The following is a 56,358-nucleotide window of genomic DNA, read 5'->3' as shown; positions in this document are numbered from 1 at the left end:
AGACGAAGACGGTGGGGATGTTGAGCCGCAGCGCGGCGAGCAGCATGCCCGGGGTGATCTTGTCGCAGTTGGAGATGCAGACCAGGGCGTCCGCGCAGTGCGCGTTGACCATGTACTCGACCGCGTCGGCGATCAGCTCCCGGCTGGGCAGGGAGTAGAGCATGCCGCCGTGGCCCATGGCGATGCCGTCGTCCACGGCGATGGTGTTGAACTCCCGCCCCACGCCGCCGGCCTCGGCCACCGCGTCGGCGACCAGGCCGCCGAGGTCCTTGAGGTGGACGTGACCGGGTACGAACTGGGTGAAACTGTTGGCGATGGCGACGATCGGCTTGCCGAAGTCGTCGTCGGTCATCCCGGTGGCCCGCCACAGGGCCCGGGCGCCGGCCATCGTCCGACCGTGGGTGGAGGTCCTCGACCGCAGCTCAGGCATGACAACCAGTCTGACACCATCCCGGCGGCGCGCCCCCGCCGCGCACCCTGTGTCCCAACAGTTGCACACCCGGTGCCCCACGGGGGGCGCTCATCCGGCACAGTTGACGCGTGCAGTCGTCCCCGGGGATGGTCACCGTCGCGGCGCTGAGCGGGATCGCCGCGGCCGCCGCCACGGTGCTGCTCGCCGCGTCCGCGCGGCGTCGCACCGGCCCTCGGCGGCAGGCCCACCTGCTGCTGGCCGTCGCCGCCGGGGCGGCCCTGCTCAGCCTGCTGGTCGGTCTCGGCGGTCTGCTCGCGGCCGGGGACCACTGGGCGCACCGGCAGGGCCAGCGGACCGGCTGGGCGGCAGTGGTCGCGGTGGGCACCACGCTCGCCGGGCTCGGCCTCGGCGCCGCCGTGCTCCGGCTGCCCGGCGCCGCCGCGACCCGCGCCGCCACCGCCCGGCTGCTGCTGGACGGCCTGATCATGGGCAGCGCGCTCTGGTTCGTCGGCTGGGTGGCGTTCAGCGAGCCGACCCGGCTGCTCGGTGACGCCACCCCGGTCGCCTGCCTGCCGATCGTGCTGGCCTCGATCATCGCGGCGCTGACCACCGGGCTGACCGTGATCCTGGTGCTGCGGGTCGCGCCGCCACGTGGGTGGCTGACCCTGCTCGGCGTCGGCGCGATAGCGGTCACCGCGGGCGGTCTGGGCGTCTCGGCCGGGCTCTGCCAGGCTGGTCCCGGCCTGGCGCTGACCGGCGCCGCGCTGACCGCCGCCGGCCTGCTCGCCACCGCCGTGGCCGGACGCCGGGCCGACCTGACGCAGCTCGACGTCGATCTCATCCGCCGCGACGGCGAGTACGCCTTCGTGCCGATGTTCGCCATCGCCGCCTCCGCGATGTACCACCTGGTGCAGGGTGGCGGGTTCGACGGGTACGCCATCGTGGCCGGCACGGTCGAGGGCTTCGCCCTGGTCACCCGGCAGTACCTGGCGCTCAACGACGTACGCGGCTACGCGGGCCGGCTGGCCGAGCGGGAGGCGCACTTCCGTGAGCTGGCGCACACCGACCCGCTCACCGGGCTGGCGAACCGGCGCGGGCTGCTGCGGGCCCTGCACCGCTGCGCCGAGTCGGGCGTGCCCTGCGTCCTGCTCGGGCTCGACCTGGACGGGTTCAAGAACGTCAACGACATGCGGGGCCACGACGTCGGCGACGCGGTGCTGATCGAGGTGGGGCGGCGGCTGCGGGGCAACCTGCGGCCGGGTGACCTGGCGGCCCGGCTCGGCGGCGACGAGTTCGCGGTGCTGATGCACGGGTCGGCCGATCCCGGCCCGGTGGCCGACCGGCTGCTCGGGGTGCTCGGCCGCCCGTACGAGCAGGGGGACGGTCCGGTCTTCCTGTCGGTGAGCATCGGCGTGGCGGCCGGGCACGGCGACGCGGACGTGGAGCTGCTGCTGCGCAACGCCGACCTGGCGCTGCGCTACGCCAAGCAGCGGGGCAAGAACCGGATCGAGCGCTACGACGCCACGTACGACCAGTTGCTGAGCCGGCGTACCCGGCTGGAGCACGAGCTGCGCGGCGCGATCGAGCGCGACGAGCTGCGGCTGGTCTTCCAGCCGGTGGCCTCGCTGCCGTCGGTGCGCCCGGTCGGCGCCGAGGCGCTGCTGCGCTGGCGGCACCCGGAGCTGGGCAACGTCCGGCCGGACGAGTTCATCCCGCTCGCCGAGGAGTGCGGGATGATCGCCAAGCTCGGCGCGTGGGTGCTGCACCAGGCCTGCTACCAGCTCTCCCGCTGGCTCGCCGACGGGCACGACGTGTGGGTGTCGGTGAACGTCTCACCGCGCGAGCTGCACGCGCCGGAGTACGTGGTCCAGGTCGCCGAGGCGCTGCGCGCGCACCACGTGCCGCCGCAGCGGCTGGTGCTGGAGGTGACCGAGCACGCGGTCGCCACCGACCTGGACGAGCTGATCCGGCGGCTCACCGCGCTGCGGCTGACCGGCGTCCGGATCGCGCTGGACGACTTCGGCGCCGGCTACTCGTCGCTCGGCCAGCTCCGGCGGCTGCCGATCGACATCCTCAAGATCGACCACAGTCTGGTCGCCGAGCACGAGCCGGTCCGGCCGGTCGGGCGGGACGGTCCGGCGTTCGCGCCGATGGTCGACATCGTCATGCGCCTGGGGCATCAGCTCGGCCTGGAGGTGATCGCCGAGGGCGTGACCAATCCGACCGAGCTGGCCGCGGTGGTGGCCGCCGGCTGCCGGTTCGGTCAGGGGGCGCTGTTCGGCTGGGGCGTGCCGGCCGAGCACCTGGAGGCGATGCTGGAGGCGGCGACCGCGCCCGGGAACCGGCACACCGCGATGCCGCAGACGCCACCCGCGCCGCCGGCGCACAGCCCGTCGCCGTTGCTGCCCCGGTTGCGCAACAACCCGCCCGCCACGGTGCCCGCGCAGCGTCCTCCGATGGAGGGATCTTCGCAGGTGGCGCCGGGGGTGGAGGGCATGCCGGGTACCGAAACGCCCACGTCCGTGAACCAAAATGTGGGATCAGTTGACTCATCGCGTGAGATGCGTCAGGCTTAGCCGCATGTCGTCGAACCGGTCGCCGCGAGTACTTACCTGAGCGCACTCTCCCACCGAGAGTGCGCTGGCCCCGTGCATCCTGCACGTGGGCTTTTTTGTTGCCGTCGGACCCATCGCGGGACCTCCGCGTCCCATCCTGAGAAGCGCGTCACCCACTCACTTCCGAAGGCTTGAACCGCCATGACGAGACCCACGCCCGAGACCCTCGCCCACACCGCCCGTCGTGCCCGTTCCGGCACCGGCGCGGCCGGTGACTCCGACTCCGCCGCCCGCCCCGGCCGTGCCGCCCCGGCGGCCGCCACCACCGAGACGCCCGTACGGGAGCCCGCCACCGCGCAGGTCTCGGGCGCCGGTTCGCTCGTGCGGTCGCTGGAGGCGCTCGGCGTCGACGTGGTCTTCGGCATTCCGGGCGGTGCGATCCTGCCCGCGTACGACCCGCTCTACGACTCCACGGTCCGCCACATCCTGGTCCGGCACGAGCAGGGCGCCGGGCACGCGGCCACCGGTTACGCGCAGGCCACCGGCCGGGTGGGCGTCTGCATCGCCACCTCCGGCCCGGGCGCGACGAACCTGGTGACGCCGATCGCCGACGCCTACATGGACTCGGTGCCGATGGTGGCGATCACCGGCCAGGTGGCCCGGCCGTCGATCGGCACGGACGCCTTCCAGGAGGCGGACATCCAGGGCATCACGCTGCCGATCACCAAGCACAACTTCCTGGTGCAGACGGCCGACGAGATCCCGCGGGTGCTGGCCGAGGCGTTCCACCTGGCCGCGACCGGCCGGCCCGGCCCGGTGCTCGTCGACATCCCGAAGGACGTGCTCCAGGCGCCGGCGACCTTCTCCTGGCCGCCCACGCTCGACCTGCCCGGCTACCGGCCCACGCTGCACCCGCACGGCAAGCAGATCCGCGAGGCGGCCCGGCTGATGACCTCGGCCCGCCGTCCGGTGCTCTACGTCGGCGGCGGCGTGCTCAAGGCCGGCGCCACCGAGGGGCTGCGCAAGCTGGCCGAGCAGACCGGCATCCCGGTGGTCACCACGCTGATGGCGCTGGGCGCGTTCCCCGACTCGCACCGTCAGCACCTGGGCATGCCGGGCATGCACGGCACCGTGGCCGCGGTCTACGGCCTGCAGAAGGCCGACCTGATCGTGGCGCTGGGCGCCCGCTTCGACGACCGGGTGACCGGCAAGCTCGACTCGTTCGCGCCGGACGCGACTGTGGTCCACGCCGACATCGACCCGGCCGAGATCGGCAAGAACCGGCACGCCGACGTCCCGATCGTGGGCGACGCGCGGCACGTCATCGACGAGCTGATCGCGGCGGTCACCGCCGAGCAGGCCGCGCACCCGTCGGTGGACCTGACCGACTGGTGGGCGCAGCTCGACGACCTGCGCGAGCGGTACCCGCTCGGTTTCGAGGAGCCGGCCGACGGCACGCTCTCCCCGCAGTACGTGATCAAGCGGCTGGGCGAGATCGCCGGCCCGGACGCGATCTACGTGGCGGGCGTCGGCCAGCACCAGATGTGGGCCAGCCAGTTCATCTCGTACGAGAAGCCGCACACCTGGCTCAACTCCGGTGGCCTGGGCACCATGGGCTACGCCGTCCCGGCCGCGATGGGGGCCAAGGTCGGCAAGCCGGACACCACCGTGTGGGCGGTCGACGGCGACGGCTGCTTCCAGATGACCAACCAGGAGCTGGCCACCTGCGCGCTGGAGGGTATCCCGGTCAAGGTCGCCGTGATCAACAACGGCAACCTGGGCATGGTGCGGCAGTGGCAGACCCTGTTCTACGGGGAGCGCTACTCCAACACCGAGCTGGGCACGCACAAGCACCGCATCCCGGACTTCGTCAAGCTCGCCGAGGCGCTCGGCTGCGTCGGGCTGCGCTGCGAGAACGCCGCCGACGTGGACAAGACCATCGAGGCGGCCATGGCGATCAACGACGCGCCGGTGGTCATCGACTTCGTGGTCGGCAAGGACGCGATGGTCTGGCCGATGGTCGCCGCCGGCACCAGCAACGACGAGATCATGTTCGCGCGGGGCGTGCGCCCTGCTTTCGACGAGGACGAACTCTAAATGACGATGCACACGCTCTCCGTGCTGGTGGAGAACAAGCCGGGCGTCCTGGCCCGGGTCTCCGGGCTGTTCTCCCGGCGCGGGTTCAACATCGACAGCCTCGCCGTCGGCGAGACCGAGAACCCGGACGTCTCCCGCATCACCATCGTGGTCAACGCCGAGTCCTCGCCGCTGGAGCAGGTGACCAAGCAGCTCAACAAGCTGGTCAACGTACTCAAGATCGTGGAGCTGGATCCGCAGGTGTCGGTGGCGCGGGAGCTGCTGCTGGTCAAGGTCCGCGCGGACCGCACGGCCCGCGCCCAGGTGCTGGAGACGGTCGGCCTGTTCCGTGCCCGGGTGGTCGACGTCGCGCCGGACACGCTGACGATCGAGGCCACCGGCACGCCGGACAAGCTCGACGCGCTGCTGCGTGACCTGGAGCCGTTCGGCATCAAGGAGATGGTCCAGTCCGGCACGGTGGCCATCGGGCGGGGTTCCCGGGCCATCACCGCCGGCCCGGCCCTGCGCGCCGCCTGATCCGTACCCACAAGTTTTTTCGACGGGCCGACGGGCTCCGCCGTACGAAAGGGAAGTCAATGAGCGTTGAGGTGTTCTACGACGACGACGCCGACCTGGGCCTGATCCAGGGCCGCAAGGTCGCCGTGATCGGGTACGGCAGCCAGGGCCACGCGCACGCGCTGTCGCTGCGCGACTCGGGCGTCGACGTGGTGATCGGCCTGCCCGCCGGGTCGAAGAGCCGGCCGAAGGCCGAGGAGCAGGGCCTGCGGGTGCTCACGCCCGCCGAGGCGGCCGCCGAGGCCGACGTGATCATGATCCTGGCGCCGGACACGGCCCAGCGGCACATCTACGCCGAGGCCATCGCGCCGAACCTGACCGCGGGCAAGGCGCTGTTCTTCGGGCACGGCTTCAACATCCGGTACGGCCTGATCAAGCCCCCGGCCGACGTGGACGTGGCGATGGTCGCCCCGAAGGGCCCCGGTCACCTGGTCCGCCGCCAGTACGTCGACGGCAAGGGCGTGCCCTGCCTGGTCGCCGTCGAGCAGGACGCCAGCGGCAACGCGTTCGGCCTGGCTCTGGCGTACGCCAAGGCGATCGGCGGCACCCGCGCCGGCGCGATCCGGACCACGTTCACCGAGGAGACCGAGACCGACCTGTTCGGCGAGCAGGCGGTGCTCTGCGGCGGCGCGGCGGCGCTGGTGCAGACCGGTTTCGAGGTGCTCACCGAGGCCGGCTACGCGCCCGAGGTGGCCTACTTCGAGTGCCTGCACGAGCTGAAGCTGATCGTCGACCTGATGTACGAGGGCGGCATCGCCCGGATGCGCTACAGCATCTCCGACACCGCCGAGTACGGCGACCTGTCCCGTGGCCCGCGCGTGATCGACTCGCGGGTCAAGGAGGAGATGCGCAAGATCCTCGGCGAGATCCAGTCCGGCGAGTTCGCCCGCGAGTGGGTGGCCGAGGACGAGGCCGGCCGGCCGAACTTCGCCAAGTGGCAGGCCGAGGGCGCGGCGCACCCGATCGAGGAGACCGGGCAGAAGCTGCGCGGCATGATGAGCTGGGTCGACCGGCCGATCACCGAGACCGTCTGAGTTCTTCCCTCGTGCGGCCCGTGGCCCGACGCTCTCCCCGGCGTCCGGCCGCGGGCCGCCGTGCGTTCACGTGTTGAGACACGGTGAGTAGCGCCTCGTCCCGTACCGCACCCGTTAACGGGGGATGACGGGCGTGCGACGGGCCTTTGTGAGGGCCCTCACCCCGCACTCCGGGACACGCCGGGCGGGCAGCCACCTACCATCCTTGGTGTGGTGCCCCGGCGCACCCGACGGCCATGGCACGGATCGGCGTAGGGCGCAGCGCGGCGCCCCGGCGTCCCAGGCCGCACCATTACCGAGCGTCTACGAGGACCGATGAATCCTGTCGTACTGATCGCCGAAGAACTCGCCCCCGCCGCCATCGAGGTGCTCGCCCACGACTTCGACGTGCGGCACGTGGACGGCACCGATCGCCCGGCCCTGCTCTCCGCCCTCTCCGAGGCCGACGCGGTGATCGTACGCAGCGCCACCCAGATCGACGCCGAGGCGATCGCGGCCGCGCCGCGGCTCAAGGTGGTCGCCCGGGCCGGCGTCGGTCTGGACAACGTCGAGGTGCCCGCCGCCACCGCCCGGGGCGTCATGGTGGTGAACGCGCCCACCTCGAACATCGTCTCCGCCGCCGAGCAGGCCGTCGCGCTGCTGCTCGCGGTGGCCCGCAACACCGCCAGCGCCAGCGCCGCGCTCAAGGCCGGCGAGTGGAAGCGGTCCAAGTACACCGGCGTGGAGATCCAGGGCAAGACCGTGGGCGTGGTCGGCCTCGGCCGCATCGGCGTGCTGTTCGCCCAGCGCATCGCCGCGTTCGGCACCCGGCTGATCGCGTACGACCCGTACATCCAGCCGGCCCGCGCCGCGCAGCTCGGTGTCCGCCTGGTCGGGCTGGAGGAGCTGCTGCGGGAGAGCGACTTCATCTCGATCCACCTGCCGAAGACGCCGGAGACGGTGGGCCTGATCGGCGAGAAGGAGCTGGCGATCGTCAAGCCGGGCGTCCGGATCGTCAACGCGGCCCGGGGCGGGCTGGTCGACGAGCAGGCGCTCGCCGACGCGATCGCGGAGGGCCGGGTCGCCGGCGCCGGCGTCGACGTGTACGCCAAGGAGCCGTGCACCTCCTCGCCGCTGTTCGCCTTCGACAACGTGGTGGCCACCCCGCACCTGGGCGCCTCCACCAACGAGGCGCAGGACAAGGCCGGTCTGGCCGTGGCCAAGAGCGTCAAGCTGGCGCTCCAGGGCGAGTTCGTGCCGGACGCGGTGAACGTGCAGGCCGGCGGCGTGGTCGCCGAGGACGTACGCCCGCTGCTGCCGCTGGCCGAGCGGCTGGGCCGGGCGTTCACCGCCCTGGCCGGCGGGGTGGCCGCCAGCGTCACCGTCGAGGTGCGCGGTGAGATCGCCGCCCACGACGTGTCGGTGCTCAAGCTGGCCGCGACCAAGGGCCTGTTCAGCTCCGTGGTGGAGGAGCAGGTCACCTACGTCAACGCGCCGCACCTGGCGGCCGAGCGGGGTGTCGAGGTCACGCTGGCCACGCCGGGCGAGACGGTCGACCACCCGAACCTGGTGACCGTGCGCGGCGCGCTGCCGGACGGCCGTACCGTCCGGGTGTCCGGCACCGTGGTGCACACCGGCGCCCGGGACGTGTTCAAGCTGACCGAGGTGGACGGCTTCGACGTCGAGATCGGCGCGGAGGGCATCCTGGTCTTCCTGCGCTACGCCGACCGGCCCGGCGTGGTCGGCACCGTCGGCACGCTGCTCGGCGAGGCCGGCGTCAACATCGCCGCCATGCAGGTGGCCCGCCGTGAGGCCGGTGGCGAGACGCTGATGACGCTCACCGTCGACCAGGCGCTCGGCGCCGACCTGCTCACCTCCGCCGCCGACTCGATCGGCGCGGTGGCGGCCAGCGCGGCCGACCTGCGCGACGTGTAGTCCGGACAGGACACATCGGGGCCCGGCCGGATGCGGCCGGGCCCTTCGTCGTTCCGGCCGGTCAGGAACGCACGCGGGCCGGTGGCGGGTAGACCGAGCCGTCCTGCGCGTCGAAGAGCATCAGGTCGTGTTCGCCGGCCAGCCGTTCGATGTCCAGCAGGACCTGGTCCGGGCAGGTCGGGTTCAGGTTCATCTCGATGTGGTCGGCGGCCGTGTGCAGCGGCGCCTCCCAGGGCGTACCCGGCCGGGTCGGACCGTCGGGGTAGCTCGCCGTGATCGCCCGGTAGAAGGCGACCAGCCTCGGGTCGGGTTGCTGCTTGCCGTGCCAGCCCTCGCGGCACTGCTGCACCGCCGCCCGCACCTGCTCCGGTGTCGCCCCGTTCGGCAGGGCCCACACGCTCAGATCGAAACTCACGGCGGACAGCGTGCCATCCCGGGCCCGGCCCGTCACCTCTGCCCCACCGTGCGTTCACCGGCTGATTGCCGACACCGATTCCCCGGCGTCCGCTGTGGAGACTCTTGCGTCGAGTTGCGTCGATTCGCTAGCGTACCGTTGCGGTTTCCGGCTGAGTCGATTCCCCGGCCCGTCTTCGGGTGGCGCGGTCGGGCGTCCGCCCCGTCGGCCCGCACCCCTCGATTGCGCGAGCCACGCGCACTCGTCGCTGACCGGCCCCCACGGTCGTTGCCGAGACCGCGGGGGCCGATCGCGGCTCAGCGCCGGTGCTGCGCGAACAGCGGGCGGTAGTCCGAGTCCTGGCGGAACCAGGCCAGTCCGGCCGGTCCGGCGGCGTACAGGGCGGTGGCGTAGGCGTCGGCGACGGCGAGGTCCGGGCCGATCACGGTGGCGGCCGCCAGGCGGTCGGTCGGCTCGCCGGTGTGCGGGTCGATCACGTGCCCCCGCCGCCCGGTGACACCGGAGGTGCCCACCGCGCCGGTCGTCATCTCCAGCACGAGCGGCGTGCGCCGGGTGTCGGTGGGGTGGTGCACGGCCACGCGCCACGGCCCGCCGTGCGCCGCGCGCCCGCGTACCGTCAGGTCGGCGCCGCTGAGCACGGCGTAGTCGTGGATGCCGGCGGCGCGCAACCGCGCCGCGGCCCGCTCCACGGCCCAGCCGCCGAGCAGGCCGCCCGGGTCGAAGCCGCCGGGCACCGCCCAGGCGTCGAACCAGCCGTCGGTCGCCGCCCGCATCGACGCGCAGAGGTCGATCAGGTCGGCCAGCGGGGGGTACGAGTCGGGGCTGATCTCGTCGCGGCGCAGCCGGGAGACGAGGCTGTCCGGCCGGTTCGGTCCGTAGGTGAGGTCGATGGCGCGCAGTTCGGCGACGGCGTCCCGCAGCGCCTCGCCCACCACCCGGTGGCCCAGCCACTCGGGCGCGTTGAGCAGCAGTGTGTAGTCGGCGGTCGAGGTGGCCACCGTGTGCCGGACGGTGATCCGGCCGGACGCGCCGGCGCCGGGCCGCTCGACGCGGTGGCTGCTGGCGCCCAGGTGCAGGTCCGGACGGACCGGGCGGAACGCGGACTGGTCGACCCAGCGGGTACGTGGTTGCTCGTCCGCCCAGTGGGTCCGCCGGTGCTCGATCCGCATGACACCTGCCCCTCGGTGGTCGCCGCCGTGTCGCGGCGGTGGCCGGTTCCGGGCCTGCGTCGACCCGATGAAACCCGACCCTAAGCAGTGGAGATGACCGCGCCATGGGTGTCAGCTGGGAGGATCCTGTGACTCGCGTTCCCGAATGGTGGAAGATTCGTACCGGGGGACGGGACACCGACGTACCGTTGCCGGGAACGTCGAGACGAGGAGCATCAGGTGGCACGCATCGCGGTGGTGGCCGGTGACGGCATCGGACCCGAGGTGGTCGCGCAGGCCCGCAAGGTCCTCGACGCGGTGCTGCCCGGCATCGAGGCCACCGAGTACGACCTGGGCGCGGCGCGCTGGCACCGCACCGGCGAGGCGCTGCCCGACTCCGTCCTCGACGAGCTGGCCGGTCACGACGCGATCCTGCTCGGCGCGGTCGGCGACCCGACCGTGCCGCCGGGCGTGCTGGAGCGCGGCCTGCTGCTCAAGCTCCGGTTCGCCTTCGACCAGTACGTCAACCTGCGCCCGTCCCGGCTCTGGCCCGGCGTCGGCGGCCCGCTCGCCGCGGTCAAGCCCGGCGAGGTCGACCTCGTGGTGGTCCGCGAGGGCACCGAGGGGCTGTACGCGGGCGCCGGAGGCGCGCTGCACCGGGACACCCCGGCCGAGGTGGCCACCGAGGAGAGCCTGAACACCCGGCACGGCGTCGAGCGGGTCATCCGCGACGCCTTCGCCCGCGCCCGCCGTCGCGAACGGCGCAAGGTCACGCTCGTGCACAAGACCAACGTGCTCACCCACGCCGGTTCGCTCTGGTCGCGCGCCTTCGCCGCGGTGGCCGCCGAGCACCCCGACGTCACCACCGAGTACCAGCACATCGACGCCGCAGCGATGTTCCTGGTGACCAACCCGTCCCGGTACGACGTGGTGGTCACCGACAACCTCTTCGGCGACATCCTCACCGACATCGCCGCCGCGGTGACCGGTGGCATCGGGCTGGCGGCCAGCGGCTGCATCAACCCGGAGGGGCGCTACCCGTCGATGTTCGAGCCGGTGCACGGCTCCGCGCCGGACATCGCCGGCAAGGGCGTCGCCGACCCGGTCGCCGCCGTGCTCTCCGCCGCGCTGCTGCTGGACCAGCTCGGCCACGCCGACGCCGCCGCCCGGGTCACCGCCGCGGTCGGCGCCGAGCTGGCCGCGCGCACGCCTGGCGCGCCGCTGCGCACCGAGGAGGTCGGCGACCGGCTCGCCGGGTACGCCGTATCCTGACCGGGCCGATCCTCACCTGGCGGCCCGGTAACGGGCCGCCAGACCCGTCTCCGGGCCCGATTCGGCGGTCCGGTGCGGCGCAGCCGTGCGAGGGGCGGACCTATCCGCTGAACGACCGTTCGGGGTAAGTTTCTGGCACCAGTGACGTCGGCGTGCGATCCCGCATGCCGTGAACCCGCAGGGAGGTCAGCGCGATGAGCGGTGGTGACAAGCTCGATTTCGAGATCCGTCCGAATCCCGCGCCGGTATCCGCCGCCGACCGGGCCGCCCTGCTGGCGAACCCCGGTTTCGGCCGGGTCTTCACCGACCACATGGTCACCATCCGCTACGCCGAGGGTAAGGGCTGGTACGACGCCCGCCTGGAGGCGCGCGCGCCGATCCCGATGGACCCGGCCGCGGCGGTGCTGCACTACGCGCAGGAGATCTTCGAAGGGCTGAAGGCGTACCGCACCGGCGACGCGGTGACGATGTTCCGCCCGGAGGCCAACGCGGCCCGGTTCAGCGCGTCCGCCCGCCGGCTCGCCATGCCGGAGCTGCCGGAGGCGACGTTCGTGGAGTCGCTGCGCCGTCTGGTCGAGATCGACCAGGCGTGGATCCCGGAGCACGAGGACGCCAGCCTCTACCTGCGTCCGTTCATGTTCGCCAGCGAGGTCTTCCTCGGCGTGCGCCCGGCCAACGAATACCTGTACTGCGTCATCGCCTCGCCGGCCGGGGCGTACTTCTCCGGCGGGGTGAAGCCGGTGACGGTCTGGGTCTCGCCGGACTACACCCGGGCCGCGCCCGGCGGCACCGGCGCGGCGAAGTGCGGCGGCAACTACGCCGCGTCGCTCGCGGCGCAGGCCGAGGCGATCGAGGCGGGCTGCGACCAGGTGGTCTTCCTGGACGCGGTCGAGCGGCGCTACGTGGACGAGCTGGGCGGCATGAACGTCTTCTTCGTCTACGACGACGGCAGCATCGTCACCCCGCCGCTGGGCGGCACGATCCTGCCCGGCATCACCCGCGACGCGATCCTCACCCTGGCCGCCGAGGCCGGGCACGAGGTGCGGGAGGCGCCGGTCAGCTTCGCCGACTGGCAGGCCGACGCGGCGAGCGGGCGGCTGCGCGAGGTGTTCGCCTGCGGCACGGCCGCTGTCGTCACCCCGATCGGCGGCGTGCGCTTCCCGGAGGGCGAGTTCCTCATCGGCGGCGGCGAGCCCGGCCAGGTCACCATGGCGCTGCGCCAGAAGCTGGTGGACATCCAGCGCGGTCGCGCCGAGGACCCGCACGGCTGGGTCACCCGGGTCATCTGACCGCCCGACCGCGCGGTGAGCAGCGAGTCCGCTCCCTGCTCACCGCGCGGCGTCAGTCCAGCAGGTGGGTGCGCAGCGACTCCAGTTGCGTCTCGGTGACGCCCGCGTGGGTCAGGTAACCCTCGACCGAGCCGTGGCCGGCGCGCAGCTCGGCCAGGAACAGCTCCATCGTCTCGGCCGGTGACTCCAGGAACGGCGGCGGCGGTTCCTCCGCGTCCGGCAGCGTGGCGCGGACCCACTCGGTGAAGCGCTGCGACGCCGCGGTGCTGAGCGCGTAGTCGGCGACCACGTCCTCGTCGGGCACCCCGAGCACGGAGAGCGTGAGCGCGCAGACGATGCCGGTGCGGTCCTTTCCGGCGACGCAGTGCACCACCACCGGCGCGTTGGCGCTGTCCGCGATCAGCCCGACCGCCTCGGCGAGCCCGGCGGTGCCGGTACGCGCCAGGTCGGCGTACCGGTCGGCCAGGTAGCGGGCCAGGCTGACGCCGGAGGCGTCGAACCGGTTCGCGCCCCAGTCGGCGTGCTCGGGGTGGATGTGCCGGTAGGCGAGCCCGTCGTAGGCGGGCACCCGCCCGTCGCGTTCCACCTCGGTGGGGCGGCGCAGGTCGATCACGGTACGGATGCCGAGCGCGGTGAACGCCGCCCGGTCGGTCTCGTCGATGCGGTGCAGCGAGTCGGAACGGTAGAGCCGGCCGCGGCGCACGGTGCGCCCGTCCTGAGCGGCGTATCCGCCGACGTCGCGGAAGTTGAACAGGGTGGGGAAGGGGCTCTGCGGGACGTCCACATCCGACACGGTACGGCCGGCGGGGCGTTCCCACGTCCCCGCCGGCCGTCGCCGCGGTGTCAGATGCGCGGCGGCACGTCCGGCGGCAGCGCCGAGTGGCTCTCGCCGTAGTAGCCGCCGAGCCGGTCCCGGTAGCCCGGGTCGGCGTGGCTGGACTCGTCGTACTCCGGGGCGGCCTTGATCTGGTCCTTCTCCCGGTCGACGTGCACGGTGCGGGCGTCGTGGTCGACGTGGTTCACGGTCCCGGCCGGGAGCATCACCTTCTTGCCGAAGATCCACGGCCCGGTGTCCACGACCAGGTAGCTGTCGTCCACCTCGTGGCTCGCCCGGTCGATCTTGCCGATGGCGCCGTCGGTGGCCTCGACCTTGTAGCCGGTCAGGTCGGCGCTCGCCACGCCCGCCTCGTCGCGGTAGCGCCACGGGTCGAAGGCGCCCGCCGGGGCGCCCCCGGCGACGGTGCCCCGGCCGTCGTCGAGGATCGGCTCGGTGCCGCCGTGCGTGGCGCGCGGGTCCAGTCCGTCCATGTGCCGCCTCCCGTCCCCAGGGCCGCGGCCGTCGCGGCGCCGTCATCAGTCGGGAGGGTTACCCACCCTGTCCGGGCACCAACCCGCCGGCGGCCGGCCCGCCGACGCCGAGGGGCCGGCGCCACGGTGGTGACGCCGGCCCCTCGGGAGGTCGGCCCGCGCGGCGCCGGTCGGGCGCGTCCGAGCCGGTGGATCAGGCCAGCGCGGCCTCCGCGTCCAGGGTCACCGCGGCGGCGTGTACGACGGCGGCGATCCGCAGCCCCTCGTGCACCTGCTCCCGGCTGAACCCGGCGGCGCGCAGCGTCTTCTCGTGCGACTCCAGGCAGACGCCGCAGCCGGTGATCGCCGAGACGGCGAGGCACCACAGCTCGAAGTCGGTCTTCTCCACGCCGGGGCGGGCGATGATCTGCATCCGCAGCCGGGCCGGCAGCGACGCGTACTGCTCGTCGCCGATCAGGTGCTTGGCCCGGTAGTAGACGTTGTTCATCGCCATGACCGCAGCCGCGCCCTTGGCCGCCGCGACCGCCTCGGGCGTGAGGTGACCGGCCGCCTCGGCGGCGATCTCCCGCAGCACCACCGGGTTGCGGGCCGCCACCGCGCAGGCCAGGGCGGTGCCCCACGCCTGCTCCGGCTTCAGCGTCGAGGTGGTGATGGTGGAGCCGAGGTTGAGCCGGATGTCCTTGGCGTACTCGGGCAGGCCCGCCTTGATCGCGTCCAGGCCCATGGTCAGGCCCCGGCGCCGGCGAGGAGCGCGTTGGCGTCGAGCGTCGCGCCGCCCTTGTTCCAGTTGCACGGGCACAGCTCGTCGGTCTGGAGCGCGTCGAGCACCCGCAGCACCTCGGAGACGTTACGGCCGACCGAGCCGGCGGTCACCATGACGAACTGGATCTCGTTGTTCGGGTCCACGATGAAGGTGGCCCGCTGCGCGACACCGTCGGCGCCGAGCACGCCGCAGGCGGAGGTCAGCTCACGCTTGATGTCGCTGAGCATCGGGAAGGGCAGCTCGCGCAGGTCCGGGTGGTCCTTGCGCCAGGCGTAGTGGACGAACTCGTTGTCGACGGAGACGCCGAGCACCTGGGCGTCGCGGTCGGCGAACTCGCCGTTGAGACGGCCGAACTCGGCGATCTCGGTGGGGCAGACGAAGGTGAAGTCCTTCGGCCAGAAGAACACGACGCGCCACTGGCCCTCGTGGGACTTGTGGTTGATCGTCTCGAACGCCTTGTCGGCGTCGAGCGACACGCAGGCGGTGAGTTCGTACTCGGGGAAGTGGTCACCGACAGTGAGCACGGGTCCTCCTTGAGCGTGACCCGGCAGCACCGCCGGGCCAGTAACTGGATCTGTTCAAGATTCTTCCGCAGCCCTGTTTGCGCTCGTGGCGGGCGGTCGCCGGGTGTGAAGGCGGTCACCAGCCCCGCGATCGTCCCGGAATATGGGTTTCGCCTCCCAAAAGCGGGGGCGGGGTGGCAGAGTACTGGTCGTGACCAGCTTCGTCCTGATCATTAGCAGCTAGCGCGCCGGCCTTCCCTCGCCGAGCGCGCAGACCTCCCGCATCCGCGGGGGGTCTTTTTGTTTGCGCCCAGGACGGACACGAGAAGAGGACTCCGATGACCTTCCAGGTGTACGACACGACGCTGCGCGACGGCGCCCAGCGCGAAGGACTCACGTACTCGGTGGTCGACAAGCTGGCGGTGGCCCGCCTGCTCGACGACCTCGGGGTCGGCTTCATCGAGGGGGGCTGGCCGGGCGCGGTGCCCAAGGACACCGAGTTCTTCCGCCGGGCCCGCACCGAGCTGGAACTGCGGCACGCGATCCTGGTCGCCTTCGGCGCCACCCGCAAGGCCGGCCTCGCGGTCGAGGACGACCCGCAGGTGCGCGGGCTGCTCGACGCGCAGACCCCGGCCGTCGCCCTGGTCGCCAAGGCGGACCTGCGGCACGTGGAACGCGCGCTGCGCACCACCGCCGAGGAGAACCTCGCCATGATCCGCGACACCGTGTCGTACCTGGTGGCGCAGGGTCGGCGGGTCTTCGTCGACGGAGAGCACTGCTACGACGGGTTCCGCTTCGACCCGGGCTACACCACCGCTGTGGCGGAGACCGCGCTGGCCGCCGGCGCCGAGCGCTTCGTCCTCTGCGACACCAACGGCGGCATGCTGCCCTCCCAGGTCACCGCCGTGATCGAAGGGCTGGTGGCGCGCACCGGGATCGCGCCGGAACGGCTCGGCATGCACGCGCAGAACGACACCGCCTGCGCGGTCGCCAACACCATCGCCGCCGTCGAGGCCGGCGTCCGCCACGTGCAGGGCACCGCCAACGGGTACGGCGAGCGCCCCGGCAACGCCGACATCTTCGCGATCGTCGCCAATCTTCAGCTCAAGCTGGGCATGCCCGTCCTACCGGAGGGCTGCCTGGAACAGATGGTGCGGGTCTCGCACGCCATCGCCGAGATCGCCAACATCGCCCCCGACACCCACCAGGCCTACGTCGGGGCTGCCGCCTTCGCTCACAAGGCGGGGCTGCACGCGAGCGCGATCAAGGTCGACCCGTTGCTCTACAACCACGTGGAACCCACCGTGGTGGGCAACGACATGCGGATCCTGGTGACCGAGATGGCCGGCCGGGCCAGCATCGAGCTCAAGAGCCGTGAGCTCGGTCTGGACCTGGCCGGCCATCCGGACACCCTGTCCAAGGTCACCGGGCGGGTCAAGGAGCTGGAGGCCGATGGCTGGTCGTTCGAGGCCGCCGACGCCTCGTTCGAACTGCTGGTCCGCTCGGAACTGCCGGGCGCGGCGCCGGTCCGGCCGTTCACGCTGGAGTCGTACCGGGTGCTGGTCGAGCACCGCGAGGACGGCGCGGTGGTCTCCGAGGCCACGGTGAAGATCCGGGTACGCGGCGAGCGGGTGATCGCCACCGCCGAGGGCAACGGCCCGGTCAACGCGCTGGACGAGGCGTTGCGGGTGGCGCTGTCCCGGCACTACCCGGAGCTGCGCGAGTTCCAGCTGGCCGACTACAAGGTCCGCATCCTGGAGGGCAGCCACGGCACCGGCGCGGTGACGCGCGTACTCGTGGAGACCGCCGGGGCGGGCCGCGACTGGACCACCGTGGGCGTGCACCCGAACGTGGTCGAGGCCAGCTGGCACGCGCTCGTCGACGCGCTCACCTACGGCCTGGACCGGACCCGCGTGACGGGCGGGACCGCGGCCTGACTCACCCGGCCGGCAGGCGCAGCTCGGCCAGCAACGCGCGGTGGTCGCTGCCCGGCACCGGGAAGGTGCCGGCGGCGCGCACCGCGATGCGCCGGTCCACCAGGACGTGGTCGATGGTGACCGGCGGGATCGGGTCGCCGTCGTACGGCCCCCAGGTGCCGCCGAACCCGGCCCCGGCCGCGTCCGCCGCGTCGGTGTAACCGGTGGCGATCAGCTCCCGCAGCGCCGCGTGGTCGAGCGTCGCGTTGAAGTCCCCGGCCAGCACGCTCAGCCCGCCGTCCGGGGTGGCCGGCGGCTGGGCGCGCTGGTCGGTCCACCAGTCCGGCACCACGTCCACCGCGTACGGCGCGGCCGGGTGCGCCGACTCCACCCGTAACGGCGGCGCGCCCGGCACCGTCACCGTCGCGTACGCCTGGGTGAAGAAGAACCCCTGGTTGCGGCGGTGCCCGGTGTCGCGCAGCGGGTGGCGGGCGTACACGCCGGAGCCGGTGGAGCCGACCTCGGGGCTCAGCGACCGGTAGGGCAGCAGCGTGGCCAGGCCGAGCCGGTCCAGCTCGGCCGCGAGCGCCGGGGTGAGCTCCTGCACCGTGAGCACGTCCACCCGCCGGACCCGGGCCAGGTCGACAAGTCCCGCCGGGTCGGCCGAGCCGAGGCGCAGGTTGGCGGTGAGCAGCCGCAGCGTCGGCCCGTCGGCCGGGGGACGGGCGTCGGGGACCGCCCGGGGCGCCACCGCGCCGATCAACGACAGCGCGGCGAGGGCCGCGACCACCGCCGGGGCCCGGCGCCGCAGGGCGAGCGCCGACACCGCCACGACCGGGGCCAGCGCGGCGACGTACGGCGTGAAGGCGATCGCCAGCACCAGCGGACCGCGTTCCAGCCCGGCCAGGCGTACCAGCGCCCAGGCGGCGACCGGCGCCGCTGCCAGCCAGCACGCGGCGGTGGCCCAGCGGCCGCCCCGGGTGCCGCCCCGGGACAGGTCCGGCGCTGTGATCATGGCCGTCAGGCTACCCGGGTCCGCGCTGCCGCGATGCCCGGCGAAACAATTTCGTGAATGCTCGACCGCAATTTCTGAGCACTTTTTCGATCGGTCGGACACGCAATATGAGCTATTGACCGCCCGCGTTTTCCGGTGCTACGTTCCCCCTGGTTGAGACGTCGCGACTCTCTGTAGTAAGGCCAGCTCACGAGCGGTGCGCTCCCCGGGCGGATTCCCGATGATCCGCAATTTGACGCGCGCAGTCGCCGTATCACCACGGTTTAACCAAGGGAGAACTCATGGCCACATTCTTCAAGCGAAAGGCGACGGTGGTGGCGCTCGCCGCGCTGTCCCTCACCCTGGCCGGTGGCGGGATCGCCGCGGCCGCCCAGGCGGAGGCGCGACCCCAGCCCGGCGCCCGGCACAGCACCGCGCAGCCGCCGGTGACCGCCGCCGAGCGGCAGGCCGCCCGCGCCGCCATGCGGGCCACGCTGGCCCCGCCGGCCCCCGGTCAGGTCGCCTGGGCGGTCGTGTCGGCGAACGGGACGCTGCTGCAGCACTCCGGCAACGTGGTGTCCTCGCTCCGGTTCGTACCCGGCCCGGGCGTGTCCGCCGGGCAGTACCAGGTGCTGTTCGACTACGACGTGTCCGCCAAGGCGTACCACGTCTCGATCGGCACGAACGACTCGGCGAACGTGCCGCCGGGCGGCGAGATCTCGGCCGCGCCGCGCACGCTGACCCCCAACGCGGTCTTCGTGCAGACCCGCAACTCCACCGGCGGCTTCGCCGACCGGCCGTTCCACATCCTGGTCGCCAACTGACCCGTCCGGCCGCGCACCGGCCTCCGCTGCGGCGGGGGCCGGTGTCGTGTTCCGTCCCGGTCCCGCCCGGACCGATGGGGTTCGCGCCGTTGCCGCCCGATCGGGGAGATGCTGCCCGTCCGGTTCGGCCACTGCCGGTCCGGGTCCGATAATCCGACGTTTGTCGCCGGTCCGGCCCGGGAAGCAAGCACCGTGACGGACATCTCGGACACCCTGGCCAGCGTGCCCAGCCCGGTCGATGCCGACGCGAGCGGCGTCGAGCTGGAACAGACCCTCGCCGAGGTCAAACGCGTGATCGTCGGGCAGGATCGGCTCGTCGAACGCCTGCTCACCGCCCTCATCGCCGACGGTCACTGCCTGCTGGAGGGCGTACCGGGGGTGGCCAAGACGCTCGCGGCGCAGACCCTCGCCACAGTCGTCGGCGGCACCTTCTCCCGGATCCAGTTCACGCCCGACCTGGTGCCCTCCGACATCGTCGGCACCCGCATCTACCGCGCCTCGACCGAGCAGTTCGACGTGGAGCTGGGACCGATCATGGCGAACCTCGTGCTCGCCGACGAGATCAACCGGGCCCCGGCCAAGGTGCAGTCGGCCCTGCTGGAGGCGATGGCCGAGCGGCAGGTCTCGATCGGCGGGCGGAGCTGGCCGGTGCCGGAGCCGTTCCTGGTCCTGGCCACCCAGAACCCGATCGAGTCCGAGGGCGTCTACCAGCTCCCCGAGGCGCAACGCGACCGCTTCCTCATGAAGGTCGTGGTCGACTACCCGAGCGACGCCGACGAGCTGGCCATCCTCTACCGGATGAGCACCGAGCGCCCCACCGCGAGCACCGTGCTCGACCCGATCCGGCTGCGGGAACTCCAGCGCCGCGCCACCGACGTCTTCGTCCACCACGCGCTCGCCGAGTACGTGGTCCGCCTCATCCTCGCCACCCGCGACCCGCAACGCTTCGGCCTGCCCGACATCGCGCCGCTGCTGGCGTACGGGGCCAGCCCCCGGGCCACGCTCGGCCTGGTGGCCGCCGCCCGCGCGCAGGCACTCATCCACGGCCGCGACTACGTCCTCCCCGAGGACATCCGGGACCTGGCGGTGGACGTGCTGGCGCACCGGCTCGTGCTCACCTTCGACGCGGTCGCCGACGGGATCTCCGGCGAGGACGTGGTGCGCCGGGTGATCGAGGCGGTGCCACCACCCCGGCTGGTGAACGGGCCCACCGAGGCGGCGCCGGACCTGGCGGCGGCATGACCAGCACGGCCGAGCCCGGGCTGACCGACCTCGCGCCCGACCAGCGGCTGCGCCGGCTGGAGCTGACGGTGACCCGGCGGCTCGACGGCCTGCTGCACGGCCGGTACCGGGGCCTGCTGCCCGGGCCGGGCAGCGAGGCCGCCGGCAGCCGGGAGTACCGCCCCGGCGAGGACGAGGTACGCCGGATGGACTGGGCGGTCACCGCTCGGACCACGGTGCCGCACGTCCGCCAGGTCGACGCGGACCGGGAACTGACCACCTGGCTGCTCGTCGACGCCAGCCCCAGCATGGAGTACGGCACCTCCACGCTGGACAAACGGGAGCTGGCGGTGGCCGCTGTCGCAGCGATCGGCTTCCTCACCGCCGGAGTCGGCAACCGGCTCGGCGCGCAGGTGCTCACGCCCGACGGGCTGCGCCGATTCCCGGCCCGCAGCGGGCGTACCCATCTGCTCGGGCTGCTCCGCGCGCTGCTCGGCGCTCCGCGTACCGACGACCGGCGGGACCCGGACGGCGCGGGCGCGGCCGGCGCACGCCCGCCCGCCGCGGGGCCGGGCCTGGCCGACGGCCTGGACGGCCTGCAGCGTGTCGCCACCCGGCGCGGGCTCGTGGTGATCGTCTCCGACTTCCTCGACGAACTGCCCGACGACCCGGACGCCGCGCCCCCGCCGTGGGCCGCGGCGCTGCGCCGCCTCGCGGTCCGTCATCAGGTGCTCGCGGTCGAGGTGACCGACCCGCGCGAGCTGGAACTGCCCGACGTCGGACTGATCACGCTCGTCGACCCGGAGAGCGGCCGGCACCGCGAGGTGTGGACCGGCGACCCGGACCTGCGCGAGCGGTACGCGCGCGCCGCCGCCGAGCAGCGCGAGCAGGTACGCCACACGCTGCGCCGGGCCGGCGCCACCCACATGGCGCTGCGCACCGACCGGGACTGGTGCGCGGACGTGGTGCGGCACGTGCACGAGCAGCGCCGGCTGGCCACCGTGCCGGCCGCCGCCCGGGGAGGTGTCGCATGACCTGGCAGTCACCAGCCCGCCTCTGGCTGCTGCTCGCCGTCCTCGCGCTGGTCGCCGGCTATCTGGTGCTGCAACGGCGGCAGAGCCGGTACGCGGTGCGCTTCACCAACCTGCGCCTGCTGGACCGGGTCGCCCCGCGCCGCCCGGCCTGGCGCCGGCACGTGCCGGCGGGCCTGTTCCTGGCCATGCTGGCGCTGCTCGTGGTCGGGTTCGCCCGCCCCGAGGCGGAGGTACGGGTCCCCCGGGAACGGGCCACCGTGATGGTCGCTGTCGACGTCTCCACCTCGATGCTCGCCGGTGACGTGGACCCGGACCGGTTGACAGCGGCCAAGGAGGCCGGCCGGCGGTTCGTCGACGGGCTGCCGGACGAGTTCAACGTCGGCCTCGTCGCGTTCGCCGGCAGCGCCGCGGTGCTGGTGCCGCCGAGCACCGACCGGGAGGCGCTGCACGACGGCATCGGGCGGCTGGCGGAGGGCATCACCGGCGTGCAGGGCACCGCGATCGGCGAGGCGATCAGCACCTCGCTGGGCGCGGTAAAGAGCCTTGACGCGACTGCCGCGAAGGACCCGCCGCCGGCCCGGATCATCATCCTCTCCGACGGCGCGAACACCTCCGGGATGGACCCGATCGAGGCGGCCGACCAGGCCGTCGCCGCCAAGGTGCCGGTGCACACGATCTCCTTCGGCACGCCCGGGGGATCGGTCGACCGGGGCGGCCGGGCGATCCAGGTGCCGGTGGACGGGCAGACGCTGCGGGCGGTCGCCGAGCAGACCGGTGGCGGATTCCACGAGGCGTCCACCACCGCCGAGCTGAAGGACGTCTACGAGGACATCGGCACCTCCGTCGGCTACCGCACCGAACGGCAGGACATCTCGGCCCGCTTCATCGGCCTCGGGCTGGTCCTGGCGATGGGCGCCGCCGCCGGCTCGCTGCGGTGGTTCTCCCGGCTGCCCTGACCCGCACACCACTACCGCACGACATGTGAGGAGCCAGGCATGGCAGTGCAGACCGGACTCGGCGAGCCACGCGGACCGTGGTTCGTCTCGCCGGAGCTGGACCCGGACGGGCGCGGCCACCGGGACGTACCCGGGGGCGGGCCGGAGGCCGGACGGCGCAGCCTGCGGCACCGGCTGCTGAGCGTGGCGGCGGTGGTGGCGCTCTCCACCGTCTCCGGCGCGGTGGCTGGCACCTGGGCGGCCGACCAGGGCTCGCCGGGGCCGAGCGCGGCATCCGCCGCGCCGGTGCCCGCGGAACTGGTCACCGCCGCCGGCAAGACGGTGCCCGGCGTGGTCTCGGTGATGGTCGGGGGCCGATCCGGCGCGTCCGCGTCCGGCTCCGGATTCGCCATCGACAACGAGCAGCACATCGTCACCAACGACCACATCCTGGCCCGCGGCGGCTCGGGCGCGGTGACTGTGGAGACCTCGGACGGGCGTCGCTTCCCGGCCGAGGTGGTGGGCCGGGAACCCGCCAGCGACCTGGCCGTGCTCAAGGTGCCCGCGTCCGCCGGGCTGCCGCCGCTGCCGCTGGCCAAGGCGAACTCGACCCGGGTGGGGGAGCCGGTGCTCGCGGTCGGGTCGCCGCTCGGGCTCGCCGGGACCGTCACCGCCGGTATCGTCAGCGCGCTCAACCGGCAGGTGCGGATCGGCAACGGCCGGCACACGGCGGTGCAGACCGACGCCTCCATCAATCCGGGCAACTCGGGCGGGCCGCTGGTGAACGCGCGCGGTGAGGTGGTCGGCGTGAACACCGCCATCGCCACCATCGACGGCAACGGGTCGATCGGCATCGGCTTCGCCATCCCGATCGACCAGGTCCAGCAGACCGCCGACACCATCATCGGCCGGGGCGGCTGAGTCACCGGGCGCGGTCTCCCGCGCGGGTCGCCTCGGCGCTTCGCGCGGCGCTGACCTGCACAAGCACTGCAAGATCGGTGCGAACTGTCGGATATCCGGCGTGGGATCATTGGGGCATAGAAATATTACGCTGAGTATGGATACTGGCGGAGGTGGAGCAAGCTGTCATTGCGGCCCTCCTCGTGATGGGCCTGATCATCGGCGCCGGTGTCGGCGCGTCCTACGCGCGTGCGAAACGCGGCTGGACGGACTACCAGACGATCCGGACCAGCGTGCCGGGCGCCCGCCGCAACGCCTGGCTCGCGATTCGCGGCGTGGTCGTCAAGCTCGCGGTGATCGCCCTGCTGCTGGTCGGCGCGGCCGCGTACGCGGCCTCCGGCGGCGGCGAGGAACGGGCCGGTCCCACCCCGAGCGCCACCCCCACCCCGAGTCACCGCGCCGGGCGCTAGCCTCGGGGAGTGGACGACGGACTGCGGGTGACCGACCGGCTCGTGGTGCCCGCAGTCGAGCTGCGGGAACGGTTCTCCCGGTCGTCCGGGCCCGGCGGCCAGGGGGTGAACACCACCGACTCGCGGGTGGAACTGAGCTTCGACCTGGGCCGCTCGCCGAGCGTGCCGGAGACGCTCCGGGAACGGGCGCTGACCCGGCTCGCCGGACGCCTGGTCGACGGCGTGCTGACCGTGACCGCCAGTGAGCACCGCGCGCAACTGGCCAACCGGGAAGCGGCCCGGGAACGGATGGCCGCGCTGCTGCGCGAGGCCGTCGCCCCGCCGCCGAAGGCGCGCCGCCCGACCCGCCCCTCCCGTGGCGCCAAGGAGCGCCGGCTGGCCGAGAAGAAGCGCCAGTCCCAGCGCAAACGCGACCGCCGGGTGGACGGCGACTGACCGAAAAACGGTTGAACCGCCCGGCGCGCCGATCGGAGAATTCCGCCCCGTGATCGACTTCTCCGTCAAGCCCACGCTCACCGGCGAGCGTGTGGCGCTGCGCCCGTTCCACGACGACGACCTGCCGGCGCTCGCGGAGATCCTGGCCGACCCGGAGGTGGTCCGGCTGACCGGCAGCCCGGCCGGCGAGACGTTCGAACCGGCCCGGTTGCGCGCCTGGTACGGCACCCGCAACAGCCAGGCCGACCGGCTCGACCTCGCGGTGGTGGACCGGGCGAGCGGCGCCTGCGTCGGCGAGGTGGTCCTCAACGAGTGGGACCGGGCGAACGCGAGCTGCAACTTCCGCACGCTGATCGGCCCCGGCGGCCGCGACCGCGGCCTCGGCACCGAGGCGGTGCGGCTGATCGTCGGGTACGGCTTCGAGCAGCTCGGCCTGCACCGCATCGGCCTGGAGGTGTTCGCGTTCAACCCGCGTGCCCGGCGCGCCTACGAGAAGGTGGGCTTCGTCGCCGAGGGGACGCTGCGGCAGGTGCTGCGCGACGGCGACGGCTGGGTGGACGCCACTGTCATGTCGATCCTCGCTCCGGAGTGGAACCGGCACCGGGGGCACCCGGAGGGTTGAGCCGGAGGCGTCGAAGCGCTTCAATGCGTACGGGAGCTTCAGGGCCGTCACCGACCACCACGTCACAGTGACAGGAGTCCCTTCCGCATGTCCCGAAACCCCGTACGCGCCGCGCTGACCGCGCTCGCCGCGCTGCTACCGGTCCTCGCTCTCGGCCTCGCCCTCACCGCCACCACACCCCCGGCCGCCGCGGCGGCCACGCCGGTCCGCGTCATGCCACTGGGCGACTCCATCACCGGGTCGCCCGGCTGCTGGCGCGCCCTGCTCTGGAACCGCCTCCAGTCCACCGGCCACACCGACGTCGACTTCGTCGGCACGCTCGGGCCGCAGGGCTGCGGCGTGCCCTACGACGGCGACAACGAGGGCCACGGCGGCTACCTCGCGACGAACGTGGCCAACCAGAACCTGCTGCCCGGCTGGCTCGCCGCCACCCGCCCGGACGTCGTGCTAATGCACTTCGGCACCAACGACGTGTGGAGCAACATCGCGCCCGCCACGATCCTCGCCGCGTACTCGAAGCTGGTGGACCAGATGCGGGCCGCCAACCCGGCCACGACCGTGCTGGTCGCGAAGATCATCCCGATGAACCCGGCGAGCTGCCCGGAGTGCGGCCAGCGGACCGTGGCGCTCAACTCGCTCATCGACGGCTGGGCGGCCGGGAAGACCACGGCCGCCTCCCCGATCGTGGTGGTCGACCAGTGGACCGGGTTCAGCACCGCCACCGACACCTACGACGGGGTGCACCCGAACGCGGCCGGGGACCAGAAGATGTCCGACAGGTGGTACCCGGCGCTGGTCGCCGCGCTCGGCCGCGCCACGCCCGGCCCGACCACGTCCCCGACCGTCAGCCCCACGCCGTCGCCCACGCTCAGCCCGTCACCGACGACCAGCCCGTCGCCCACCGCGAGCCCGACGTCGGCGCCCGGCGGCTGCACCGCCACCTGGCGCCTCGCCGGTCAGTGGCCGGGCGGCTTCCAGGGGGAGGTGACAGTGCGCAACGACGGCGCCGCGCCGATCGCAGGCTGGACCGTGCGCTTCCCGCTCGCCGGCGGACAACGGATCAGCCAGGCGTGGAGCGCCGACGTGACGCAGAGCGGAACCACTGTGACCGCCCGGAACGCGAGCTGGAACGGCGCGCTGGCCCCGGCCGCCCAGACCACGTTCGGGTTCCTGGCCGAGGGAACCGCGCCGAGCCCGGCGCTGACCTGCGCGCCGAGCTGACCGTCGCGTGCCGGCCGGCCCCGCTCAGCGGTGGTCGGCCGGCACCGCCCGGTCCAGCGCGGCCAGCAGCCGGGCGCGCAACCCGGCGGCACGCTCGGCGAACCCGCGCTGCGCGGCGGCGTACTCGGCCCGGCCCTCCGGCGTCTCCACCGGCACCGGCGGGTAGCCCAGGGCGGCCAGGTCGTACGGGCTGGCACGCATGTCCAGCGCCCGGATCTCCCGGGCCAGCTCGAAGCAGTCCGCCACGAGTTCCGAGCAGACCAGCGGCGACAGCTTGTACGCCCACTTGTAGAGATCCATGTTGGCGTGCAGGCAACCCGGCTGCTCCAGCGCGTGCTGGCTGTCCCGGGTCGGCTGGAGCACGTTCAGCGGGCGGGCCGGCGCGGTGAAGAACCGGAACGCGTCGAAGTGGCTGCACCGCACGCCGCGCTCCTCGACCACGGCCGCCGTCGCCGCCGGGCTCAGCCGCAGCGGCCAGGAGTTGTGCCGTACCTGCTCCTGCGTCTGCCGGTAGACCATCGCCCACTCGTGCATGCCGAAGCAGCCGAACTGCGCCGGGCGTCCGGCGGTCGCCGCCAGCAGCGTACGGATCCAGGCGATCGACTCGGCGCGCCGCGCGCGTACCCGATCGGTGTCGAGGGTGAGCCCGGCGGCGCAGGCGGTGTAGTCCGGGCCGAAACCGGCCGGGTCGGCGTCGCGCAGCGTTACGCCCGCGCCCGGGTGCCAGCGGCGCAGCTGGGCCGGCCGGTGCGAGTAGTAGGTGAAGAGGAAGTCCTCCACCGGATGCTTCACGCCCGCCCGGCGGCGGCCGAGATGCGGCGTCAGCCAGGCGTCCACCCGCTCCTCGTGGGCGGCCCGGCGCGCCTGCCAGTCGGCGACGTCGAGCGCGGGGGCGAGGGCGGCGGTCACGCACCCCAGGGTACGACCGCCGCCCGTCGCCGGGTCACGGCACGTCCACCCGCACGCCTGCGGAGAAGACGCCGCTGCGCAGCTCCAGCCGCTTCGGCGGCTCGTCGCCGCGCATGGTGAACACCAGTGGCAGCAGCACCCGCCGCCCGGCGGCCACCGGCTGGGAGAACACGTCCCGGCCCAGGTTCGCCACCCGGGTCGCGTCCTCGTCGGCGGCCACCCAGTTCCCGCTCGGCAGGTACGCGCGCTGCAACTGCCCGTGCCAGGTCTGGTCCTCGTTCGTGACGTTGCGCACCCCGACCGTGGCCAGACAGGGGCGTCCGCCGCCGGGCGCCGCCGGCAGGACGTCCGCGCCGCAGCTCACCCGGTAGACGGTGAACTCGAACGCGGTCTCCCGCAGCGGCTGGCCCAACGCGCCGGTGACGCTGCTGCCCACCCACGCGCCGCTCGTCGGCTGCTTGGTGGTGTCCATCGCCGCCACCCGCTGCGTGGCCGACCAGGCCGCCGCGCCGACCACCCCGGCCAGCACCGCCGCCGCCACGCCCACCACCAGCCAGACCGGCGGCCGGCGACGGCGGCTCGCGGGCGCCGGCACCGCCGTACGCGGATAGACCGTGCCCCGTTCGGCCGGGCTGCCCTGCCCCGGGACGCCGCTTCCCGGCGCGCCGGGACCGGTGGACATCGCCCCGCCTCCGGACAGGCCGGTGCCCGCCGTCGCGGCCGTGCGCCGGCGGCGGCGCCACAGGGCCCACCACAGCACGCCCGCGGTCACCACCAGCAACGCGGTGAACGCGGCAAGCAGCACCGGTGGCCGCCGCCAGGCCGGGGCGGCCGTCACCTGCGCCGCCGGGGCCGTCGCGGCGCCCACCCAGGTCGCCGTGGCGCAGTCGTACGGGCGCGTGCCGTCGGTGCCGTAGACGCAGGTGGGCGCGGTCACCGACCGGCCCGGGCCGGGAACCGACAGCGCGGTGTGCAACGTGGTGGTGCTCTTCGCCGGCAGGCGCAGCCGCCACGTCACCTCCCCGGCGCTGGACCCGGCGGGCCGGGTGGTCCGCCCGCCGCCGGTCACCGTGGTGGCCCGCGACCCGCTCGGCAGCTCCTGCCGCACCATCGTGTCGACCGGCGCCGTGCCGGCGTTGCGGACCTCGATCCGGTAACCCGGCGCCGGAGTGCCCGCCGCGCCGACCGCCACGCTCACCGGCGGCATCGACGGGCGGACCGGCGCCGGGCCGGTGGTCGGCACCGCCGGCGGGACCGCCGGCACGCCGGTCGGGATCGGGGTCGCCCCCGCGCCGGGCAGGGCGACCGGGACGGCGGCCGGCGGTGGAGCCGGTCGGGCGGGGGTTTCGGCCGCGCGGGGCGTCGCCGGGGACAGCGCCGGTACGGCGGCGATGACGCCGAGGCAGTTCACGAACACTGCCAGGGCCCTGTGGTGTCGTCTCGATGCAGGCATACCAACGAACCTCCGGAACCGAAGCTATGGGCCGGGCCCCGCCGGGCGGGTACGAAGCCGCCATTCCCGCCCCGTCCGGCGCGATCCGGCGTACCCTGTCGCTCTCTCGCCGGTCCCGGCGCCGGCGGGCGGCGCGGGGTGCGGCGCGGGCCGCCGGGCGCGCTGCCTGCCGGTGTCCGACGGGCGCCGCGCGGGCGGGGATAGATTGGCCGGGTGCGTATCGCTCGTTTCGCTCATGCCAAGGGAATGTCGTTCGGGGTCGTCGAGGGCGAGCCGGAGGCCGGGCCGCAGGGCCTGACCATCGCCGAGATCGAGGGCCACCCGTTCGGGCAGATCCAGTTCTCCGGAGCCCGCTGGGCGCTCTCCGACGTCCGGCTGCTGTCGCCGATCCTGCCCAGCAAGGTGGTCTGCGTCGGCCGCAACTACGCCGAGCACGCCGCCGAACACGGCAGCGAGGTGCCGAAGGAGCCGCTGCTCTTCCTCAAGCCGTCCACGTCGGTCATCGGTCCGCGCGACGCGATCCGGCTGCCGATCTTCTCCAAGCAGGTCGAGCACGAGGCGGAACTCGCCGTGGTGATCGGCGCTCCGGGCGCCCGCCGGGCCGACCGGGCCGCCGCCGAGCGGGCCATCTTCGGCTACACCTGCGCCAACGACGTCACCGCGCGGGACCTCCAGCGCTCCGACGGCCAGTGGACCCGCGCCAAGGGCTTCGACTCGTTCTGCCCGATCGGGCCGTGGATCACCACCGGGCTCGACGTGAGCGACCTGGAGATCCGGTGTGAGGTGGGCCGCAACCCGGAGGAGATGGAGGTACGCCAGCTCGGCCGGACCAAGGACATGGTGTTCGACGTACCGGGCCTGGTGTCGTACATCTCGCACGTGATGACGCTGCTGCCCGGCGACGTGGTCCTGACCGGCACGCCGGCGGGGGTTAGTCCGCTCACCGAGGGGGATACGGTCACCGTGCGGATCCAGGGGATCGGGGAGCTCAGCAACCCGGTGGTCCCTGTCGCCTGATTTGCTCCGATGCCTCGTTTCCGCTGGTCAGGTGGGTTTCGAGGGGTTGGATTTGGCCTGTCGGCACCGGGAGGGTAAAGTTCATTCCCGGCGCCGCAAGGGGCCAATGGGGTATGGGGTAATTGGCAGCCCGACTGATTCTGGTTCAGTTAGTCTAGGTTCGAGTCCTGGTACCCCAGCGCAGCCGCGGGTTCGCAAGAGCTCGCGGACGCTGGATTCCGGCAGCTCACGCTGGCGGAGTGCAATGAAGGTTCTGGCCCCGTCGTCTAGCGGCCCAGGACGCCGCCCTCTCAAGGCGGTAGCGCCGGTTCGAATCCGGTCGGGGCTACAGCACCGACAGCCCGTCCCGTTTCCCCGGGGCGGGCTTTCTGCTGTCCGGGCAACGTTTTCCGCGTGCGGTGGGGGTGACCCCCGCGGCGCGGTGCCGGACGCGATGCCGCTAGACTACTGCCACGCCACCCGGCAGGGCGGCGAAGCAGGAAAAGTGCCTGGCCCCGTCGTCTAGCGGCCCAGGACGCCGCCCTCTCAAGGCGGTAGCGCCGGTTCGAATCCGGTCGGGGCTACGTCACCGAACGGCCCGTCTCGCTACGCGAGGCGGGCCGTTCGCATTCCCCGCCCCACCCCGTTGATCATGAAGTTAGCGGCAGTCTGGGAGATCAAAAATGCCGCCAACTTCATGATCAACGCGAGAGGGGGTGGGGGTGGGGGTGGGGGTGGGTGGGTCAGAGGCCGGAGAGGCGCTGGCCGGCTCGGACGACGGCCATGGCGTGGCGTTCTCCGGGGCGGCGGCCGAGGCGCTCGATCGGGCCGGAGATGCTGATCGCGGCGATCACCCGGCCGGTGCGGTCCCGGATCGGCGCCGAGACGCTCGCCACACCCGCCTCCCGCTCCGCGACGCTCTGCGCCCAGCCGCGCCGCCGTACCTCGGCCAGCGTACGGCCGGTGAACTTGGAGCGGGGGAGCAGCGGCATGACCGCCTCCGGCGGCTCCCAGGCGAGCAGGATCTGCGCCGCCGACCCGGCGGTCATCGGCAGCACCGAGCCGACCGGGACGGTGTCCCGCAGGCCGCTGGCACGCTCGGCGGCGGCCACGCAGATCCGCTCGTCGGCGCGCCGCAGGTAGAGCTGGGCGCTTTCGCCGGTGGCGTCCCGTAGCGCGGCGAGCAGCGGCTCGGCGGCGGTCAGGAGCACGTCCGGGGCCGCGTTCGCCAGCTCGCCCAGGCGTGGACCCGGGCGCCAGCGCCCCTGGGTGTCCCGGACGAGCATCCGGTGGATCTCCAGCGCCTGTGCCAGCCGGTGCGCGGTGGCCCGGGGCAGCTTGGTGCGTTCAACGAGTTCGGCCAGGCTGGCGCCGTCGACACAGGCGGCCAGGATGACCACCGCCTTGTCGAGAACGCCGACACCGCTCATACTGTGTCCCACAAGCCGAAATTTACCTCCCAGAATTTAGGATGTCCAGATGGTGGGAGTCACTCAACCGAGGACCCTGGCCGAGAAGGTCTGGGACGCACACGTGGTCCGCTCCGCCGACGGCGAGCCGGACCTGCTCTTCATCGACCTGCACCTGCTGCACGAGGTGACCAGCCCGCAGGCGTTCGACGGGCTGCGTCTGGCCGGGCGCGGGGTCCGCCGTACCGACCTGACGATCGCGACGGAGGACCACAACACCCCGACCGGGTATGACGACCCGGCGTTCCGCCTCCGGCGCGGCGACCTGCTCACGATCGCGGACCCCACCTCCCGCACCCAGATCGAGACGCTGCGTCGCAACTGTGCCGAGTTCGGCGTCCGCCTGCACGCGCTGGGCGACGAGAACCAGGGCATCGTGCACGTCATCGGCCCGCAGCTCGGCCTCACCCAGCCCGGCATGACGATCGTGTGCGGCGACTCGCACACCGCCACCCACGGCGCGTTCGGCGCGCTCGCGTTCGGCATCGGCACCAGTGAGGTCGAACACGTGCTGGCCACGCAGACGCTGCCGCAGGCCCGGCCGAAGACCATGGCCGTGAACGTGGTCGGCGAGATGGCGCCCGGCGTCACCGCCAAGGACCTGGTGCTCGCGCTGATCGCGCAGGTCGGCACCGGCGGCGGTCGCGGTCACATCGTCGAGTACCGGGGCGAGGCGATCCGCGACCTCTCCATGGAGGGGCGGATGACCATCGCCAACATGTCCATCGAGTGGGGCGCCAAGGCCGGCATGATCGCGCCGGACGAGACCACGTTCGCGTACCTGAAGGGGCGGCCCAACGCGCCCCAGGGCGACGCCTGGGACGCGGCGCTGGAGTACTGGCGGACGCTGCCCACCGACGACGGCGCGACGTTCGACACCGAGGTCACGCTCGACGCGAGCCGGATCACGCCGTTCGTCACCTGGGGCACCAACCCCGGGCAGGGTGTGCCGCTGGGCGCGACGGTGCCGTCCCCGGAGGACTTCGTCACCGAGCCGGAGCGGGTCGCCGCCCGGCGCGCGCTGGAGTACATGGACCTCACCCCGGGCACGCCGATGCGTGACCTGGCCGTGGACGTGGTCTTCGTCGGCTCCTGCACCAACGGCCGCCTGGAGGACCTGCGTGCCGCCGCCGACGTGCTGCGCGGGCACCGCGTCGCCGACGGCGTACGCATGCTCGTGGTCCCCGGCTCGGCCGCGGTCCGCGAGGCGGCCGAGATCGAAGGGCTGGACAAGGTCTTCACCGAGGCCGGCGCCGAGTGGCGTTTCGCCGGCTGCTCCATGTGCCTGGGCATGAACCCGGACACGCTGAAGCCGGGTGAGCGTTCCGCCTCGACCTCCAACCGCAACTTCGAGGGCCGCCAGGGCCGGGGCGGGCGTACCCACCTGGTGTCCCCGCCGGTCGCCGCCGCCACCGCCGTGGTCGGCCGGCTGGCCGCCCCCGCCGACCTGTAGAAGGGCAGCCGAGAGATGGACAAGTTCACCACCCACACCGGCACCGCCGTGCCGCTGCGCCGATCCAACGTGGACACCGACCAGATCATCCCCGCCGTGTACCTCAAGCGGGTGACCCGGACCGGATTCGCCGATGGTCTGTTCAACGCGTGGCGGGAGGACCCGTCATTCGTCCTCAACGATCCCGTCCATTCGGGTGCGTCGATTCTGATCGCCGGCCCCGAGTTCGGCACCGGATCATCCCGGGAGCACGCCGTCTGGGCGCTGCGGGACTGGGGCTTCCGGGCCGTCATCTCGCCCCGCTTCGGCGACATCTTCCGCGGCAACGCGCTCAAGGAAGGCCTCCTTCCGGTCGAGCTGGAATTGAAAGCCGTGGAAGAACTGTGGGATCTCGTGGAATCCGAGCCGACCACGCCGATCACTGTCGACCTCGCCGCCCGCCAGGTCCACGCCGGTGACGCCACCTGGGCGTTCCCGCTGGACGACCACAGCCGCTGGCGGCTGATGGAGGGCTTGGACGACATTGGACTCACCCTCCGGCACGAGGCGGAGATCGCCTCGTACGAGGCGTCCCGGCCGTCGTTCCTGCCCTCGGTAGCCTGACTCCGGCCCGAATTCGCCCCCACCGGTGCGCCCGGTGGGGGCGAATCCGTTACGACACAAGGGCTTTTTTCCACCGAATGTTTGTGTCCAGGCAGCACAGGGCATAACGTGCGCGCAGAATGGCTCGCGTCGAGTCAGTTGCACAATCGGGAGGAAGTCGTGAACAAGGCCGAGCTCATCGAGGCGCTCGCCGTTCGCCTGGGGGACCGGAAGACGGCGACGGCCGCGCTCGACGCGGTTCTCGCTGAGGTCCAGGCGGCGGTCACCAAGGGCGAGAAGGTGGCGATCACCGGTTTCGGAGCGTTCGAGAAGCGCGTCCGGGGAGCCCGAACAGCGCGCAATCCGCGTACCGGCGAGGCGGTGAAGGTCAAGAAGACCTCCGTCCCGACGTTCCGGGCGGGCGCGGGCTTCAAGGAGATGGTGGCCAGCGGCAAGGTGCCGAAGGACACCGCCGCCGCGAAGAAGACCACCGGCGCCGCGAAGAAGACCACAGCGGCGAAGACCACCGCGGCCGCGAAGAAGACCACGGCGGCGAAGGCCACCAAGACCACCGCTACCAAGAAGGCCGCGCCGGCGAAGAAGGCCGCCGCGACCAAGACCACGGCGGCGAAGAAGACGACCGCGGCGAAGTCCACCGCGGCGAAGAAGACCACCACCGCCAAGAAGACGACCGCGGCGAAGTCCGCCACGGCCAAGAAGACCACGGCGGCCAAGAAGGCGCCCGCGAAGAAGGTACCGGCCAAGAAGGCCGCCACCCGGCGCTGACCGGACGGCCCACGAAAGGGCGCCCACCGTTGCCGGTGGGCGCCCTTTCGCATGGGTACGCCGTTGACCGCCCGCCGTCGCGCCCCGCAGAATCGCCGTGCCGAAAACCCCCGTCGGTCACGAGAAGAGGCGCCCGTGCGGCACCGTCACCTCTCCACCCTCACGCTCGCGCTCGGTATCGCGGTCCTGCTGGACGTGCTGCGGGTCTGGCTCCCGTCGGTCATCACCCTCTTCGGGCGGGCCGCCGAGACACCGGCCGAGCTGCTCGGCGCGTTCGCGCTCGGCTGGTTCCTGCTCGCGCTCGCCGCGCCTGCGCTCGTACGCCGCACCGGCGCCGCCCCGGTCGGACTCGTCGCCGCCGTTGTGCTGGCGGCGGCGCGGCTGGCGCTCACCGCGCAACCCGGTGGTCCGGCCCAGCTCTGGCTGGCCTGCGCCGGGCTGCTCGCCGGCCTGGTCTGGCTCGCCGCCACCGCCGCGTCCGTGCCCCGGCCGGTGACCGGGCTGGCGCTGGGCATGGCCGGGAACGCGGTCGGGCACGCCCTGCTCGGCACCGAGGACCTGGTGTGGCGCGGCGGTGTGCTCGCCTGGAGCCTGAGCACCCTGCTGGTGCCGGCGTTCCTGGCCGCCTCGGTGGCGGTACGGCGGGAGCGGGCGGACACGTCGGCGGCGGGGCCGTCCCCGACGGGCGCGGGCCACGGCACAACCGGGCGGCGTATCCGCGTTCCGGGACGCCGGGCCTGGCTGCTGTGCGGGCCGGCGCTGCTGCTGGCCGGTCAGGTGGCGCTCGCCCCGGCGCTCTGGAGCGCCGCCGCCGGCACCGGATCGCCTGCTTTCCCCGGCCTCGCCCGCCCCGGCAGCGGTGCCCTGCCGGGCGCGCTCGCGGTGCTGCTGTTCCTCGCGGCGGCGTTGTTCCGGGCACCGGCGCGCGTGGCGCGGGTGCTGTGGCCACTGGCGTTGCTCGCCGGGTCGGTGCTGTTCGTGACCGGGCATCTCGTTCCGGCGTACCTGCTCACCGCCGCCGGTCTCGGCGGCTGCCTGGCCCTCACCGACACGACCGGCGACGGGCCCGCGGCCGCCGACGACGCGGCCGGGCCGGGCGACGACGGACGGGCGGGGGCGCGACGCGGGCGGGCGGCGGCGCTCGGGATGCTGGTGTTCGCGGTGGCCACGGTGGCCTACTACGCCGCCTACGACCTGGGGTACCCCAACGGCTGGGCGCCGGTCGCCACGGCCGTCCTGGTGGCTCTGGTGGCGGCTACCGCGCCTCTCCGGCCCGCACCGACGGCACCCGACCCGACGGCGCCCGGCGCAGCCGCACCCGGCCCGGTGCTGCCGACCACGGTCCGGGTCGCGGCCCTGGCCGCGCTCACCGCGCTGGCCGGGCTCGCCGCCGTGCTGCACATACCGCCCGCGCCGGCCCGGGCCACGGCCGCGCCGGCGGCGGTACGGGTGGCCGCGTACAACATCCGGATGGGGTTCGGCCTGGACGGCCGGCTGGACCTCGACGCGCTGGCCCGGGAGCTGCGCGGCGCGGACATCGTGCTGCTCAGCGAGGTGGACCGGGGCTGGTGGCTCAACGGCGGCCACGACACGCTGGCGTTGCTGGCCCGGCGGCTGGAGATGCCGTACGTCTTCGCGCCCGCCGCCGACCCGGTCTGGGGCGACGCGGTGCTCAGCCGGTTCCCGGCCCGTTCCGGGCAGACGCGGCGGCTGACCGCGCACGGCGCGCCGACCGGTGCGCAGGCCCTCGGCGTCACGCTCGACCTCGGTGGTCGCGAGCTGGCAGTCGTGGCCACGCACCTGCAACCGCCGCCCGGCCGGGACCCGGTGGAGCAGGCCCGCGAGGTGGCCGAGTTCGCCGGCCGGTACGCCGCCGGCCGTCCGCTGGTGCTCGGTGGCGACCTCAACACCGAGCCGGCCGACCCGGCGTTCGCCGAGTTCACCCGCGCCGGGCTGGTTGACGCGCTGGCCCCGGCCCGGCCGTTGCGGACCAGCCCGGCCGACGACCCGCGCACCCAGATCGACCACGTCTTCGTCTCCCCGGGCCTGACCGCCACCGAGGTACGCGCGCCGCGTACCGAGGCCAGCGACCACCTCCCGGTGACGCTCACCGTCACGCTGCCCTGAGCCGCCTCACAGCCGGTCCGGGAGGACCAGTTGGTCACCGGCGAACGGCAGCAGCCAGCCACCGCCCTTGGCGGTGGTGAAGTCCTCGTCCACGCGGCCGGTGAGCCGTTCCAGCGCGCCCGGGATCACCTTGCCCTGGCTGCACACCGCCACCGTCCCGGCGGCCTGCGCCAGCGCGACCAGGCGGGCCGCGGCGGCGAGCGCGCACTCCTCGGCCTGCTGGCCCGGCTCCGGCTCGTCGAAGTCGCCGCACACCTCGATCGGCAGGTCCAGCCGGGCCGCGGCCGGACTCAGCGTCTGCACGCAGCGGCGCGCCGAGGCGGAGCACAGGCGGGCCGGGCGGACCAGGGCCACGAGCGGAACCAGCGCCAGCGCCTGGGCCTGCCCGTCGTCGTCCAGCGGGCGCCCGTGGTCCGGGCCGGTCCAGGTGCCGCGCTTGCCGGCGCTGGCGTGCCGCACCAGCAGCACGGTCGCGGTGACCGGCGGCAGCGCCGCGAACGCGGCGATCACCTCGGCGTCGTGCGGGTAGCTGACCCGGCGTACCGCGTCGTCGACCGGGAACCAGGCCACGTCGTCGACCTCGGTGCCGGGCTGGAAGCCGCCGGCGCCGGCCGCCCGCATGGACCAGTAGTCGACCGCCTTGGCGTGACCCTCGCTGCGGTAGCGGACGGTGGGCAGGCGCACCTGCGGCACCGCGCGTACGTCGGTCTCCTCGGCGACCTCACGGACGGCGGCGACCAGCGGATGCTCGCCGCGGTCCAGCTTGCCCTTCGGCAACGACCAGTCGCCGTACCGGGGGCGGTGCACGAGGCAGACCTCGACGCCGGCCGGGCCCGGGCGCCACACCACGCCGCCCGCGGCCCGGATCCGTACCGGCTCGTCGTCGCTCACCCGCTCACCGTATGCCCGCCCGGCACGCGCCACGGCCCGCTCAGTCCGCCCGGCCGCCGACCCGGCGCAGCAACAGGTCCTGCAGGTGGGTCAGCGGCGTGTCGCCGTCGCCGGTACGCCGGTGCCAGGTGCCGTCGGCGGCCAGCTCGAACGCGTCCACGTCGGGGTCGAACGCGGCGGTGAGGACGTGGTCCAGCTCGGCGCGGGCCACCGGATCGCTCACCTGCACCAGCGCCTCGACCCGGCGGTCCAGGTTGCGGTGCATCAGGTCGGCCGAGCCCATCCAGAACTCGGCGTCGCCGTTGTTGCCGAACCGGAAGATCCGGGAGTGCTCCAGGAACCGGCCGAGAATCGAGCGGACCCGGATGTTCTCCGACAGCCCCGGCACGCCCGGCCGCAGCGTGCACATGCCCCGGATCAGCAGGTCCACGTGCACGCCGGCCCGCGACGCCCGGTAGAGCGCGTCGGTGATCTCCTCGTCCACCAGGGAGTTCACCTTGAACTGCACCAGCCCCGGCATGCCCAGCCGGACGTGCTCGATCTCCCTGTCGATGCGCTCGATCAGGCCGCTGCGGATGCCCTGCGGCGCCACCAGCAGCCGCCGGTACGCGGTCTGCCGGCTGTAGCCGGTGAGCACGTTGAACAGGTCGGTCAGGTCGGCGCCGATCTCCGGGTCGGCGGTGAGCATGCCGAAGTCCTCGTAGAGCCTTGCCGTCTTCGGGTGGTAGTTGCCGGTGCCGATGTGGCAGTACCGGCGGATCTGGTTGCCCTCCTGGCGTACGACGAGCGCGGTCTTGCAGTGCGTCTTGAGGCCCACCAGGCCGTACACCACGTGGCAGCCGGCCCGTTCCAGCGTGCGCGCCCAGCCGATGTTCGCCACCTCGTCGAAGCGCGCCTTCAGCTCCACCAGCACCACCACCTGCTTGCCGGCGGCGGCCGCGTCGACCAGCGCGTCCACGATCGGGGAGTCGCCGCTGGTGCGGTAGAGCGTCTGCTTGATGGCGAGCACGTTCGGGTCGGCCGCGGCCTGCTCGACGAAGCGCTGCACGCTGGTGGCGAACGAGTGGTACGGGTGGTGCACCAGCACGTCGCCGTCGCGCAGCGTGGCGAAGACGCTGCGCGGCACCTCGCCCTCGGCCAGGCGCGGATGGGTGGCCGGCACGAACGACGGGTCCTTCAGGTCGGGCCGGTCCGCCTCGCCGTAGACCTGCCACAGCGCGGACAGGTCGAGCAGCCCGCGTACCCGCAGCACGTCGTGGTCGTCCATGTCCAGCTCGCGGACGAGCAGCTCCAGCATGTGGTCGGAGATGGACGCGGCCACCTCCAGGCGTACCGGCGGACCGAACCGGCGCCGGGCCAGTTCCCGTTCCAGCGCCTGGAGCAGGTCCTCGTCGCGGTCCTCGTCCACCTCGACCTCGGCGTTGCGGGTCACCCGGAACAGGTGGCACTCGACCACCTGCATGCCGGAGAAGAGCTGGCCGAGGTGCACCGAGATGAGGTCCTCCACCGGCAGGAACCGCACGCCCGGCTGCTCCCGGTGGACCCGGACGAACCGGGGCACGTTGTTCGGCACCTTGACCCGGGCGAACAGCTCCGAGCCGCCGTCCGGGTCGCGTACCGAGACGGCCAGGTTCAGCGACCGGCCGGAGATGTACGGGAACGGGTGCGCCGGGTCGACCGCCAGCGGGGTGAGCACCGGGAAGATGTGCTCCCGGAACCAGGTGCGCAGCCGCTCCCGCTCGGCGTCGTCCAGGTCGCTCCAGCGCAGGATGCGGATGTCCTCGGCGGCGAGCTTCGGCAGCACGTCGTCGACCAGGCAGGCGGCGTGCCGGGCGACCAGGCCGGCGGCCTTCTCGGTGACGAGTTCGAGCTGGGTGCGCAGCGGCAGCCGGTCGCCGCCGCGCACCGGCAGGCCGGCGGAGAGGCGGCGCTTCAACCCGGCCACCCGGACCATGTAGAACTCGTCCAGGTTGCTGGCGAAGATGGCCAGGAACTTCGCCCGTTCCAGCAGCGGGGTGCGCGGGTCCTCGGCGAGCGCCAGCACCCGGGCGTTGAAGTCGAGCCAGGACAGCTCCCGGTTGAGGAAGCGGTCCTCCGGCAGCGGCTGCGCCGGTGGCGACCCGGCGTCCGGGCCGGTCTCGTCCGGGCCCTCGACCGGGTCGAGCGGCTCGTCCAGCCCGGTGGCGCCGGCCGCGTCCGGGTCGGCGCCGAGGCGCTCCTCCGGGGGCCGGGGCTGGCGGAACCGCCCGTCCGGGCCGCGGCTGGGGCGGCCGTTGCGGGGCGGGCCGGGGTCGAGGATCGGCGGCGGGCCGTCGGGGTGCTCGCGAGGGGTGCTCACCACCTCATGATTCCCCGATAAGGGTGAACGGAAAATGAACTCCGGCCAGGTTGTTCACGCCATGGTCGGCAAGGTCACCCGGACGACCTCGCCGTCGGCGTCCCGCTCGATCCGGACACGCTGCCCCAATCGGAGCAGCCGCAGCCCGGAGGCGTCGAACGCGCGGGCCGGGAACGCCAGCTCGGTGCCGTCGTCGAGCAGCAGCACGCCGCTGCGGGTCGACGCGTCGTAGGTGGCCACCGTGCCCTGCATGCCAGCACCGTACCGGACTTCGGCCCCGGCCAGCAGCGCCGCCGTGCGTGGCCCCAGACCCAGCCCGGCGGCGGCGGCCAGGTCCGCCGGGGTGTCCACGTCCCGGCGCAGGCTGGGCCAGTCACCGGCCAGCGGCAGCGCCCCGCTCGCCGCGTGGGCGGCGGCCGAGCCGGGCCCGAACCGCGGCGCCAGCGGCACCCCGGCCGGCGCGGCCAGCAGCACGGTGCCACCGCCGGGTGCGTCCGCGACGTACCCGCGTACCCCCTGGGTGGCACGCAGCGCGGCGGCCAGCTCGGCCGGTCGCAGCGCGGGCAGGTCGGCGGTCAGGCCGGCCACGGCGGCGCGCGGCCCGGCGACGGCCGCGCCGTGCCGGAACGCCGCGTTCAGCCCGGCGCCCGGATCGGCGGCGACCCGGGCGCCCGCCGCGTCCGCCGCCGCGCGCACCCGCGCGTCGTCGGTCACCACGAGCACCCCGGCGACCGCCGGGCACGCCCGCGCCGCGCGCAGCGTGTCGGCCGCCAGGGCCAGCGCCAGCTCCTCATGGGGTACGCCGGGCAGCGCGCCCCGCAGCCGGCTCTTCGCCGCTCCCAGGCGCTTCACCGGCATCACCACGGTCCAGCGGGCCTCAGACACGCCGACCATCCTGCCAGCGGGAGCGCCGGTACCCGCACTGGCCGCAGCGGGGGCGAACAGGCATGATTCTGTGCCGGGGCGCGTGGGCGGATCGAGGAGGCACTGTGGCACGGCGGAGGCTGGGGTTCTGGCGACGGCTCGCCGTGGTGCTGGTGAAGCCGCTGATGACGGTCTGGACCCGGCGCACCTGGCGGGGCATGGAGCACCTGCGCGGCGACGGCGGCGTGATCCTCGTGCCGAACCACATCTCGCACGCCGACCCGCTCGTGGTCGCCCACTACATCTACGACGCCGGGCGCTGGCCGCGTTTCCTCGGCAAGGCCAGCGTGTTCCGGGTGCCGGTGGTCGGCGCGATCCTGCACCGCTGCCAGCAGATCCCTGTCGAACGGGGCACCGTCGAGGCGGTCAAGTCGCTGGACAAGCTGGTCGCCGCGCTGGCCGAGGGGGGCGCCGTGGTGATCTACCCGGAGGGCACCACCACCCGGGAGCCGGACCTGTGGCCGATGAAGGGCAAGACCGGCGCGGCCCGGCTGGCGCTCGCGACCGGCGCCCCGGTGGTCCCGATCGCCATGGTCGGCCCGGAGCGGATGTTCGACCCGCGTACGGCGCGGTTCGGGCTGCGCCCGCGTACCCCGGTGACGGTGGTCGCCGGCCCGCCGGTGGACCTGAGCCCCTGGGCCGGCGCCACGCCGACCCGGCCGATCCTGGAGGAGATGACGGACACCATCATGCTGCGCATCCGGGATCTGGTCGCGGAGATCCGTGGCGGCACACCACCGCCGCTCTGGCAGCGGCCCGCCCGCACCGGCATCCGGGAGGCCGGCGAATGAGCGGGCACGTGGCGGTGCTGGGCGCCGGGTCCTGGGGGACCGCGTTCGCCAAGATCCTCGCCGACGCCGGGCGGGACGTCACAGTGCTGGCCCGCCGCGCCGCCGTGGCCGAGGCGATCCGGACCGGCCGGGAGAACCCGGAGTACCTGCCGGGCGTGCGCCTGCCGGAGCGGGTGACCGCCACCGGCGACGCCGCCGAGGCGATCGAGGGCGCCGAGGTGGTGGTGCTCTCGGTGCCGTCGCAGACGCTGCGCGGCAACCTCGCCGACTGGACGCCGTACGTGGCGCCGGACGCCACGCTCGTGTCGCTGATGAAGGGCATCGAGCTGGGCACCACCAAGCGGATGAGCCAGGTGATCATGGAGACCGCCGGGGTGCCCGCCGACCGGGTGGTGGTCGTCTCCGGGCCCAACCTGGCCCCGGAGATCGCCGCCGAGCAGCCGGCCGCGACGGTGGTCGCCGGCACCGACAGCCGGCGTACCGCGCTGGTGCAGGCGTCCATCCGGACCCCGTACTTCCGCCCGTACACGAACGACGACGTGATCGGCTGCGAGCTGGGCGGCGCGGTGAAGAACGTGATCGCGCTGGCGTACGGCATCGCCACCGCGATGGGCTTCGGCGACAACACCCGGGCCATGCTGATGACCCGGGGGCTGGCCGAGACCGCCCGGCTGGGCGTGGCGCTCGGCGCCGACCCGATCACGTTCGCCGGGCTGGCCGGCATGGGCGACCTGGTCGCCTCCTGCTCGTCCCCGATGGCCCGTAACCGCACCTTCGGCGAGCACCTCGGCCGGGGGGAGTCGCTGGAGCAGGCCCAGGCGGCCACCCGGCAGACCGCCGAGGGCGTCAAGAGCTGCCTGGCCATCCGCGACCTGGCCCGCGCGCACGGGGTCGAGATGCCGATCACCGAGCAGATCGAGCGGATCTGCCACGAGGGGATGGACCCGCGCCTCGCGGTGGACGCGCTGATGAGCCGTACCGCCAAGCCGGAGTCGTACGAGTGAGCGGAGCCGGGATGAGTGGCGAGAACTGGGGCGACGGCACGCGCAGCGTCCACGCCGGACTGCCGGAGGCGGTACCCGGGCAGCCGTTCCTGCCCGGCCCGGTCTTCGCCGCGCCGTACCACCTCGACCCGGAGCGCGGCCCGTCGGCGGCGGCGGACGGGTACGGGCGGCCCGACAACCCGACCCGGCGACTGCTGGAGACGGCGATCGGCGAGCTGGAGGGCGCCGACTGCCGCGTCTTCGCCAGCGGCCAAGCCGCCATCACCGGGCTGCTGCTGACGGTGCTGCGACCCGGCGACACCGTGCTGCTGCCCGCCGACGGCTACTACTCGGTGCGCTCGTTCGCCTCGGGCACGCTGGAGCAGCTCGGCGTACGGGTGACGCTGGTGCCGACCGCCGGGCCGTACCCGTCGTTCGACGGCGTGCGGCTGGTGCTGCTGGAGACCCCGGCGAACCCCGGCCTGGACGTCGTCGACGTGCGGGCGGTGGCCGCCGCCGCGCACGCCGCCGGGGCGCTGGTGGCGGTGGACAACACCACCGCGACGCCGCTCGGGCAGCGCCCGCTGGACCTCGGCGCGGATGTGGTGGTCGCCTCCGGCACCAAGGCGCTGACCGGCCACTCGGATCTGCTGCTGGGCTATCTGGCCACCCGCGACGCCGGGCTGCGGGACGCGGCGACCACCTGGCGCAACGCCACCGGTGGGGTGCCCGGCGCGTTCGACTGCTGGCTGGCCCACCGCTCGCTGGCCACGCTCGACCTGCGGCTGGCCCGGCAGACCGCCAACGCGCGGGCGCTGGCCGACCTGCTCGCGGCCCGGCCGGACGTGACCGGGGTGCGCTGGCCCGGACGGCCGGACGACCCGGCGTACCCGGTCGCGTCGGCACAGATGCGGCGCGTGCCGGGCGTGGTCTCGTTCGACCTGGGCGACGAGGGCCGGGTGGCCCGGTTCCTCGGCGCCTCCCGGCTGGTGGCCGCCGCCACCTCGTTCGGCGGGCTGCACAGCACCGCCGACCGGCGCGCCCAGTGGGGCGACGCCACGCCGCCCGGCTTCGTGCGGTTCTCCTGCGGCATCGAGGACACCGCCGATCTGCTCGCCGACGTGGCGGCCGCGCTGGACGCGGCGGGCTGACGGCGCGACGCCCGCTGGGCTATCGTGACGGGCAGCCACGGCCCGTGCGGCCCCGACCCGAGGAGGTGAGTCCGATCCCCCAGCAGAGGACCGGCGTTCCCTCCGAGTCCGCGTCGCCCAGGAGCTGAGGCGACGCCGGGAGCGCCGACGAGCGCTTCCCGAAAGGCCTGCCATGGCATCCACCGTGTTCACTCCCGATCGTCCGGCCCTCGTCCGCCGGCTGCGCGCCGCCGGTTGCGTCTTCGCCGAGGACGAGGCGGACCTGCTGATCGCCGCCGCCGACTCGGCGCAGACGTTGACCCGGCTGGTCGACCGTCGCGTCGCCGGCCTGCCGCTGGAACATCTGCTCGGCTGGGCCGAGTTCTGCGGTCGGCGGATCGCCGTCCACCCGGGTGTGTTCGTGCCGCGCGGCCGGACCGCCCTGCTCGTCGACGCCGCGACGGCGCTGGCCGGGCCGGCCCCCGCGGTGCTCGACCTGTGCTGCGGCTCCGGCGCCGCCGCCGTGGTGCTGCACGAGCGGCTGACGCCGCGCTGGCTGGCCGCCGCCGACATCGACCCGGTGGCGGTGGCCTGCGCCCGGCGCAACCTCGAACCACTGGGCGTCCCGGTCTACGAGGGCGACCTGTTCGACGCGCTGCCGGCCGGCCGGCGCGGGACGCTGGACCTGGTGGTGGCGAACGCGCCGTACGTGCCGACCGCCGCGGTGACCTCGCTGCCGGCCGAGGCGCGCCTGTACGAGGCGCCGGTGGCGCTGGACGGCGGCACGGACGGCCTGGCCGTGCTGCGCCGGGTCGCCTCCGGCGCGGCCGAGTGGCTCGCCCCGGGCGGGCATGTGGTGGTCGAGGTGAGCGTCGCGCAGGCCCCGGAGTTGTGCGCCGTGTTCACCGCCGCCGGGCTGGCGCCGGCGGTGGTCCGCGACGAGGAACGCGAGGCGACAGCGGTGACCGCCCGCCGTCCCGGCTGACCGCGGCGGGGGAGCCCCGGCTGATCGCGGCGGGGGAGTCCCGCCGGGGGCGTGGCGGGTGGGCCGGACGGGAACTAGCCTCGGGTCAGGCGCGGCGGGAGGCGGTGGCGGTGGGCAGCGCAGGTGTGCCGGTGGTGGTGGGGCTCGACAACGGGGGCACGAGCGACAACGCCACTGTGCTGACCGTCGACGGCCGGTTCCTGGTGGACGGGCTGCTGGAGATCCCGAGTGACGTGGGCGCCGGGCCGGAGGCGGCGGTGGAGGCGCTGGCGCGGGCGTTCGACGGCGTGCTCGCCCACACCGGCGTGCCCCGCGACCTGGTACGCGCGGTCGGGCTGGACACGCCCGGCCCGGCCAGCGCCACCGGGGTCATCTCCTCGCGGGGCTCCACCAACTTCTCCCAGCCGGCCTGGCGCGGCTTCGACGTGCGTACCGCGCTGGAGCGGCGCCTCGGCCTGCCGGTGGTGTACGCCAACGACGGCAACGCCGCCGCGCTCTACGCCCACCATGTGCACTTCGGCGCGGACGCGATGGCCCGGTCCTCGGTGGCCGCGATCGTCGGCACCGGGCTCGGCGGGGGTGTGGTGGAGTCCGGGCGGGTGGTCGGCGGCGCGGCCGGCATGGCCGGCGAGTTCGGGCACGTGCACATCCCGCTGGACGGCCTGGTCGAGCCGGACCAGACGGCGCCGGTCTGCGCGTGCGGCTTCACCGGTGACGCGGAGAGCGTCGCCTCGCTGACCGCGATCCGGCGCAACCTGCTGCCGTACTGGCTGGCCCGGCATCCGGAGCATCCGCTGGCCGCGGAGGAGCCGGACCGGGCCGCGAAGCTGCTGCGCGGCTACGGCGAGCGGGGCGACCCGCTGGCCCGCCAGGTTTTCGGCCAGCAGGCGCGGGCGCTGGGGCGGCTGTTCACCATCGCGGCCAACTTCACCGACCCGCACGCGTACTTCGTCGGCGGGGGCGTGGTGGAGGCGGCGCCGGAGTTCCGGGACTGGTTCCTCGCCGCTGTCGCCGAGCACACGGTGCTCCGTGCGGAGCAGCGGGCGGTGGCCACCTTCGCCCTGGTGCCGGACCGGGACATGGCCGGGGCGCGCGGGGTGGCCATCGCCGCGCTGGAGGCGGTGCGCGCCGCCGCCGTGGCCGCGCCGCTGCGGCCGGGCGGCGCGTCCGCCTGAGGAGCCGCGGTCAGGGGCGCGGCGGCGCCGCGGTGAACGCGGCCCAGGCGTGCGGCCGGAACACCAGCACCGGGCCGGCCGGGTCCTTGGAGTCGCGGACCGCCACCGAGCCGGGCAGCGGCGCCATCTCCACGCATGCGCCCTCGTCGCCGCTGTGACTGCTCTTGCGCCAGCCGGCCGGTGTCGGGTGCGGACGGTTCGTGCCGTTCATCTGGGTCACCTCTCGTTCAGCAGGCGGAGCAGCTGGTCCCGACTGGCCGCCGGGCTCAGCGCCACGGTCCGCAGGTGCTCCATGATCTTGGTGCAGGTACGCAGGTCGCCCGGCCGGTCGAGGATCATCTGCCCGGCGACGGTCTCCACCGAGGCGATGATCGGGTCCTCCGGGTCGGCGAACTCCAGCATGTGCAGCGAGCCCCGGGTGCCGCGGTGGTAACCGGCGGCCAGGGGGATCACCTGCACCGTGATGTTCGGCAGTTCGGCCATCTTCACCAGGTGCTGGAGCTGGGCGGACATGACCGAGGGCCCACCGACCGGGCGCAGCAGCGCGCCCTCGTCGATGATGGCGTCGAGGATCGGCGGCTCGTCCCCGGAGAGCCGCTGCTGGCGGTCCAGCCGTAGCTGCACCCGCTGCTCGACCTGCTCGTCGCTGAGGGTGTGCGGGCCGCCGCGCATCACGCCGCGGATGTAGTCGGCGGTCTGCAGCAGACCGGGCACCACCGACGGCTCGAAGTTCGCGATGCCGGTGGCCTCGGCCTCCAGCGCGATGAAGTCGATGGTGCGGCGGTCCAGCAGGTACGAGTAGGACACCCACCAGCCGGGCTTGCGGGCGTCCTTCGCGAGCTCCACGGCCGCGGCGATCTCGTCCGGGCCCACGCCGTAGCTGGTCAGCAACGCGCGCACGGTGGCGGGACTGATCAGCGTCTGCGCGTTCTCGTAGCGGGACAGCGTGCTCCGGGTGCTGTTGATCTCGTCGGCCGCGGACTCCAGGGTGAGGCCGGCGGCCTCCCGGTGGGTCCGCAGTGCGATGCCGAGCCGTCGGGCCCGGGCGGTCTTCGGCGCCATGCATCGATGGTCGCACATCTGGTGGGAAAATGTGCGTGAGAGAAAGTCGATGAGAGTTGCATTCACGCCCGTGAACCTGTCAACCTGTGACGGCGTCCTCACCGCCGGTTGTCGTGGCGACGGTGGCGGTGAGCGACCGGAGGGGATGGGGCGCGCGGTGGTCGGATTTCTACTCCCCCACGATCCGGCCGCCGCGTGCCCCTGCCGGTCCACGAGATGGGGAGGGGTTCCGCGATGACGGTGACGGCCTGCCGCCTGCGGAGCGGAGGTGGCCGGGAATGACCCGGTTCCTCGTGGTCCTCACCGACGTGCGACCCCCGGACGGCGCCGGGCGCGACGAGCGGACCAGCCCCGAACGCCGACGGCAGGTCGTCGGCGCGAACAGCCGGGAGGCGGCCGACCGGATCGCCGGCGCGTTCATGGCGCTGGGCATGGTGCGGGCCGGCCGGCAGCGCGTCAAGGTGATCGCGGTCGGCCGCCGGCCCCGGCACCCGGCCTTCTGAGTCGGAGCCACCCTCGTATGGTTACTCCCTGTATATGTCACCTTGACCGTTTGCCACGCGGCTCCGCGTCTCCCCGGGTATCGACCACCCCCGCCGACAACGCACAGTAAGGTCAATCGGGTGAGCGCCACCGGCGAGCACGGCCAGCCGCAGTCGCGACGATGAGGTGACCATGACCACCCCAGGCAAGACCCGTGTGGCGATCGTCTTCGGTGGCCGCAGCCCCGAGCACGGCATCTCCTGCGTCAGCGCCGGCAGCGTGCTGGCCGCGCTCGACCCGGACGAGTTCGAGGTGGTGCCGGTCGGCATCACCCGGCAGGGCCAGTGGGTGCTCGCCGACGGCGAACCGAGCCGGCTCGCCATCACCGACCGGAAGCTCCCGGAGATCACCGCCGGGTCCGGCGCCGAGCTGGTGCTGCGCGCCGACCCGGCCGCGGGCGGCCTGATGGTGCTCGACCCGGCCCAGGGGCCGGTCGCGCTCGCCGACGTGGACGTGGTCTTCCCGGTGCTGCACGGCGCGTACGGCGAGGACGGCACGATCCAGGGAATGCTGGAGATGGCCGACATCCCCTACGTCGGCGCGAACGTGTTCGCCTCCGCCGCGGCCATGGACAAGGAGTTCACCAAGAAGCTCTGCGCCGCCGAGGGCATCCCGGTCGGCCCGTACGCGGTGCTGCGCGCCGGGATGTCGCTGAGCGAGGAGGACAAGGAGCGCCTCGGGCTGCCCGTCTTCGTCAAGCCGTCCCGGGCCGGCTCCTCGTTCGGCATCACCAAGGTCGACGACTGGGCGGACCTGGACGCCGCGCTCGTCACCGCCCGGGAGATCGACAGCAAGGTGCTCGTCGAAGGCGCCGTGGTCGGCCGCGAGATCGAGTGCGGTGTGCTGGAGGGCGAGGCCGGCGGCGCGCCGGAGGCCTCGGTGCTCGCCGAGGTGCGGATGATCGGCGACCGCGACTGGTACGACTTCGAGGCCAAGTACATCTTCGCCGACGAGGTCTGCGAGTACGACGTACCGGCCGACCTGCCCGAGCCGGTCGCGCGGCAGGTGCGCGACTACGCCACCCGGGCCTTCACCGCGCTCGACTGCTCCGGCCTGGCCCGGGTCGACTTCTTCGTGACCCCGCAGATGGACGTCTACCTCAACGAGATCAACACGATGCCGGGCTTCACCCCGACGTCGATGTTCCCGCGGATGTGGTCGGCCAGCGGGCTGGAGTACCCGAAGCTGGTCAATCGGCTGATCCGTACCGCCCTGCACCGCCGCGCCGGCCGCTGAACCGGCCGGCCGGGCGTCAGGCGGAGCAGCCCGAGGGGGCCTGCTTCGCCGAGGGCACGGAGCTGACGATGGTGTCGGAGATCGTCGTCACCCACTGCAGCGGCGGCTCGTACGACTTCGGCACCCGCACCCGGATCGGCGTCTCCCGGTCGACGGTGGTCAGCACCGTGGCGTCGGCCTCCTCGGCCGCGTGCCAGCAGACCTTGTTCACCGTCCACACCTCGTCGGTGGGCGGGAACTGCGCCGGGCTGCCGCCGCAGGCCACCGTCAGCGCCGGGTCGCCGTACGCGGCGTTCTGCTCCGGGCCCGCGGTGACCGGACGCTGCGGCAGGTCACGCACGCTGTCCGGAAGCTGCGACATCAGGGCACGGCAGAGTACGGTCGGGCGCTCGGCCAGCGCCGGGGCGGCCATCTCGACCGGCGCGCTCGACTGTGCCCGGGGGCTCGCCGACGCGCTCGGCCCGGCGTCCGGCGACTCCGGGGCCAGCTTGGCGAACGTGAACCCGGCCACCGCCACCGTCACCGGCACGGCGACCAGAGTCGCCCAGAGCGCGGCGCGGCGGGTGGAGCGGTCCGGGCGCGGGGAAGTCTTCTCGTCCACTTACAGCCGCACCACCGAACACGTGAGGGTGCGGGTGATGCCGGGCACCATCTGCACCTTGCTGACAATGAGTTTGCCGAGCTCGTCGACGGTGTTCGCCTCGGTGAGCACCACCACGTCGTACGGCCCGGTGACGGCGTCGACCCGTACCACGCCGGCCAGGTCCGCGATCAGACCGGCCACGTCACGCGCCCGGCCGACCTCGGTCTGGATGAGGATGTACGCCTGTACCACGACTCGACCTCCGTCCGTCGCCTCCGGGCGACCCGAAGGGTGAAACTACCGTACTGAGCGGCAGTGATCCCTATCGGTTGCCGGTCGTACGCGGTGAGCGAGCACACGCCGGCGCGGACAGGGGTGGAACGTGCGCAACGACGCAGCGGATCGAGGGGACGGCATGACGGTCACGGATGTCGGCGAGTTCGGGCTGATCGACCGGGTGACCGCCCGGCTGGCACAGGGACAGAGCTGCCTGCTCGGCCCGGGCGACGACGGCGCGGTGGTGGCGGCGCCGGACCGGCGGGTGGTCGCATCGACCGACGTGCTGGTGGAGGGACGGCACTTCCGGCGCGACTGGTCGGCGGCGCGGGACGTGGGACACCGCGCGGCGGCGGCCAACCTCGCCGACATCGCGGCCATGGGCGCCACCCCGACCGCGCTGCTCGTCGCGCTCTGCATGCCGGCCGAGCTGGACCCGGCCTGGGCCGAGGAGCTGGCCGACGGGCTGGGCGCGGAGGCGGCGCTCGTCGGCGCGAGCGTGGTCGGCGGGGACATGTCGGCCAGCCCGACGCTCACCATCGCGGTGACCGCGCTCGGCGACCTGGCCGGGCGACCACCGGTGGTCCGCTCCGGCGCCGGGCCCGGCGACGTGGTGGCGCTGGCCGGGCGCACCGGCTGGGCGGCGGCGGGCTACACCGTGCTGTCCCGGGGCTTCCGCACGCCCCGGCTGCTGGTCGAGGCGTTCCGCCGCCCGGAGGTGCCGTACGCGGCCGGACCGGCCGCCGCCGCGGCGGGCGCCACCGCCATGATCGACGTGTCGGACGGCCTGCTGGCCGACCTCGGGCACGTGGCCGCCGCCAGCGGCGTGGCCGTCGACCTGCGCCGGGAGGCGTTCGAGGTGCCCCGGCAGATGCGCGACGCGGCGGCGGCGCTCGGCGTCGACCCGTACACCTGGATCCTGGCCGGCGGCGACGACCACGCCCTGGCGGCGACGTTCCCGCCCGACGCCGCGCTGCCCGACGGCTGGCGGCCGGTCGGGCGGGTGGCGGCCGGCGCCGGCGTCACCGTCGACGGCGCCGGGTACGACGGCCCGCGCGGCTGGGACCACTTCCGCCGAACGGCGGAGTGATCTGCGTCCGACCCCCGGCCGCCCGGCCGGGCGGGGGTCGGAGGCGGTCGTAACCTGGCACGGTGAGCGAGATCGAGATCCGGGAGCGGCGCTTCGACGCGCCCGAGTCGCAGGCGCTGATCCGGGCGGCGCTGGCCGACCTCGGCGCCCGTTACGGCGGCAGCGGCGACGACACCCCTGTCGACGCGGCCGAGTTCACCCCGCCGGACGGCGCGTTCCTCGTCGCCTACCTCGACGGGCGTCCGGTGGGCTGCGGCGGCTGGCGCAGCCACGGCGCGGACGGCGACACGGCCGAGTTGAAGCGGATGTACACCGACCCGGCGGCCCGGGGCCGGGGCGTGGCCCGTGCGGTGCTCGGCGCGGTCGAGCGCTCCGCCCGTGACCACGGCCGCAAACGGATCGTGCTGGAGTGCGGCGACAAACAGCCCGAGGCGATCGCCATGTACACCTCGTCCGGCTACGAGCGGATCCCGAACTTCGGCTACTACAAGGACGCCCCGGGCTGCCTGTCCTACGGCCGCACGCTCTAGCCGACGGTGATGCGGATCTCGTCCGCGGCGCGGCGTGCGGCACTGGCCGCCTCGTCCGGGGTCGCGCCCCAGGCCATCAGGTGCCCGCTGCGGTGCGCCGAGGAGAGCAGTTCCGGCACGGTCTGACCGACCTTCGTCTCGACCTGCACGTCGAGCACGCCCGGCACGCGCAGCGCGTCGCGCTTGCCGTCGACGGCGGTGACCTGTCCGGGCGGCGCGATCAGGAACTCGATGGCCGCCGCGCCGGTCGGCCGCGCCGGCAACGCCGGCCGTTCGCCGCGCAGCACCCGCAGGTACGCCTCGATGACGTCGCGCTCGTAGGCGATCGAGATCAGCGCGGTGATCATGTCGCCGGGCATCCGGGCCGCGCACTCCACCAGCGTCGGCACGCCGTCGACGAGGATCCACTCGCTGTGCAGCATGCCGCTGCGGAAGCCGGCCGCCTCGGCGAGGCGTACCGCGGCGGCGCGCAGCGCGTCGTGCTCGGTGGCGGGCAGCGCGGACGGCACGGTGTGGCCGGTCTCGACCGGGTACCGGCCACCGGCGATCCGCTTGTCGGTGACGTTAGCGAAGATCACCTCGCCGTCGGCGACCAGCAGCTCGACGCTGTGCTCGGAGCCGACCAGCAGCTCCTCCACCAGCACGCCGGTGGGCAGGCCGCGCTCGGTGGCCTCGGCCGGGTCCGGCGGCGCGGCGCTCGCCGCCCAGCGGGCGGGCACCTCGGCCGGGTCGGTGATCAGCTGCACGCCCAGGCTGCCGGAACGGCGGGTGGGCTTGAGCACGCACCGGCCGCCGTGCGCCCGCGCGAACTCCACCGCCCGCGCCGGGTCGTCGACCAGCTCGTAGACGGGGTTGGCCAGTCCGATCCGGTCGGCGAGCAGCCGCATCCGGTGCTTGTCGGAGAAGATGTCAGCGGCCTCCGCCCCGGCGCCGGGCAACCCGAGCCGTTCGGCGAGCCGGGCGGCGGCGCCGACCGCGTACTCCAGGCCGGGCAGGACCAGCCGGGCGTCGGCCAGGGCGGGCTCGCGGGCGAGCAGGGCGTCGGCGTCGAAGCCGGTCTGGTACTCGGCCTCGACCAGTCGCCCGATCATCGGCAGCCGCTCGGCGAACCGGGCCAGGTCGCGGCGGGCGATCACGTCCGGCTCCTCGACCAGTACCACGGTGCCGGCCGGCAGTTGCTGGTCGAACCAGCTCAGTGAGCCGAACGACGCGCCCACCACCACCAGTTGCTCGCGACCCAGATCGAGGTCCACCGGTCACCCTCCCCACGGCTCGCGCCGGAACCGGACGGCCGGCGCAGCAGCACCCTAACCGGCCCGTACCAGCCGGTCGCCGTACGGTCGGTCAGGTGTGCGGCGCGGGTCGGTGGATACGACAGAAGCCGGCGGATCCCGAGGGATCCGCCGGCGACCGACGATGTTCGGTGGCGCTACCGCGTCAGGCGCGGGTGACCTTGCCGGCCTTGATGCACGAGGTGCAGACCTTCAACTTCTTGGTGTTGCCGCCACCGGCCGGGGTGCGCACCGACTGGATGTTCGGGTTCCAGCGGCGGTTGGTCCGCCGGTGCGAGTGGGACACGTTGTGGCCGAAGCCCGGCCCCTTGCCACAGACGTCGCACACGCTAGCCACGGGATACTCCTGGGATTGAAACGTTCATGAGGTCGCCGCCAGGCGCTGCCCGGGCAACCTGGTCAGGTTACCCGATGACAGTCGGTACGCCCAACCGGCCCTTTCGCGAGCCCACCCAGCGTACCGGCGACCCGGCCGGGCCGGCGGGCGGGGCGGACACGCGGCGGACGACCCCGGCGCGTGTCGGTGCGCGCCAGTAGGCTTCCCGACGTGCTGGAGACCCTCGACGCCGCAGCGGTGCGCCGCTGGTGCGCGAGCGGGCTGGCCGCCCTCCGGCGGCACCAGGGCGAGATCGACGAGCTGAACGTCTACCCGGTGCCCGACGGCGACACCGGCACCAACCTGGTCCTCACGCTGACCTCGGCCCAGCAGGCCCTGGCCATGGACCTCGGCACCCTCCCCGACGACGGGCACACCCCGCACGGGCACGCGCTGCGGCTGATGGCCCGGGGCGCGCTGCTCGGGGCGCGCGGCAACTCCGGGGTGATCGTCTCGCAGATCCTGCGCGGCCTCGCCGACACGCTCGCCGCCGCTCCCGCAGTGGGCGGGCGGCAGCTCGCCGACGCGCTGGCCGACGCCACCACAGCCGCCTACGCCGCGGTCGCCCGGCCGGTCGAGGGCACCCTGCTCAGCGTGGTCGCCGCGGCGGCCCACGCGGCCCGTCTCGCGGACAGCGACGACCTGCGCACAGTGGCCCGGGCCGCGGCCGAGGCGGCGGCGCACGCGCTGGCGCGTACCCCCGAGCAGTTGCCGGAGCTGGCCCGCGCGGGCGTGGTCGACGCCGGTGGGCGCGGCCTGTGTCTGCTGCTTGACGCGCTGGTCGAGGTGGTCACGGGGGAGAGCCCGGCGCAGGCGGCGCCCGCGCCGCCCACCCGCCGTCCGCCGGCCACGGCCGTGCGGGAGAGCGGCTCCGACGTGTACGCCTACGAGGTGCAGTACCTGCTCGACGCGGACGACGAGGCCGTGGCCCGGCTGCGCGCCGAGTTGGCAGTGCTCGGCGACTCGCTGGCGATCGTCGGCGACGGCGCCGGCACCTGGAACGTGCACGTGCACGTCAACGACGTCGGGGCGGCGATCGAGGCGGGCGTGGTCGCCGGCCGGCCGCACCGCATCGGCGTGACCCGCTTCGCCGACCAGACCGCCCCGGCGCCCGCGCCGCAGGTGGCGCGCCCGGACGGCCGGGCCGCCGTGGTGGTGGCCACCGGCGCGGGCATCGCCGAGCTGTTCGCCGCCGAGGGCGCCGTGGTGGTGCCGGCCAACCCGTCCACCGGTGAGCTGCTGAACGCGATCCGGGCCACCGGCGCCGCCCGGGTGGTGGTGCTGCCGAACGACCCGAACACGCAGTCGGTGGCGAGCGCGGCCGCGAAGGAGGCGTACGGCCTCGGCGTCAAGGTGAGCGTGGTGCCCACCCGTTCCCCGGTGCAGGCGCTCGCGGCGCTCGCAGTACGCGATCCGAAGCGGCGCTTCGAGGACGACGTGATCGCGATGGCCGAGGCGGCCGGCGCCTGCCGGTACGCCGAGGTGTGCCACGCCGCCCGGGAGGCGCTCACCGTCGCCGGCCCGGCCCGCGCGGGTGACGTGCTGGCGCTGGTCGAGGGCGAGGTGCACCTGATCGGGCAGGATCTGACCGACACCTGCATCGCGGTGGTGGACCGGATGCTCGGCGGTGGCGGTGAGCTGGTCACGCTGCTGTGCGGCGCGGATGCGCCGGCCGGGCTGGCCGACCGGGTCCGTGAGCATGTCGAGCGGGCCTGGCCGTTCGTCGAGGTGCAGGCGTACGAGGGCGGGCAGCCGCACTATCCGCTCCTGGTGGGGGTCGAATGACGAGCGAGGCGGCCACTGTGGACACGCCGCTGAAGAAGCTGGTCGGCGAGCGCACCGCGAAGGCGTTGGCCGGGCATCTCGACCTGCACACCGCGGGCGACCTGATCTACCACTTCCCGCGCCGGTACGACGAGCGCGGCGAGCACACCGACATCCGCTCGCTCGACGTGGGGGAGCAGGTCACAGTGCTCGCCCAGGTGCAGCGCACCGCCGTGCGCCCGATGCGCCAGCGGCGCGGCAACCTGCTGGAGGTCACCGTCGGCGACGGCTCCGGCGGCGTGCTCACCTGCACGTTCTTCGGCAACCAGGCGTGGCGGGAGCGGGAGCTGCGGCCCGGCCGGTGGGGGTTGTTCGCCGGCAAGGTGACCGAGTTCCGGGGCAAGCGGCAGCTCAACGGCCCGGAGTACGTCCTGCTGGGCGAGGGCGGCGAGGGCGAGGCGGCGGCGAACGAGGAGGTCGAGGAGTTCGCCGGTGCCCTGATCCCGGTCTATCCGGCCGCGGCGGCGGTACCGACCTGGGTGATCGCCCGCTGCGTGCGCGTCGTGCTGGACACGTTCACCCCGCCGGACGACCCGCTGCCGGCCACCGTGCGGGCGACCCGCAACCTGGCCGACATCGGCACCGCGCTGCGCGAGATCCACCGTCCGACCAGCAAGGAGGCGCTCTACCGGGCGCGTCGGCGGCTCAAGTGGGACGAGGCGTTCGCCGTGCAGCTCACGCTGGTGCAGCGCAAGCACCGGGCCGCGGCGTGGCCGGCGCGGGCCCGGCCGGCGAAGGCGGGCGGCCTGCTCGACGCGTTCGACGCCCGGCTGCCGTACGAGCTGACCTCCGGCCAGCAGGTCGTCGGGCGGGAGATCGCCGCCGACCTGGCCGCCGCGCACCCGATGCACCGGCTGCTGCAGGGCGAGGTGGGCTCCGGCAAGACCGTGGTGGCGCTGCGCGCCATGCTCCAGGTCGTCGACGCCGGTGGGCAGGCCGCGCTGCTCGCGCCGACCGAGGTGCTCGCCGCCCAGCACCACCGGGGCATCCTCGACCTGCTCGGCCCGCTCGCCCGGGCCGGTGAGCTGGGCGCCGCCGAGGACGCCACCCGGGTGGAGCTGGTCACCGGCTCGCTTGGCGCGGCGGCCCGGCGCCGGGCGCTGGCCGAGGTGGCCGAGGGGCGGGCCGGCATCGTGCTCGGCACGCACGCGCTGCTCTACGAGGGCGTCGACTTCCACGACCTGGGCCTGGTGGTGGTGGACGAGCAGCACCGCTTCGGCGTGGAGCAGCGCGACGCGCTGCGCGCCAAGGCCGACCAGCCGCCGCACGTGCTGGTGATGACGGCCACCCCGATTCCGCGCACGGTGGCCATGACCGTCTACGGCGATCTGGAGACCTCCACGCTGTCCCAGCTTCCGCAGGGCCGCTCGCCGATCGCCTCGCACGTCGTACCGGCCGCCGAGAAGCCCGCGTTCCTCGACCGGGCCTGGCGCCGGCTGCGCGAGGAGGTCGCGAAGGGCCACCAGGCGTACGTGGTGTGCCCGCGCATCGGTGAGGGACCGGTGTCGGACGAGGAGGCGCCGCGGGAGGACGACAACGGCCGGCGCCCGCCGCTGGCGGTGACCGAGGTGGCCCCGCTGCTGGCCGAGGGGCCCCTGCACGGGCTGCGGATCGGGGTGCTGCACGGGCGGCTGCCCGCCGACGAGAAGGACGCGGTGATGCGCGCGTTCGCCGACGGCGAGCTGGACGTGCTGGTCGCGACCACAGTGGTCGAGGTCGGCGTGAACGTGCCGAATGCGACGGTGATGATCGTGCTGGACGCCGACCGCTTCGGCGTCTCCCAGCTGCACCAGTTGCGGGGCCGGGTCGGCCGGGGCTCGGCCGCCGGTCTGTGCCTGCTGGTCACCGAGGCGGTCGAGGGCTCGTCGGCGCGGGAACGGCTGGACGCGGTCGCCTCCACCACCGACGGGTTCAAGCTGGCCGAACTCGACCTGGAACAGCGCCGCGAGGGCGACGTGCTCGGCGCGACCCAGTCCGGCCGGCGCTCGCACCTGCGGCTGCTGTCGCTCAGACGCGACGCCGAGCTGATCCGCGACGCGCGGGCCGAGGCGATCGAACTGGTCGAGGAGGACCCGGACCTGACCCGGCATCCGGCGCTCGCGGCCTCGGTGGCCGCGCTCGTCGACGAGGAGCGCGCCGAATACCTGGAGAAGGGCTGACGGCGGGCCGGTGCGGTCGCGGGGCAGCGGCACGCCCGTGGCGTGCCTAGGCTCGCGCAGATGTCGACACCATCACCCGAACGCGGCGTGCTGCTTCTGGCCCGAGGTGACGAGCTCCTGGTGGACCGGGTCGCCGGGGTCGCCGACGAGGCGTCCGGCCGGCGCTGCACCCCGGCGACCCGATTCCAGATCGCCTCGATCAGCAAGCAGATGGCGGCAGTGGCGGTGCTGCTGCTCGCCGAGCGGGGCGCGGTGAGCCTGTCCGACCCGGTGGTACGCCGGCTGCCCGGCACGCCGCCGCCGCAGTGGTCCGGCATCACGCTGCACCACCTGCTCACCCATACCTCGGGGCTCGGCCACTGGGAGGAGTACCCGGCGATCGACCTGCACGGGCCGGCCGAACCGGACGAGCTGCTCGACCGGTTCGCCGCGCTGCCGCCACTGTTCCCGCCCGGCGCCGGGTGGCACTACAGCAGTCCCGGCTACGTGCTGCTGGCCCGGACCGTCGAGCAGGTGGCCGACCGGCCGTACGCCGAGTTCCTCGCCGGGGAGGTCTTC

The 56,358-nt window shown here is 73.9% G+C and carries 54 protein-coding genes, 3 tRNA genes and 1 pseudogene (2 of these 58 only partly in view); 37 read left to right on the top strand and 21 right to left on the bottom strand.

Annotated elements, in window-relative coordinates; genetic code table 11:
• Positions 1-430, bottom strand: the beginning of a protein-coding gene (gene ilvD, locus DQE82_RS01845) for a dihydroxy-acid dehydratase (protein ID WP_083296934.1). The gene continues 1,418 nt to the left of window position 1, outside the view; 430 of the gene's 1,848 nt are visible here — the first part of the coding sequence; it begins with the start codon at positions 428-430; its stop codon lies off the left edge, out of view.
• Between the two features lie 110 nt (positions 431-540).
• Here ilvD and DQE82_RS01840 point away from each other — a divergent pair, with 110 nt between their 5' ends.
• The 5 genes from DQE82_RS01840 to serA all read left to right on the top strand — a co-directional run bounded on the left by DQE82_RS01840 (position 541) and on the right by serA (position 8,567).
• Positions 541-2,988 carry a bifunctional diguanylate cyclase/phosphodiesterase gene (locus DQE82_RS01840; protein WP_113971840.1) on the top strand — a complete coding sequence of 816 codons (2,448 nt, stop codon included), beginning with the start codon at positions 541-543 and terminating at the stop codon, positions 2,986-2,988.
• A gap of 180 nt (positions 2,989-3,168) precedes the next feature.
• Positions 3,169-5,064 (top strand): acetolactate synthase large subunit, encoded by a 1,896-nt coding sequence (locus tag DQE82_RS01835; RefSeq protein WP_113971839.1) that lies wholly within the window; start codon positions 3,169-3,171, stop codon positions 5,062-5,064.
• On the top strand, positions 5,065-5,580 hold the full coding sequence (gene ilvN / locus DQE82_RS01830) for an acetolactate synthase small subunit (protein WP_018786257.1): 516 nt from the start codon (positions 5,065-5,067) through the stop codon (positions 5,578-5,580).
• Between the two features lie 59 nt (positions 5,581-5,639).
• On the top strand, positions 5,640-6,653 hold the full coding sequence (gene ilvC / locus DQE82_RS01825) for a ketol-acid reductoisomerase (protein ID WP_113971838.1): 1,014 nt from the start codon (positions 5,640-5,642) through the stop codon (positions 6,651-6,653).
• Positions 6,654-6,968: 315 nt separating this feature from the next.
• Entirely contained in the window at positions 6,969-8,567 is a 1,599-nt protein-coding gene (gene serA / locus DQE82_RS01820) for a phosphoglycerate dehydrogenase (protein WP_043325995.1), read from the top strand.
• 61 nt (positions 8,568-8,628) lie between these two features.
• Here serA and DQE82_RS01815 read toward each other — a convergent pair whose 3' ends face one another.
• Both DQE82_RS01815 and DQE82_RS01810 read right to left on the bottom strand, forming a co-directional pair.
• Positions 8,629-8,982 (bottom strand): hypothetical protein, encoded by a 354-nt coding sequence (locus tag DQE82_RS01815; protein WP_030500876.1) that lies wholly within the window; start codon positions 8,980-8,982, stop codon positions 8,629-8,631.
• Positions 8,983-9,278: 296 nt separating this feature from the next.
• Complete coding sequence (locus DQE82_RS01810) at positions 9,279-10,151, bottom strand: FAD:protein FMN transferase (protein WP_043325992.1); 873 nt, start codon at positions 10,149-10,151, stop codon at positions 9,279-9,281.
• A 219-nt stretch (positions 10,152-10,370) separates the two neighbouring features.
• On the opposite strand from DQE82_RS01810, the gene DQE82_RS01805 reads away from it, so the two are divergent.
• Together DQE82_RS01805 and DQE82_RS01800 are read left to right on the top strand one after the other, a co-directional pair.
• Positions 10,371-11,402 (top strand): 3-isopropylmalate dehydrogenase, encoded by a 1,032-nt coding sequence (locus tag DQE82_RS01805; RefSeq protein WP_030500874.1) that lies wholly within the window; start codon positions 10,371-10,373, stop codon positions 11,400-11,402.
• A 194-nt stretch (positions 11,403-11,596) separates the two neighbouring features.
• On the top strand, positions 11,597-12,691 hold the full coding sequence (locus DQE82_RS01800; protein ID WP_043325988.1) for a branched-chain amino acid aminotransferase: 1,095 nt from the start codon (positions 11,597-11,599) through the stop codon (positions 12,689-12,691).
• A 52-nt stretch (positions 12,692-12,743) separates the two neighbouring features.
• Here DQE82_RS01800 and DQE82_RS01795 read toward each other — a convergent pair whose 3' ends face one another.
• The 4 genes from DQE82_RS01795 to DQE82_RS01780 form a co-directional block, all read right to left on the bottom strand.
• Positions 12,744-13,484, bottom strand: coding sequence for a tyrosine-protein phosphatase (locus tag DQE82_RS01795; RefSeq protein WP_113971837.1), 741 nt, complete (start codon positions 13,482-13,484; stop codon positions 12,744-12,746).
• Between the two features lie 50 nt (positions 13,485-13,534).
• The gene (locus DQE82_RS01790) at positions 13,535-13,999 is read right to left on the bottom strand and encodes a hypothetical protein (protein WP_030500871.1); all 465 of its coding nucleotides are present in this window, start codon (positions 13,997-13,999) and stop codon (positions 13,535-13,537) included.
• A 193-nt stretch (positions 14,000-14,192) separates the two neighbouring features.
• Entirely contained in the window at positions 14,193-14,723 is a 531-nt protein-coding gene (locus tag DQE82_RS01785) for a carboxymuconolactone decarboxylase family protein (RefSeq protein ID WP_104113885.1), read from the bottom strand.
• 2 nt (positions 14,724-14,725) lie between these two features.
• Positions 14,726-15,286, bottom strand: a complete 561-nt coding sequence (locus DQE82_RS01780) for a peroxiredoxin (RefSeq protein ID WP_030500869.1) — start codon at positions 15,284-15,286, stop codon at positions 14,726-14,728.
• A gap of 317 nt (positions 15,287-15,603) precedes the next feature.
• Here DQE82_RS01780 and cimA point away from each other — a divergent pair, with 317 nt between their 5' ends.
• Positions 15,604-17,202, top strand: coding sequence for a citramalate synthase (gene cimA, locus DQE82_RS01775; RefSeq protein ID WP_043325985.1), 1,599 nt, complete (start codon positions 15,604-15,606; stop codon positions 17,200-17,202).
• A gap of 1 nt (position 17,203) precedes the next feature.
• Here the strand turns inward: cimA and DQE82_RS01770 are convergent, their stop codons facing one another.
• A complete protein-coding gene (locus DQE82_RS01770; RefSeq protein ID WP_113971836.1) occupies positions 17,204-18,196 on the bottom strand; it encodes an endonuclease/exonuclease/phosphatase family protein in 993 nt (330 codons plus the stop codon).
• A gap of 281 nt (positions 18,197-18,477) precedes the next feature.
• Here DQE82_RS01770 and DQE82_RS01765 point away from each other — a divergent pair, with 281 nt between their 5' ends.
• The 9 genes from DQE82_RS01765 to DQE82_RS01725 all read left to right on the top strand — a co-directional run bounded on the left by DQE82_RS01765 (position 18,478) and on the right by DQE82_RS01725 (position 25,837).
• Positions 18,478-18,999: a hypothetical protein gene (locus DQE82_RS01765; protein ID WP_043325982.1), complete on the top strand. Its 522-nt coding sequence runs from the start codon at positions 18,478-18,480 to the stop codon at positions 18,997-18,999.
• A gap of 192 nt (positions 19,000-19,191) precedes the next feature.
• Complete coding sequence (locus tag DQE82_RS01760) at positions 19,192-20,241, top strand: MoxR family ATPase (protein ID WP_043325980.1); 1,050 nt, start codon at positions 19,192-19,194, stop codon at positions 20,239-20,241.
• Positions 20,238-21,254, top strand: a complete 1,017-nt coding sequence (locus tag DQE82_RS01755) for a DUF58 domain-containing protein (protein WP_113971835.1) — start codon at positions 20,238-20,240, stop codon at positions 21,252-21,254. Before DQE82_RS01760 ends, DQE82_RS01755 begins: the two co-directional genes overlap by 4 nt.
• Positions 21,251-22,210 (top strand): VWA domain-containing protein, encoded by a 960-nt coding sequence (locus DQE82_RS01750; RefSeq protein ID WP_104113889.1) that lies wholly within the window; start codon positions 21,251-21,253, stop codon positions 22,208-22,210. Before DQE82_RS01755 ends, DQE82_RS01750 begins: the two co-directional genes overlap by 4 nt.
• 39 nt (positions 22,211-22,249) lie before the next feature.
• Positions 22,250-23,110, top strand: coding sequence for a S1C family serine protease (locus DQE82_RS01745; protein WP_064447007.1), 861 nt, complete (start codon positions 22,250-22,252; stop codon positions 23,108-23,110).
• Positions 23,111-23,262: 152 nt separating this feature from the next.
• Positions 23,263-23,559: a hypothetical protein gene (locus DQE82_RS01740; protein ID WP_043325976.1), complete on the top strand. Its 297-nt coding sequence runs from the start codon at positions 23,263-23,265 to the stop codon at positions 23,557-23,559.
• Positions 23,560-23,568: 9 nt separating this feature from the next.
• Positions 23,569-23,994, top strand: a complete 426-nt coding sequence (gene arfB / locus DQE82_RS01735; RefSeq protein WP_043325975.1) for an alternative ribosome rescue aminoacyl-tRNA hydrolase ArfB — start codon at positions 23,569-23,571, stop codon at positions 23,992-23,994.
• Between the two features lie 49 nt (positions 23,995-24,043).
• Positions 24,044-24,616 (top strand): GNAT family N-acetyltransferase, encoded by a 573-nt coding sequence (locus DQE82_RS01730; protein ID WP_113971834.1) that lies wholly within the window; start codon positions 24,044-24,046, stop codon positions 24,614-24,616.
• 87 nt (positions 24,617-24,703) lie between these two features.
• The gene (locus DQE82_RS01725; RefSeq protein WP_113971833.1) at positions 24,704-25,837 is read left to right on the top strand and encodes a cellulose binding domain-containing protein; all 1,134 of its coding nucleotides are present in this window, start codon (positions 24,704-24,706) and stop codon (positions 25,835-25,837) included.
• A 24-nt stretch (positions 25,838-25,861) separates the two neighbouring features.
• On the opposite strand, the gene DQE82_RS01720 is transcribed toward DQE82_RS01725, so the two are convergent.
• The gene (locus DQE82_RS01720) at positions 25,862-26,746 is read right to left on the bottom strand and encodes a 3-methyladenine DNA glycosylase (protein ID WP_113971832.1); all 885 of its coding nucleotides are present in this window, start codon (positions 26,744-26,746) and stop codon (positions 25,862-25,864) included.
• Positions 26,747-26,780: 34 nt separating this feature from the next.
• On the bottom strand, positions 26,781-28,199 hold the full coding sequence (locus DQE82_RS01715) for a hypothetical protein (RefSeq protein WP_113971831.1): 1,419 nt from the start codon (positions 28,197-28,199) through the stop codon (positions 26,781-26,783).
• A gap of 213 nt (positions 28,200-28,412) precedes the next feature.
• Here DQE82_RS01715 and DQE82_RS01710 point away from each other — a divergent pair, with 213 nt between their 5' ends.
• The 4 genes from DQE82_RS01710 to DQE82_RS01695 all read left to right on the top strand — a co-directional run bounded on the left by DQE82_RS01710 (position 28,413) and on the right by DQE82_RS01695 (position 29,779).
• Positions 28,413-29,216 (top strand): fumarylacetoacetate hydrolase family protein, encoded by an 804-nt coding sequence (locus tag DQE82_RS01710; protein ID WP_013284528.1) that lies wholly within the window; start codon positions 28,413-28,415, stop codon positions 29,214-29,216.
• 107 nt (positions 29,217-29,323) lie between these two features.
• Positions 29,324-29,395 (top strand) — tRNA-Gln (locus DQE82_RS01705).
• A 76-nt stretch (positions 29,396-29,471) separates the two neighbouring features.
• Positions 29,472-29,544: transfer RNA gene (locus DQE82_RS01700), tRNA-Glu, on the top strand.
• Positions 29,545-29,706: 162 nt separating this feature from the next.
• Positions 29,707-29,779 (top strand) — tRNA-Glu (locus tag DQE82_RS01695).
• Between the two features lie 159 nt (positions 29,780-29,938).
• On the opposite strand, the gene DQE82_RS01690 is transcribed toward DQE82_RS01695, so the two are convergent.
• Positions 29,939-30,625: an IclR family transcriptional regulator gene (locus tag DQE82_RS01690; RefSeq protein ID WP_013284529.1), complete on the bottom strand. Its 687-nt coding sequence runs from the start codon at positions 30,623-30,625 to the stop codon at positions 29,939-29,941.
• A 49-nt stretch (positions 30,626-30,674) separates the two neighbouring features.
• Here DQE82_RS01690 and leuC point away from each other — a divergent pair, with 49 nt between their 5' ends.
• The 4 genes from leuC to DQE82_RS01670 all read left to right on the top strand — a co-directional run bounded on the left by leuC (position 30,675) and on the right by DQE82_RS01670 (position 35,612).
• Positions 30,675-32,117: a 3-isopropylmalate dehydratase large subunit gene (leuC, locus tag DQE82_RS01685; protein WP_113971830.1), complete on the top strand. Its 1,443-nt coding sequence runs from the start codon at positions 30,675-30,677 to the stop codon at positions 32,115-32,117.
• 15 nt (positions 32,118-32,132) lie between these two features.
• On the top strand, positions 32,133-32,720 hold the full coding sequence (leuD, locus tag DQE82_RS01680; RefSeq protein ID WP_043325965.1) for a 3-isopropylmalate dehydratase small subunit: 588 nt from the start codon (positions 32,133-32,135) through the stop codon (positions 32,718-32,720).
• A 159-nt stretch (positions 32,721-32,879) separates the two neighbouring features.
• Entirely contained in the window at positions 32,880-33,485 is a 606-nt protein-coding gene (locus DQE82_RS01675) for an HU family DNA-binding protein (RefSeq protein WP_113971829.1), read from the top strand.
• Positions 33,486-33,620: 135 nt separating this feature from the next.
• On the top strand, positions 33,621-35,612 hold the full coding sequence (locus DQE82_RS01670; protein ID WP_113971828.1) for an endonuclease/exonuclease/phosphatase family protein: 1,992 nt from the start codon (positions 33,621-33,623) through the stop codon (positions 35,610-35,612).
• A 6-nt stretch (positions 35,613-35,618) separates the two neighbouring features.
• Here the strand turns inward: DQE82_RS01670 and DQE82_RS01665 are convergent, their stop codons facing one another.
• The 4 genes and pseudogenes from DQE82_RS01665 to cofC all read right to left on the bottom strand — a co-directional run.
• Positions 35,619-36,536: an NUDIX hydrolase gene (locus DQE82_RS01665; protein WP_113971827.1), complete on the bottom strand. Its 918-nt coding sequence runs from the start codon at positions 36,534-36,536 to the stop codon at positions 35,619-35,621.
• Positions 36,537-36,543: 7 nt separating this feature from the next.
• Positions 36,544-38,841, bottom strand: a complete 2,298-nt coding sequence (locus tag DQE82_RS01660; protein WP_369799305.1) for a polyphosphate kinase — start codon at positions 38,839-38,841, stop codon at positions 36,544-36,546.
• Between the two features lie 54 nt (positions 38,842-38,895).
• Positions 38,896-39,093, bottom strand: coding sequence for a cold-shock protein (locus DQE82_RS30960; protein WP_043330566.1), 198 nt, complete (start codon positions 39,091-39,093; stop codon positions 38,896-38,898).
• 21 nt (positions 39,094-39,114) lie between these two features.
• Positions 39,115-39,735 (bottom strand): annotated as a pseudogene (cofC, locus tag DQE82_RS30955) (2-phospho-L-lactate guanylyltransferase); the annotation flags it as partial.
• Positions 39,736-39,830: 95 nt separating this feature from the next.
• Between cofC and DQE82_RS01650 the strand changes: the two are divergent.
• From DQE82_RS01650 to DQE82_RS01630, 5 genes are all read left to right on the top strand, one after another.
• A complete protein-coding gene (locus DQE82_RS01650) occupies positions 39,831-40,556 on the top strand; it encodes a 1-acyl-sn-glycerol-3-phosphate acyltransferase (protein WP_043325959.1) in 726 nt (241 codons plus the stop codon).
• Positions 40,553-41,560: an NAD(P)H-dependent glycerol-3-phosphate dehydrogenase gene (locus tag DQE82_RS01645; RefSeq protein WP_030500847.1), complete on the top strand. Its 1,008-nt coding sequence runs from the start codon at positions 40,553-40,555 to the stop codon at positions 41,558-41,560. The genes DQE82_RS01650 and DQE82_RS01645 overlap by 4 nt, the downstream gene beginning before the upstream one ends.
• Positions 41,561-41,571: 11 nt before the next feature.
• Positions 41,572-42,690: a cystathionine gamma-lyase gene (locus DQE82_RS01640; protein WP_043325958.1), complete on the top strand. Its 1,119-nt coding sequence runs from the start codon at positions 41,572-41,574 to the stop codon at positions 42,688-42,690.
• 172 nt (positions 42,691-42,862) lie between these two features.
• Positions 42,863-43,654: a putative protein N(5)-glutamine methyltransferase gene (locus tag DQE82_RS01635; RefSeq protein ID WP_113971826.1), complete on the top strand. Its 792-nt coding sequence runs from the start codon at positions 42,863-42,865 to the stop codon at positions 43,652-43,654.
• A 110-nt stretch (positions 43,655-43,764) separates the two neighbouring features.
• Positions 43,765-44,829 carry an ROK family protein gene (locus tag DQE82_RS01630; RefSeq protein ID WP_064447250.1) on the top strand — a complete coding sequence of 355 codons (1,065 nt, stop codon included), beginning with the start codon at positions 43,765-43,767 and terminating at the stop codon, positions 44,827-44,829.
• Between the two features lie 10 nt (positions 44,830-44,839).
• On the opposite strand, the gene DQE82_RS01625 is transcribed toward DQE82_RS01630, so the two are convergent.
• Together DQE82_RS01625 and DQE82_RS01620 are read right to left on the bottom strand one after the other, a co-directional pair.
• Positions 44,840-45,040, bottom strand: a complete 201-nt coding sequence (locus DQE82_RS01625; RefSeq protein ID WP_064447251.1) for a DUF397 domain-containing protein — start codon at positions 45,038-45,040, stop codon at positions 44,840-44,842.
• A 5-nt stretch (positions 45,041-45,045) separates the two neighbouring features.
• Positions 45,046-45,891, bottom strand: coding sequence for a helix-turn-helix transcriptional regulator (locus tag DQE82_RS01620; protein WP_043325956.1), 846 nt, complete (start codon positions 45,889-45,891; stop codon positions 45,046-45,048).
• 278 nt (positions 45,892-46,169) lie between these two features.
• Here DQE82_RS01620 and DQE82_RS01615 point away from each other — a divergent pair, with 278 nt between their 5' ends.
• Both DQE82_RS01615 and DQE82_RS01610 read left to right on the top strand, forming a co-directional pair.
• Positions 46,170-46,394 (top strand): hypothetical protein, encoded by a 225-nt coding sequence (locus DQE82_RS01615; protein ID WP_043325954.1) that lies wholly within the window; start codon positions 46,170-46,172, stop codon positions 46,392-46,394.
• 172 nt (positions 46,395-46,566) lie between these two features.
• Complete coding sequence (locus DQE82_RS01610; protein WP_043325953.1) at positions 46,567-47,670, top strand: D-alanine--D-alanine ligase family protein; 1,104 nt, start codon at positions 46,567-46,569, stop codon at positions 47,668-47,670.
• A 16-nt stretch (positions 47,671-47,686) separates the two neighbouring features.
• On the opposite strand, the gene DQE82_RS01605 is transcribed toward DQE82_RS01610, so the two are convergent.
• A complete protein-coding gene (locus tag DQE82_RS01605; protein ID WP_043325952.1) occupies positions 47,687-48,271 on the bottom strand; it encodes a DUF3515 family protein in 585 nt (194 codons plus the stop codon).
• Complete coding sequence (locus DQE82_RS01600; RefSeq protein WP_013284547.1) at positions 48,272-48,505, bottom strand: Lrp/AsnC ligand binding domain-containing protein; 234 nt, start codon at positions 48,503-48,505, stop codon at positions 48,272-48,274. It lies immediately after the preceding gene.
• 163 nt (positions 48,506-48,668) lie between these two features.
• Here DQE82_RS01600 and DQE82_RS01595 point away from each other — a divergent pair, with 163 nt between their 5' ends.
• Entirely contained in the window at positions 48,669-49,619 is a 951-nt protein-coding gene (locus DQE82_RS01595) for a thiamine-phosphate kinase (protein WP_064447020.1), read from the top strand.
• A 62-nt stretch (positions 49,620-49,681) separates the two neighbouring features.
• On the top strand, positions 49,682-50,149 hold the full coding sequence (locus DQE82_RS01590) for a GNAT family N-acetyltransferase (protein ID WP_064447021.1): 468 nt from the start codon (positions 49,682-49,684) through the stop codon (positions 50,147-50,149).
• On the opposite strand, the gene DQE82_RS01585 is transcribed toward DQE82_RS01590, so the two are convergent.
• Together DQE82_RS01585 and rpmB are read right to left on the bottom strand one after the other, a co-directional pair.
• On the bottom strand, positions 50,146-51,402 hold the full coding sequence (locus DQE82_RS01585; RefSeq protein WP_064447022.1) for an ATP-grasp domain-containing protein: 1,257 nt from the start codon (positions 51,400-51,402) through the stop codon (positions 50,146-50,148). The two genes, DQE82_RS01590 and DQE82_RS01585, sit on opposite strands and share 4 nt — an antisense overlap.
• A gap of 184 nt (positions 51,403-51,586) precedes the next feature.
• Positions 51,587-51,778: a 50S ribosomal protein L28 gene (gene rpmB, locus DQE82_RS01580; RefSeq protein WP_011905179.1), complete on the bottom strand. Its 192-nt coding sequence runs from the start codon at positions 51,776-51,778 to the stop codon at positions 51,587-51,589.
• A 210-nt stretch (positions 51,779-51,988) separates the two neighbouring features.
• On the opposite strand from rpmB, the gene DQE82_RS01575 reads away from it, so the two are divergent.
• The 3 genes in view from DQE82_RS01575 to DQE82_RS01565 are tightly spaced (at most 60 nt apart) and all read left to right on the top strand, a layout consistent with a single transcriptional unit that may run on beyond the window.
• The gene (locus DQE82_RS01575; protein ID WP_064447023.1) at positions 51,989-53,602 is read left to right on the top strand and encodes a DAK2 domain-containing protein; all 1,614 of its coding nucleotides are present in this window, start codon (positions 51,989-51,991) and stop codon (positions 53,600-53,602) included.
• The gene (gene recG, locus DQE82_RS01570; protein WP_064447024.1) at positions 53,599-55,800 is read left to right on the top strand and encodes an ATP-dependent DNA helicase RecG; all 2,202 of its coding nucleotides are present in this window, start codon (positions 53,599-53,601) and stop codon (positions 55,798-55,800) included. Before DQE82_RS01575 ends, recG begins: the two co-directional genes overlap by 4 nt.
• A 60-nt stretch (positions 55,801-55,860) precedes the next feature.
• Positions 55,861-56,358, top strand: the 5' portion of a protein-coding gene (locus tag DQE82_RS01565) for a serine hydrolase (protein WP_064447025.1). Its footprint extends 438 nt past the window's final position; the window shows 498 of its 936 coding nt (coding positions 1-498); the start codon lies at positions 55,861-55,863; its stop codon lies beyond the right edge, outside the window.

Source organism: Micromonospora sp. LHW51205, assembly GCF_003315815.1.
GTDB classification, from domain to species: Bacteria; Actinomycetota; Actinomycetes; order Mycobacteriales; family Micromonosporaceae; genus Micromonospora; species Micromonospora chalcea.
Note: the sequence above shows the minus strand (reverse complement) of the source record. Positions and strands in the feature narration are given on the sequence as shown.

Bases quoted from the DNA above. Each gene is read 5' to 3' on its own strand.
- DQE82_RS01625 (WP_064447251.1), bottom strand. From the start codon at position 45,040: ATGAACGGCACGAACCGTCCGCACCCGACACCGGCCGGCTGGCGCAAG.
- DQE82_RS01635 (WP_113971826.1), top strand. From the start codon at position 42,863: ATGGCATCCACCGTGTTCACTCCCGATCGTCCGGCCCTCGTCCGCCGG.
- DQE82_RS01810 (WP_043325992.1), bottom strand. From the start codon at position 10,151: ATGCGGATCGAGCACCGGCGGACCCACTGGGCGGACGAGCAACCACGT.
- DQE82_RS01755 (WP_113971835.1), top strand. From the start codon at position 20,238: ATGACCAGCACGGCCGAGCCCGGGCTGACCGACCTCGCGCCCGACCAG.
- cimA (WP_043325985.1), top strand. From the start codon at position 15,604: ATGACCTTCCAGGTGTACGACACGACGCTGCGCGACGGCGCCCAGCGC.
- DQE82_RS01610 (WP_043325953.1), top strand. From the start codon at position 46,567: ATGACCACCCCAGGCAAGACCCGTGTGGCGATCGTCTTCGGTGGCCGC.
- DQE82_RS01800 (WP_043325988.1), top strand. From the start codon at position 11,597: ATGAGCGGTGGTGACAAGCTCGATTTCGAGATCCGTCCGAATCCCGCG.
- DQE82_RS01750 (WP_104113889.1), top strand. From the start codon at position 21,251: ATGACCTGGCAGTCACCAGCCCGCCTCTGGCTGCTGCTCGCCGTCCTC.
- DQE82_RS01725 (WP_113971833.1), top strand. From the start codon at position 24,704: ATGTCCCGAAACCCCGTACGCGCCGCGCTGACCGCGCTCGCCGCGCTG.
- DQE82_RS01790 (WP_030500871.1), bottom strand. From the start codon at position 13,999: ATGGACGGACTGGACCCGCGCGCCACGCACGGCGGCACCGAGCCGATC.
- DQE82_RS01785 (WP_104113885.1), bottom strand. From the start codon at position 14,723: ATGGGCCTGGACGCGATCAAGGCGGGCCTGCCCGAGTACGCCAAGGAC.
- DQE82_RS01615 (WP_043325954.1), top strand. From the start codon at position 46,170: ATGACCCGGTTCCTCGTGGTCCTCACCGACGTGCGACCCCCGGACGGC.
- DQE82_RS01835 (WP_113971839.1), top strand. From the start codon at position 3,169: ATGACGAGACCCACGCCCGAGACCCTCGCCCACACCGCCCGTCGTGCC.
- DQE82_RS01595 (WP_064447020.1), top strand. From the start codon at position 48,669: ATGACGGTCACGGATGTCGGCGAGTTCGGGCTGATCGACCGGGTGACC.
- DQE82_RS01715 (WP_113971831.1), bottom strand. From the start codon at position 28,199: ATGCCTGCATCGAGACGACACCACAGGGCCCTGGCAGTGTTCGTGAAC.
- ilvN (WP_018786257.1), top strand. From the start codon at position 5,065: ATGACGATGCACACGCTCTCCGTGCTGGTGGAGAACAAGCCGGGCGTC.
- recG (WP_064447024.1), top strand. From the start codon at position 53,599: ATGACGAGCGAGGCGGCCACTGTGGACACGCCGCTGAAGAAGCTGGTC.
- DQE82_RS01620 (WP_043325956.1), bottom strand. From the start codon at position 45,891: ATGGCGCCGAAGACCGCCCGGGCCCGACGGCTCGGCATCGCACTGCGG.
- DQE82_RS30960 (WP_043330566.1), bottom strand. From the start codon at position 39,093: ATGCAGGGCACGGTGGCCACCTACGACGCGTCGACCCGCAGCGGCGTG.
- leuC (WP_113971830.1), top strand. From the start codon at position 30,675: ATGGTGGGAGTCACTCAACCGAGGACCCTGGCCGAGAAGGTCTGGGAC.
- DQE82_RS01765 (WP_043325982.1), top strand. From the start codon at position 18,478: ATGGCCACATTCTTCAAGCGAAAGGCGACGGTGGTGGCGCTCGCCGCG.
- DQE82_RS01640 (WP_043325958.1), top strand. From the start codon at position 41,572: ATGAGTGGCGAGAACTGGGGCGACGGCACGCGCAGCGTCCACGCCGGA.
- DQE82_RS01745 (WP_064447007.1), top strand. From the start codon at position 22,250: ATGGCAGTGCAGACCGGACTCGGCGAGCCACGCGGACCGTGGTTCGTC.
- leuD (WP_043325965.1), top strand. From the start codon at position 32,133: ATGGACAAGTTCACCACCCACACCGGCACCGCCGTGCCGCTGCGCCGA.
- DQE82_RS01770 (WP_113971836.1), bottom strand. From the start codon at position 18,196: ATGATCACAGCGCCGGACCTGTCCCGGGGCGGCACCCGGGGCGGCCGC.
- DQE82_RS01645 (WP_030500847.1), top strand. From the start codon at position 40,553: ATGAGCGGGCACGTGGCGGTGCTGGGCGCCGGGTCCTGGGGGACCGCG.
- DQE82_RS01690 (WP_013284529.1), bottom strand. From the start codon at position 30,625: ATGAGCGGTGTCGGCGTTCTCGACAAGGCGGTGGTCATCCTGGCCGCC.
- ilvC (WP_113971838.1), top strand. From the start codon at position 5,640: ATGAGCGTTGAGGTGTTCTACGACGACGACGCCGACCTGGGCCTGATC.
- serA (WP_043325995.1), top strand. From the start codon at position 6,969: ATGAATCCTGTCGTACTGATCGCCGAAGAACTCGCCCCCGCCGCCATC.